This window comes from Aliiroseovarius zhejiangensis, from assembly GCF_014656375.1.
Taxonomy (GTDB): domain Bacteria; phylum Pseudomonadota; class Alphaproteobacteria; order Rhodobacterales; family Rhodobacteraceae; genus Aliiroseovarius; species Aliiroseovarius zhejiangensis.
Window position 1 is genome coordinate 735,209 of sequence record NZ_BNCH01000001.1, and the last position, 57,671, is coordinate 792,879.

Here is a 57,671-nt window from a genome sequence, read left to right on the forward strand (position 1 = left end):
ACGGCGGTCACGATCCCGCGCAGCGTGATGCCCGCATCACGCTCGGCCTCTGCGGCGGCGTCCTGGATGGCGGCAAGATAGTCGCGCCACGCCGACACATCACGCCCACCGCAGAAATCGGGCGAGATGAACGTCTCGACATAGACCACGCCCGCCTCGGCGCAGTTCTCCAGCACCGCACGGGTCAACCGCGCATAATCTTGCGGCGAGTTCAGCACCGAGGTTGCCGCTTCATATACTTCAAGGAAATGCCAGAAATCGCGATAGGCATAGCCGCCATCTGCCGCGAAGATCCCAGACAGATCGACGTTTTTTTCCTTTGCCAATCCGCGAATGAAGTCTGGCGGCGCCGCCCCTTCGATATGGGTGTGCAACTCGACCTTTGGCAATGCTTTGAAACTCATAGAAACGACTTCCCCGCCCCGCGGGCGTCCAGCCCCAGATGTGCCGCGACAGATGCCCCAATGTCAGAGAAACCGCAAATGCCAATTTCCTTTGCGCCCAGTCCGGCGCCGATCACCGGGACACGTTCGCGTGTGTGATCTGTGCCGACCCAGGTCGGATCATTGCCGTGATCGGCGGTGAAGATCAGCACGTCACCGTCGCGCATCTTGTCAAACACGCGTGGCAGTTCGGCGTCGAACCATTCCAACGCGCGGGCATAGCCCGACACGTCGCGCCGATGGCCGTATTGGCTGTCGAACTCGACAAAATTTGCAAAAACCAGATCGCCATCCTGCGCGCTGTCCATCGACGCCACAAGATGTTCCATCAACTCGGCGTCTGCGCCTTTCTTCAAGGTATCAATGCCGCGATGGGCGAAGATGTCGCCAATCTTGCCAATTGCATGAACCTTGCGTCCCGCGTCATGCACCCAATCGCACAGGGTGGGCTTGGGCGGAGTCATCGCAAAATCGCGGCGGTTGGTGGTGCGCTTGAAGCCCTCGGCCTCGGACCCGACGAAGGGGCGGGCAATGGCACGGCCAACCTGCATTTTGTGGACGATGGGTGCGATGTCCTCACACAGCGAGATCAGCCGATCCAGGCCAAACGTCTCTTCGTGGGCGGCAATCTGGATCACGCTATCGACCGAGGTATAGACGATGGGCTTGCCGGTGCGCACATGCTCGGCGCCCAGGTCTTCGATGATCTGCGTGCCGGATGCGTGCTTGTTGCCCAGAATGCCATCCACACCGGCGATTTCGCAAATCTTTCGGGTCAGGTCTTCGGGAAAGGCAGGCTGGGTATCGGGGAAATACCCCCAGTCCCATGGCACCGGCACACCAGCAATTTCCCAATGGCCGGACGGCGTGTCCTTGCCATTCGACACCTCTTGCGCCGCGCCCCACAGGCCGTGCGGGGTTGCGTTCAGCCCCGGCGTTTCATCATTCGAGGCCAGCCGGATCGCCGCCCCCAGCCCCAGCCCGTCCAGATTTGGCATCTTCAATGGGCCAGAGCGCCCATCCTCGGCCCGGCCTTCGGCGCAGGCCTGCGCGATATGGGCCAGTGTGTTGGACCCGGTATCCGGCACCGTCTTGTCGTTGAAAAACTTGTGCGCGTCAGGGGCGCCGCCACAGCCGGCGCTGTCCAGAACGATCAGGAAGGCACGGTTCATGTGTTCTCCATATGCTCGGTGCCAAAAGCGCCCGGCAGCAGCTCGGCCATGGTCATGGTCAGGCTTTCGCCACCCATCGTCATCATTCTGATGGTGGCATCTGCGTCGGCGAATTCGGCCAGTTTCTGGCGGCATCCACCGCAGGGTGTCACCGGCAAGGGGGCATCCGCGATGACCACCGCTTCCACAACCTTGTGATCACCCGCAACCACCATGGCAGCGATGGCACCCGCTTCGGCGCAGGTGCCTTCGGGATAGGCCACGTTTTCAACATTGCAGCCCGCATATACATGGCCCGACGCACATCGCAGTGCCGCGCCCACCTTGAAATTCGAATACGGGGCATACGCATTTTCACGCGCGGTTTTGGCAGCATCCAGCAGCGACATCGGGCCTCCTGAACGGATATGAGGTTGGTATTCAGACACCGTGACCCGCCACGCAGCGGGATGCAAGGCCAAACCGCCCATATTGACGTGCCTGCGATTTCCTGCGCTATCCTGTGATTGCGCAAGCAGGCTTGATTGCGCACCTTTACCTGTAGTAAAGCGACCCAAAAGATAGTTTAAAGTTAAACTTCTTGCCGGAGGACACCGTGAGCGACGACAACTACCCCCGCAAACGCGCACTGGATTACCATGAATTTCCGAAGCCCGGGAAGCTGGAGATCCGCGCCACGAAACCGATGGCGAACGGGCGCGATCTGAGCCTGGCGTATTCGCCGGGGGTGGCCGAAGCCTGTATCGAAATCAAGAACGACCCTTCGGCGGCAAGCCGCTACACCGCACGGGGCAATCTGGTTGCCGTTGTGTCGAACGGGACTGCGGTGCTTGGTCTTGGAAATATTGGCGCGCTGGCTTCGAAACCGGTGATGGAAGGCAAGGCGGTTCTGTTCAAGAAATTTGCCAACATCGACTGTTTCGACATCGAACTGAACGAAAAAGACCCCGAAAAACTGGCCGAGATCGTCTGCGCCATGGAACCCAGCTTCGGCGCGATCAACCTGGAAGACATCAAGGCCCCCGATTGTTTCATCGTTGAACAAATCTGTCGCGAGCGGATGAACATTCCGGTGTTCCATGACGACCAACACGGCACCGCCATTGTCGTGGGCGCGGCGGCCACCAACGCGCTGCGCGTTGCTGATAAGTCATTCGATCAGATCAAGGTCGTGTCCACCGGCGGTGGGGCGGCTGGGATTGCCTGCCTGAACATGCTGCTGAAACTGGGCGTGAAGCGCGAAAACGTCTGGCTGTGCGATATCGACGGGCTTGTCTATGAAGGCCGCGAGACCGAGATGACACCGCAAAAGGCCGCCTATGCTCAAGGCAAGACTCCGGCCACACTGGACGATGTGATCAAGGATGCCGATCTGTTCCTGGGTCTGTCCGGCCCCGGCGTTTTGAAGCCCGAAATGGTCGCAAAAATGTCGAAACGCCCGATCATTTTCGCACTTGCCAACCCCACGCCCGAGATCATGCCCGACGAAGTGCGCGCCGTTGCGCCTGATGCGCTGATCGCAACCGGTCGGTCGGATTTTCCCAATCAGGTCAACAATGTCCTGTGTTTCCCCTTCATCTTTCGCGGTGCGTTGGACGTTGGCGCGACCGAGATCAACGACGCGATGCAACTGGGCTGTATCGAAGGAATCGCGGCTCTGGCCCGCGCGACAACCTCTGCCGAGGCCGCCGCCGCCTACAAGGGCGAACAACTCAGCTTTGGCGAGGACTACCTGATCCCGAAGCCCTTTGACCCGCGTCTGATGGGTGTCGTTGCCAGCGCAGTGGCAAAAGCCGCGATGGAAAGCGGCGTCGCCACACGCCCGGTGGACGATATCGCAGCCTATAAGGCGACGCTGGACGGATCCGTATTCCGCTCGGCCCTGATCATGCGCCCGGTCTTCGAAGCCGCCGCCACCGCCGAGCGCCGCATCGTCTTTGCCGAGGGCGAGGATGAGCGCGTGTTGCGTGCCGCCAACGCGATGCTTGAGGAAACCACCGATGCGCCGATCCTGATCGGACGACCGGACGTGATCGCGCATCGCTGTGAACGTGCCGGTCTGTCAATCACGCCCGGCAAGGATTTCCAGATCGTGAACCCGGAACGCGATGACCGCTATCGCGACTACTGGACCGCCTATCACCAGATCATGGCGCGCAAAGGCACAACGCCGGATCTTGCCAAGGCGATCTTGCGCACGAACACGACCGCGATTGCCGCGATCATGGTGCATCTGGAACAGGCAGACAGCATGATTGCCGGCACCTTCGGGCAATTTTTGTGGCACCTGAACTATATCAAGCAAATCCTCGGGACAGACCAATTGCACCCGATTGGGGCGCTCAGCCTTATGATCTTGCAGGATGGCCCATTGTTCATTGCTGACACGCACGTGCACAACACACCAACGTCGGAACAGATCGCAGAATCGGTGTGTGCAGCAGCGCGCCATGTGCGCCGCTTCGGGGTCGAGCCGAAAATCGCGCTTTGTTCCTATTCTCAGTTCGGCAACCACGATGGCGACAGCGGCAAACGGGCCCGTGGCGCGCTTGAAATTCTGGACAGCCGTCCGCGCGATTTCGCGTATGAGGGCGAGATGCATGTCGACGCGGCGCTGGACACGGATGTACGGAACCACATCTTCCCCGATGCCCGTTTCGACGGGCCGGCCAACACGCTTGTGTTTGCCAATGCCGATGCTGCCAGTGCTGTGCGCAACACGTTGAAGGTCAAGGGCGGCGGGCTTGAGGTCGGGCCGATCCTGATGGGCATGGGCAACCGCGCCCATATCGTCACGCCGTCAATCACGGCACGCGGGCTGTTGAACATGTCGGCGGTCGCCGGCACACCCGTTGCCAAGTATGGCTGAGACGACTCAGGGCTGCTAATCTTTGCAAGGCGGAGTTTGCAGATTTGCAAATTCCGCCTTTTTCAAAATTCAGACGCTTGTTTCGCAGTGGTTTGCAAAAATTTGCAAGCCATTTCCTGCTCGATTGCAAATTTTTTCCGTCAAACCGTCGCACCATGAAACAGCACGCTTGCCCCAAGGACAGTCAGGCGCGTAACACTTCTTACCAAGGGAAACTGGAGGAAGTGCACCATGGCATACAAAGACGTTTACGCTGCGTGGCAGGCAGACCCGGAAGCATTCTGGATGGACGCCGCCAAGGCGATCACCTGGGACAAGTCGCCATCGAAAGCGCTCTTTGACGAAAACGCACCGCTTTACGAGTGGTTCTCGGACGGCATGGTGAACACATGCTACAATGCCGTCGACCGCCATGTCGAAAACGGCCGCGGCGATCAGGTGGCGATCATTTATGACAGCCCGATCACCGGCAACAAGGCCAAGATCACCTATGCCCAGTTGCAAAACCGCGTCGCAGCCATCGCGGGCGCGCTGAAAGCAAAGGGCGTCGAAAAAGGCGACCGCGTGATCATCTACATGCCGATGGTGCCCGAGGCCTTGATGGCGATGCTGGCCGTGACCCGGATCGGTGCGGTGCATTCGGTGGTGTTCGGCGGGTTTGCATCGAACGAACTGGCCGTGCGTATCAACGATGCCAAGCCCAAGGCGATCATCGCCGCGTCCTGCGGGATCGAACCGGGGCGCGTCATAGCCTACAAACCATTGCTGGACGGGGCGATCGACATTGCCGAACACAAGCCCGAGTTCACCATCATCCTGCAACGCGAGGAAGCGGTGGCCGATCTGATCGACGGGCGCGATTTTGACTGGGCGGAGCTGGAGGCATCGGCGGAACCGGCCGATTGCCTGCCAGTCGAGGGCAACCACCCTGTCTATATCCTCTACACCTCTGGCACGACCGGGCAGCCCAAGGGTGTGATCCGTCATACCGGCGGACATCTGGTGGCGCTGAACTGGACAATGAAGAACCTCTATAACGTCGATCCGGGTGACGTGTTCTGGGCGGCGTCTGATGTGGGTTGGGTGGTTGGTCACAGCTATATCACCTATGGCCCGCTGATCCACGGCAACACCACCATCGTGTTCGAGGGCAAGCCCGTGGGCACCCCGGATGCAGGCACCTTCTGGCGGGTGATTTCCGAACATAACGTGAAGTCCTTCTTTACGGCCCCCACCGCGTTTCGCGCGGTAAAACGTGAAGACCCCAAGGGTGACTTCGTCAAGAAGTACGACCTGTCCTGCTTGAAACAGGTCTATCTGGCCGGCGAACGTGCTGATCCGGACACCATTGTCTGGGCACAGGAACAGTTGAAGGTGCCGGTGATCGACCACTGGTGGCAGACCGAAACCGGCTATGCGATTGCCGCAAACCCCTTGGGGATCGAGGAATTGCCAGTCAAGCTGGGCTCGCCTTCCGTTCCGATGCCGGGCTATGACGTGCAGATCCTTGACGAAGGAGGCCATCCGATGCCCGCGGGCGAGTTGGGAGCCATCGCGATCAAGCTGCCCCTGCCACCCGGCACCCTGCCCACGCTTTGGAACGCCGAAGAACGGTTCAAATCAAGCTATCTGAACGCCTTCCCCGGCTATTATGAAACGGGGGATGCCGGTTACAAGGACGAGGACGGATACCTTTACATCATGGCGCGCACCGATGACGTGATCAACGTCGCAGGGCACCGTCTGTCCACCGGCGCGATGGAGGAGGTTCTGGCCAGCCATCCCGATGTGGCCGAATGCGCCGTGATCGGCGTCACCGACCAGTTGAAAGGGCAATTGCCCCTGGGGCTGATCTGCCTGAATGCGGGGACCGACCGGCCCGAGGGTGAGGTGACAGCCGAATGCGTCAAGCTGGTGCGTGACAAGATCGGACCTGTCGCAGCTTTCAAACTGTGCATCGTGGTGGATCGTTTGCCCAAGACGCGGTCGGGGAAGATCCTGCGCGCAACCATGGTCTCGATCGCCGACGGCAAGGATTACAAGATGCCCGCCACGATCGACGACCCTGCCATTCTGGAAGAAATCCGCGAGGCGCTGCACAGCCTTGGCTATGCCGGCTGAGGCAGGTCCATGACGGCAAGCAACTCATCCGGCCCCGCGTCGGATGAGTTCTTTTTTGATTTTTTCCAACGGTAGGCTAGAACCAACAGAGCAATTATTTTTTGAGCAGATTTATTGGGGAGCAACCATGGCGACACCGGACCGCGGTCATTCTGACCCTGCCTGCTCCTCCGCCACCGCCGGTCCGCGTCCCGTGGTGATGGCGCTGATCCCACCCCAGATATCCAGCCTGTTCCCGTCCGACATTCTCCAGTCGCTGGACTGCGACATGAGGCAGGCAAACTCGATCACGGATGCGCAAATTCTGACCGATGGGCAGCGAGTCGATCTTGCTATCGTGCCGCTGGATGTGAACGGGTGCAGCACACTTCCCCTTATTCGCGATCTGATGAAATACGATCCCGATCAGGCGATTATCGTTGTATCCCAAAGTGACCAGATCAACGATGCCGCCGAAGCCATGCGCATCGGGGCGCTGGATTGCATTTTCGTGCCATTCACACCGGATCGCCTGAAAAAAACTATCACTCAGGCGCTGTGCAAAAGCATCGCAGAACGCTCTGACACGACGGCATCAACTGATGTTTCCAGCCCCCCTGCGCGCCCGATCACCTTGCAGTCCACCCACGAGGAAGCACCCGACTCCGACGACGCGCATCCGATACGGCACGGCATGGTCCTGTCTGATTTGTCCATGAAACCGGTGCTGCACGCGTTGGACACCATCGCGGTATCCAACGCACCAATCTATATTCAGGGGGAAACCGGCACGGGAAAAGAGCTGCTGGCGCGTGCATTTCACGCAGAAAGCCAACGCGCATCAGGCCCGTTCATCGTTGTTGATTGCGCGCGATTGGCCCCGGACACGTTGGCCCAACAGCTCTTTGCAAGCTCGCGCGGACCGGGTGGCGCCGCCAGTGCTGCCGATGGCGGTACGTTGTTTCTGGACGGCATCACCCGGATGGATCTGCAGGTGCAAAATCAACTGATGCGCTTCCTGGAAAGCGGCGACGTATCGCCATTGGGCTCACATGATGCAACACGTGTGGATGCCCGCATTATCTGCGCCAGCAGCGAGGACGCGCAGACCGAGATCGAAGCCGGGCGTCTGCGCGGGGATCTTTACTACCGCCTGCACGTCGTGCCGATCACCTTGCCCGCCCTGCGCGACCGCGGCGAGGATATTTTGGCGATTGCCAACACGAAACTGGTTCAGATGGCCCGCCGCGAAGGTCGCCGGTTTCGCGGTTTCACACCTGACGCGGTCGATGTCCTGCAGGCGCACCCCTGGCCCGGCAATGTCCGGCAGTTGATCAACGTCATCTGGAACATCGTGCTGCACCACGACGGCGAAACCGTGACCACCGAGATGTTGCCGGATGACCTTCTGGCCGGGCTGTCCGTGCCTCGCATCAGTTCTGAACCAGCAGGACCGCTGGACAAGATGGGGCTGTTGGGCCGGCCGCTGGCAGAAATCGAACGCATCGTGATTGAAGAGACGATTCGCATGCAGGGCGGATCAATTCCGCGCGCCGCCCAGGTGCTTCAGGTGTCACCCTCGACCATTTATCGGAAACGGGAAAGCTGGAGCCACCGCTGAACCGGCAGCACGGGCTGTGGATCAGACGAACTGTTCTCGGATCAGTCGTTCTTCCAACCCGTGGCCCGGATCGAACAGAATGCGGTGTGCGATCTCATTGTTTGACTTGATTTCGACCGACACCACGTTGCGCACGGATCGCCCGTCGGCATCGGCCATGACCGGGCGCTTTTCATGCTCCATCACATCAAACCGCACCACGGCGTTTTTCGGCAGCAGTGCCCCGCGCCACCGGCGTGGACGAAACGCGGCCATTGCCGTCAACGCCAAAACGTCTGACCCGATGGGCAGGATCGGACCATGTGCCGAGTAATTATAGGCCGTTGACCCGGCCGCCGTGCACAACAAGGCGCCGTCACAGACAAGTTCAGGCAGGCGCACCCGACCATCCACACTGATTTGCAGTTTCGCCGCCTGCGGACCGGCGCGCAACAGGCTGACCTCGTTGATCGCAAGCGCCTTGTGAATGCTGCCATCCGCCCCTTCCGCGCGCATGGCAAGCGGGTTGATCACCTCTTCCTCAGCGGCGATCAGGCGTTCGACCAGGTCATCGGGCGAATACTCATTCATCAAAAACCCAACCGTGCCACAGTTCATGCCATAGACGGGTGCGGACAAGTCTTGCGTGTCATGCAGGGTTTGCAACATGAACCCATCGCCACCCAGCGCGACAATGATGTCGGCATCGTCCACAGGTTTGTTGCCATAACGGGCTACCAGTTCTGCCTTCGCGGCTTCGGCGATTTCGGCGTTGCTGGCGACGAACGCGATATTGTGGCTCATCTTCGGGTTTCCTGTGCCTGTCCCTTGGTTTCCGAAAGAAACACATGTTTCCCCAAAGTGCCAGAAATTGCCGCGTCTTTCCGCAGCGATGTCGCTTTCCGGTCTTTGCGATCTGTGGCGTTTCCGATAGGAAATCCGGACATCTGGCTTCCAACCCAAGGATTACGCGCATGACCTCCACCCGTGACCAAGGTTTCTTCACCGAACCCCTCGCCTCTCGCGATCCCGAGCTTTACGGCTCGATCACCGATGAACTGGGCCGCCAACGCGACGAGATCGAGCTGATTGCCTCGGAAAACATCGTGTCCGCCGCCGTGATGGAGGCACAAGGCTCGGTCCTGACCAACAAATACGCCGAAGGCTATCCGGGGCGTCGTTACTATGGCGGTTGCCAGTATGTCGACGTGGCCGAAACGCTCGCAATTGATCGCGCCAAGCAGCTTTTCGGGTGTGAATTCGCCAACGTGCAGCCGAACTCGGGCAGCCAGGCCAACCAGGGTGCCTTTATGGCGATGATCCAGCCGGGCGACACGATCCTGGGTATGAACCTTGCCTCGGGCGGTCACCTGACCCACGGCGCGGCCCCCAACCAGTCGGGCAAGTGGTTCAACGCGGTGCAATATGGCGTGCGCAAGCAGGACAACCTGATCGACTATGACGAAGTGCAGGCGTTGGCGACCGAGCACAAACCCAAGCTGATCATCGCTGGCGGCTCGGCCATTCCGCGCCAGATCGACTTTGCGAAGTTTCGTGAAATCGCCGATTCGGTCGGGGCCTTCCTGCTGGTTGACATGGCGCATTTCGCCGGTCTGGTTGCGGCGGGCGAACACCCCTCGCCCTTCCCTTATGCCGATGTAGCGACGACCACGACCCACAAAACCCTGCGCGGTCCGCGTGGCGGCATGATCCTGACCAACCGCGAGGATCTGGCCAAGAAGATCAACTCGGCCATTTTCCCCGGCATTCAGGGCGGCCCGCTGATGCATGTGATCGCTGCGAAGGCCGTCGCGTTTGGCGAGGCGCTGCGCCCCGAATTCAAGACCTATCAGAAGCAGGTTCGCGCCAATGCCGTCGCGCTGGCCGATCAGTTGATGAAGGGCGGGCTGGACATCGTGACCGGCGGCACCGATACGCATGTGATGCTGGTTGATCTTCGCCCCAAGGGCGTGACCGGCAACATCGTCGACAAGGCCCTTGGCCGGGCGCATATCACCTGCAACAAGAACGGCATTCCGTTTGACCCGGAGAAACCCACCGTCACCTCGGGTATCCGCCTTGGCACACCTGCCGGCACCACGCGCGGCTTCGGCGAAGCCGAGTTCCGCCAGATCGCGGACCTGATCGTTGAAGTGATTGACGGGCTGGCCACCAATGGCGAGGACGGCAATCAGACGGTGGAGGCTGCAGTGAAGGCGAAGGTCGCCGATCTCTGCGCGCGGTTCCCTCTCTATCCGAATCTGTAAGGCCGCAACTTAACGCCGTCGCTTGCAGGTATCCGATATCGCAGCTGCAGAAAGCCCCGCCAACCAGACGGGGCTTTCATTTTTTCAACCATCTGTATTTATGTCCTGATACTCGCTCAAATCAATCCGCGCCAAAGGGCGAGACACAGACCCAAGGCGATGACGATCAGGATATTCGTCAGAATGCTGGTCGAAACGCTGACCGCAATGCCCCGTCGTCGGTCCCACGCATCGAAATTCAGCAAATAATGCTCGATCGCATTGGCCGCTTTCTCCAGCCTCACCTGATCCAACTGCCGCCCCAACCGCGGATGCCGGGCCAGTCTCATGGCCTCAACCAGTCTGTCACCGTCACGACGCAAATGGCGTGGCAATAACCGACCTGCGCGGCGCAGTTTGGTTTCAAACCCCGCGCCGCGAATATCCAGCCGCTGTTCCAGCAACTGGGCCAGCCGATCTGTGCGCGCGTGTATGTCCACGACGGCGCCTGCCTTCCATGATCCTTCTTCGCGCCTATCTTATCGGCATTAGGGCCAGACGCGAAAGAGGCGACAGAAGAAAAAAGGGGTTCAAGCGCACCCACCGCCACGCTATCAAACCGCATGCTTGAGATGCAGAGATATGGCACCGACACGGTGCAACCGCCGGTCCTGATTGCGCATGGTCTGTTTGGGTCCGCGCGCAACTGGGGCGTGATCGCCAAACGCATGTCAGCCACTCGTCAGGTGGTCTGCGTGGACATGCGCAACCACGGTCAAAGCCCGTGGACGGACAGCCACAGCTATCCCGACCTTGCCGCCGATCTGGCCGAGGTGGTGAACAGCCTGGGCGGCACCGCAGATGTGATCGGGCATTCCATGGGCGGCAAGGCGGCGATGGTCTTTGCGATGACCCAACCCGACATGGTGCGCCGCCTTTTGGTGGCTGACATCGCCCCCGTTGCCTATTCCCACAGCCAACAATCCCTGATCACGGCAATGCGCAGCATCGACCTGTCGCAGGTTGAAACGCGTGGGGATGCAGACCGGCAACTGGCGCAGTTCGTCGATGAAGCATCTGTGCGGGCGTTCCTGCTACAATCGCTGGACGTCAAGGCGCGCGCATGGCGCCTGAACCTCGATGTGCTTGAACGCGACATGGATCTGATCGTCGGGTTTCCCGAGATGACGGAACAGTTCTCAGGCCCCGTGCTGTTCCTGTCAGGGGCGATGTCAGATTACGTGCTGCCCGACCACAGGCCATGTATCAAGGCACTGTTCCCCAAAGCTCGGCACGCCAGGATACCGCAGGCTGGACATTGGCTGCATGCTGAAAAGCCGCGCGAATTTGAAGCTTCGGCGCTTGCGTTTCTGAACGTCTGACAAGACGTGTCAAAATGACTGGTGAATGTGGGCTTGCGGCGCTTCAGTGGGTCCAGGGACCGCGCCGATTGGTTGCAAAATTCTCGCCATACCCCCCCGGTCGAATATTCGGGTGACGTTTGTGCGGTTCTTGCACAATCGCGTCGATTCCGTGATCGCGGGCATAGTTCAGCGCGGCTTCTTTCGTGTCGAATTTCAACCGCACCTGGCTTTGCGTGTCGGCCGAACTTGTCCACCCCATCAACGGATCCACATCCCGCGCCTCGTCCGGGGCGTATTCCAACAGCCAAACCCTGGTTTTGGCCTGTCCTGACGTCATGGCGTTGCGGGCGGGTTGATAGATACGTGCACGCATCCGGGATCTCCTTGAAAGCCTGGACGGTTTATCCGGCATGCCGGGCGGTAATTCAAGGGAAATTGGCACGTAATCCGGCGTTCGGCGCAATCGGGTACCAACAGGGCACATGCGACTTCCAACCCTGCTGCGGGCTGGAAGCGCATCGTGAGTGGTGGTTTTGAAAAAGAGAGTGGCTGCCGGTAGCTCCGAGGGAGCGAGGGGTGGGGTGGGTGTATCGTCGCCACCGGCAGACCGTTCTGCTGCTTGCCCGTTCAACTTAGCGTGCTGCCACGGGCTGAGCAAGCCCAAAAAATACCATCAGTTGTATTTTTTGAGAGAAATTTTGCCAGTTTTGACAAATATTTCTGATATTTTTCATACATTTAGATAGCAGTAAGCAAAAAGGTGGCTTTCGCTCCTCTCTGCACTCATGCAACCTTTGGTTGCTAACTGGTAAATGCCTTCACAATTCCGAAAGCGACTATCTTGGTGTCATGATCCGAAATCTGGGCAAATCGCTCAATTCGCTAATTATGGGGAGGAAGAGGTAAAGTTTTCCTTACCCCTTGAAGCAGAACAAAATGTGACCATTCTAACCAGCGGAAGGATTCGCATGACCCACAGCCCGTTGACCAACCCGACCCTTGCCCCGACAGCCCGCCCCAAACTGGAAGGCGGCAAGCGATTTGTGATGAGCACCCCGTTCAAACCCGCAGGCGATCAGCCCACCGCCATCGCTGAACTGGTCAGCGGGATCAACAGCGGGGAACGCGAACAAGTCCTTCTGGGGGCAACCGGCACCGGTAAGACCTTCACGATGGCCAAGATCATCGAGGAAACGCAACGCCCCGCAATCATTCTGGCCCCGAACAAGACCCTTGCCGCCCAGCTTTACGGCGAAATGAAGGGATATTTCCCCGACAACGCGGTCGAATATTTCGTCAGCTATTACGACTATTACCAGCCCGAGGCTTACGTCCCCCGATCAGACACGTTCATCGAGAAGGAAAGCCAGATCAACGAACAGATCGACCGGATGCGCCACTCGGCCACGCGGGCGCTTCTGGAACGGGACGATGTGATCATCGTGGCGTCGGTCAGTTGCATCTATGGCATCGGCAGCCCCGAAACCTACACCGCCATGACGCAGGATATCGAGGTCGGCAAGGAATACGACCAGCGATCCATCATGCGTGACCTCGTGGCCCAGCAATACAAGCGCAATGACAACGCGTTTCAGCGCGGGTCGTTCCGGGTGCGCGGTGACAGTCTGGAGATCTGGCCTAGCCATTTGGAAGACCGAGGCTGGCGCCTGTCTTTCTTCGGCGAGGAACTGGAGGCGATCACCGAGTTTGACACCCTGACCGGCGCGAAAACCGACACGCTGGAAAAGGTCCGCGTCTATGCCAATTCGCACTACGTCACGCCCACGCCGACGCTGAAACAAGCGATTCAAAGCATCAAACAGGAACTGGCCGTCCGTCTGAAGCAGTTCGAGGACGAAGGCAAACTACTGGAAGCCCAGCGCCTTGAACAACGCACCCGCTTCGACCTTGAAATGCTGGAAGCTGCCGGTTTCTGTAACGGGATCGAGAACTATTCGCGCTATCTGACGGGCCGCGCCCCGGGCGAACCGCCCCCAACCCTGTTTGAATACATCCCCGATCATGCGATTGTATTTGCCGATGAAAGCCACGTATCCGTTCCCCAGATCGGCGGCATGTATCGCGGCGACTATCGGCGTAAATACACGCTGGCCGAACACGGGTTCCGCCTGCCCTCCTGCATGGACAACCGTCCGCTCAAGTTCGAGGAATGGGACGCCATGCGCCCGCAATCCGTCTTCGTCTCCGCCACCCCCGGCAGTTGGGAGCTTGAGCAGACCGGTGGTGTCTTCGCCGAACAGGTGATCCGCCCCACCGGCCTTCTGGACCCCGAGGTCGAAATCCGCCCCGTGGATATGCAGGTCGATGACCTGCTGGACGAGGTGCGGAAGGTGGCCGACCGAGGCATGCGCACCTTGGTCACGACCTTGACCAAACGGATGGCCGAGGACCTGACCGAATACCTGCACGAACAGGGCATCCGCGTGCGTTACATGCACTCGGACATCGACACGATCGAACGGATCGAGATCCTGCGCGACCTGCGCTTGGGCGCTTTTGACGTCCTGGTGGGCATCAACCTTCTACGCGAAGGCTTGGACATTCCGGAATGCGGTCTGGTCGCCATTCTGGACGCGGATAAAGAAGGCTTCCTGCGTTCGGAAACCTCGCTTGTGCAAACCATCGGCCGCGCCGCGCGCAACGCCGAAGGCCGTGTCATCATGTATGCCGACCGGATCACAGGCTCGATGGAACGCGCGTTGAGCGAAACCAACCGGCGGCGCGAGAAGCAGCAAGCCTATAACGACCTGCACGGCATCACGCCCGAAACCGTCAAGAAGAACATCGATGACGTATTGTCGGGTCTCTATGAAGGCGACACCGACATGGCTCGCGTCACGGCGACAATCGACAAACCGATGATGGGCGACAACCTGATCGCGCATCTTGAGGGGCTGAAAGCCCAGATGCGCAAAGCGGCCGAGAACCTTGAGTTTGAGGAAGCCGCCCGCCTGCGTGACGAGGTGCATCGGCTGGAAGCCGTCGAACTGGCCATCGCCGACGACCCACTGGCGCGTCAGTCTGCGATTGAAGCGGCCGGGGATGCAGCGCAGAAGGTGAAGGGGCGCTCAACGGCTGGGAAGCCGGGACAGAGGGCGGGGCGTGGGAAGAGGCGGTAGGTATGGCGGTGAAACGTAGCCGATCAGAAATTGTTGATGCCATCCAGCAGATAATTTTGGGCGCTGTTTTCCCAGTTGAATCTTGGCGCTGGGTTCTCGATCAACACCTAAATGATCGTGCTTCCGGCAGCCAACTCCTCGGCTTCCCCATACTGTTTGGCTGTGTGAAAGACACTGCAAAAGGGCTCGCTTCAACTAACGGAACAATCCGTCGACTAGTCGCTGATGCTAAGCTGACAAATCGTGGGAACCTGTTTCACAGCACATGCGAAGTTGCCTCAATTGGCGTTCTGTCAGCTGAATTAATTTGCAGAGCCAGCACAGACGAGCAGGTATTCCTAGAGATTGTCCGCAATCGTCTCGTGCACGGATATTTAGATGGTGCGAGTAGGTCCCATCGTAACTTCACAATTGTCGAAAACCCCGGATTCAAAGTGATATCGGTATCCAAATCAGAGCGGGAAGAGCTTGTAGCCAAGTTCTGTCCGAATGGGCGGCTTCATGAAGGTATTCAAGTGATATTCGATCGCCATAAGGAAGCGTTCAAACTCTATTGTGACATGATATTGGAGCACTTCAAGTTCGACTTAAGCGAAGTCCAAAACGCATTATCCGAAGGTCAGTTGTTGTTTTCTGAAACTGGGGCGGCGTTTAACACGCTTAGAAGAGAGTTGGATACGTGTTACCAGTAAAAGGCGAATGCAATTGGTGTCGCCAATTCGTGCGTTGAACTATAACGTAGGCCAACACACCCCTAAAATCTCCCTCAGAACGAAATCTCAGACAGACACTCTAGACACGTCTGAAGAATCTCTCCGGCCAGTGTAGGTTCTCCAGTCAGAACAAGAAGCGCAAGTACCTCGACCAAGTAGGGTTCTTCTCCATTTCGCATGTCAAATTCTCGGGCCAAAGATTTTCCCAGCTGATATCCCACCCCCCTTCTTCTGGCCCCAAATATCCTGGGGTGAATGCGCGTATGCGCAGAGGTGCAAGACCCCTCCTTCCCCTTTTCCAAAATTCAAACGCGCCCGCCATTGCTGGCGAGCGCGTTTTTGCCTGACCCCGTGAGTGGTGGAAGATCGGTCAGACGAATGTGAACGTGTTGGCGAAGGGCATTTCGGTCGGGCGTTCGCCGGTTGACTGGAACAGCGCCTCGGCCAAGGCCGGTGCGGCGGGCGGCACGGGCGGCTCACCGATGCCCGTCACCCGATCACGGTTTTCCAGCCCGCGCACGAAAATTTCGGGCGTCTGGTAATTCCGCAGTCCTTCGAAATCAAAAAAGCTCTGCTGCTCGGCCATGCCATCGGCATAGGTGATCTGGCTGTTGATTGCGTGTCCCAGCCCCCAGATCACACCGCCTTGGACGAGGTTCTCGAAGTTGATCGGGTCCACGACGCGGCCCACCTCGGCTGCCACCCAGACTTTGTCCAGGGCAATTCCGGCCTCGGTTTGCCTGATCTGGACCACTTCGGCGACCGGGGTGCCGAAGGACAGGCTGAAGGCCACGCCGCGCGCCGTGTTCCGATCAAGTGATCCGCCCCAGTCCGACATCTCGGCCACGGCTTCCAGAACCTTGCGCGACGGCGCATCTGTCATCAGGCGCAGCCGTTCTTCGACCGGGTCGGCACCGGCCTCGTGGATCAGCGCATTCAGGAAGTTTTCGTGAAAGAACGCGTTTTGCGACGCACCGACCGACCGCCACGAGCTGACAGGCCCCAGCTTGGGCGGGCGATAGCCGACCACGCGATAGTGCGGAATGGCATAGGGTTGGTCCCACAGCGCCTGGGTGATTGCGCTGTCCGGGCCGGGCAGGTTCATTCCCTGCCGCTCGCCCATCTGGCTGTCCAGGATCGAGGGGCTGGCCACGCGAATTTCCATCGCCGTGACCTTGCCGCCATCAACCGCACCGCGCCCCCGCATCAGCGCGATGGGGCGGGTATAATCCTGCGCGGTATCCTCTTCGCGTTTATAGGTAAGCTTGACCGGCGTGCCCGGCAGCGCCATCGCCAATTCGGTCGCGCGCTTGACGACCTCGTCTTCCAGACGGTGACCGAAACTGCCACCCATCATCAGGATATGCACATGCACATCGCGGGCCGATATGCCCGTCATGTCGGCCACGCTGGCCTGGGTCATGCGCGGGATCTGGTTGCCGGTCCAGACATCTACGCGTCCCTCCCCCACCAGAACCGTGGCGTTCAGCGGCTCCAGCGGCGCATGCGCCACATAAGGCGCGCGATATTCCGCCTCGATCGAGGCATCGACAGCATCCATGTCACCATCGTCGCGTGGCGTCGCATCCGGGGCGGCCGCATCAAGCGTGTCCGACAAAACCTGCCAGTGTTCACTTTGCGCGGCGGGGTAAGGGGCCGGCCCCCACTCGACCTCGATCGCGTCGGCGGCCTGAAAAGCGCGCCAGGTGTTATCCGCGATCACGCCAATGCCGCCCGTCACCTCGATGACCTGTTGCACGCCCCGCATCGCTTCGGCGGCGGAAGCGTCAAAGCTGACAACATCGCCTCCCTTACGGGGGTTCAGTCGGATCGCCGCATGCACCATCCCATCCATCCGGTGGTCGATACCATAGGCCTGCGTTCCAGTGGATTTCGCCACCATATCGACCCTTTGCATCGGTTTTCCAATCAGACGCCACTGGGTCGACGGCCGCAAGGTCACGTTCGTCACAGGATCAATCCTGGCCGCAGTTGCTGCAAGCGCCTGATACGGAATGCGCTGGCCATCCGGCAACACCACCGCCCCGTGATCGGTTTTCAATTGGGTAACGGCAAGCCCGGTCTGTTCGGCAGCGGCGTGTTTCAGCGTCTCGCGGGCGACCGCGCCGGCCATGCGCAATTTTTCGTACCCGTCGGGCACGGTGGTCGACCCGCCCGTGAGTTGCAGCCCCATAAATTTCATCACCGCATCGACGGTGCCCCGCATGGCATTGGCTGCCGTGCTTTGGTCCGTGCTGGGAAAGGGTACGGCTTCGTTGGCCAGTGCGGTGTTGTAATAGGCTTTCGACGGTGGGCCGGGGTCGACGCGGATCTGATCAAGCGCGACATCCAGTTCCTCGGCGATCAGCGCGGCCTGAACCGAATAGCTGCCCTGCCCCATATCCGCCCGTGGCGTGGTAAGGGTGATGCCGTCTGCGTTGATCAGAACATAGGGCGTCAGGGCGGCTTCGTCCTCGCCCAGCCCGTCAAGCAGAGGGTTTTTGGGTGGGCGTTTGTATTGATAATACCCGAACGCCACCCCGCCCAACAGAGCGACAGATCCGACCACAAAACTCCGGCGTGCAATGGTTCCGGCCCGGCCCATGGTCATGCCCCCCGCATGGATCTGGCCGCGGACTTCACAGCGGCACGGATGCGGGGATAAGTACCGCAGCGGCACAGGTTGCCCGACATCGCCTCGTCAATATCGGCATCCGTGGGGTCAGGATTTTGCGTCAGCAGATCGGCTGCCTGCATCATCTGCCCCCCCTGGCAATACCCGCATTGCGCCACCTGGTGTTCCAGCCAGGCCGCTTGTACGGCGTGCATTTCGTCAGGCGTCCCCAGCCCCTCGATGGTCATCACCGGCCCATCCACATCGGATACCAGGGTTTGGCACGACCGCACCGCCACCCCACCGACATGCACAGTGCATGCCCCGCAGGCCGCGACGCCGCAGCCATATTTCGGTCCGTTCAGCCCGATCTCGTCCCGCAGGACCCACAGCAGCGGCATGTCGTCTTCGACATCCACCTGGTGTACAATGCCGTTTACGGTAAGTTGCAACAATCCACCCTCGGCCGAAATTTTTGCTACTGCTCGTTTGGACAGCGGATAAATGACCGCCGGTCATGTGATAGTGACCATAGATTCGCGCGTTAAGCAACAGTGATATGGGTCGCCGCGGCGTGACAGATCCGGGACACGACATCGGGCAGAGCGCAATCGGTCACGATTTGATCCAGCTCTGAAACAGACCCGATGCGCGCGGGCGCGGCCCGCGTCAGCTTGGACTGATCGCAGACCAGAACAGTAGCGCGCGCCTGGTTCAGCGCAGATTGGCTGACCACCACTTCCTGCATGTCGTAATCCAGAATATCCCCGTCATGATCCAGTGCGGAACAGCCGATAACGGCATAATCGAACTTGAAGGCAGACACGAAACGCGCGGCCAGTTCCCCCACGACACCACCATCGGCAGGGCGCATGGTGCCCCCCACCACGATGACCTGACAATCCGGATTGGCCCCAAGGATCTGCGCCACATTGATGTTGTTCGTGACCACCAGCAGGTTCTGATGATGCACAAGCGCGCGGGCAACAGCTTCGGTCGTGGTGCCGATGTTCAAAAAAACCGCACAATCGCTGGGGATCATTCGTGACGTGGCCGCAGCGATCCGGGCCTTGGCGGACTGGTTCAGCGCGCGGCGCTCCTCATAGGCGATATTCGTTATGCCTGATGGCAGGATCGCCCCACCATGCACACGTTCCAGCCGACCGGCATCCGCCAGGTCCGACAGATCCCGCCGGATCGTCTGCAAGGTGACGCCGAAATGCGCCGCCAGCTTGTCGACCGACACTTGACCGTCCCGGCGTGCCATTGCCAGAATTTCGGGGATGCGAAATGTTTGAGACATGGTTTGCCCTTCCTGACCCCAATTTGCCGGAAAACGAACATCTGCGAAAGTCTTTTCCTTTCGCTTGCGGCAGAATCGGCTCATAATCCCTGCGAAACGAAAAGGTCTTCTTATGGCTTCAACTGACGACATCATCGACCTGTTCATCATCGGGGGCGGGATCAACGGTTGTGGGGTTGCGCGCGACGCGGCCGGTCGGGGGCTGTCCGTCACGCTGGCCGAGATGCATGATATCGGTGGCGCAACCTCTTCTGCTTCAACAAAACTGTTTCACGGCGGATTGCGGTATCTTGAGTATTTCGACATCCGTCTGGTGCGCGAAGCCCTGATCGAACGCGAGGTTCTGTTGCGCGCAATGCCGCATATCAGTTGGCCGATGCGCTTCGTGCTGCCCTATCACAAAGATATGCGGTTCGAGGGCGATACGCCGACCTCAAAACTCCTGTCTTTCGCGATGCCGTGGATGAAGGGCCGCAGACCTGCGTGGCTGATCCGGCTTGGGCTGTTTTTGTATGACAACCTTGGCGGACGCCAGATCCTTCCCGGCACCAAAACGCTGACCCTGCCGGGCACGGCTGAAGGCCAGCCGCTCGACCCCAAATTCACCCGCGCCTATGAGTATTCCGATTGCTGGGTCGAGGATGCGCGGCTTGTCGTCCTGAATGCGCGCGATGCGCAGGCGCGCGGGGCCACGATCCTGCCGCGCACCAAGGTGGTTGCAACGGCGCGACACGCGGATCATTGGATCATACGCACCGAGGACAGTCGCACGGGGCAAACCACACTGCACATGGCCAGAATTGTTGTGAACGCCGCCGGGCCCTGGGTTGGCAAGTTGATCGACGGGGCGCTTGACGTGAACACCGCCGAGAAGGTGCGGCTTGTGCGCGGCTCGCACATCGTGACGCGAAAGTTGTTTGATCACGACAAGGCTTATTTCTTTCAGGGCACGGATGGCCGGATCATCTTCGCCATCCCGTACGAGACCGATTTCACGTTGATTGGCACCACTGATGCGCCCCATGACGATGCCGATATCCGTCCGGTCTGTACGGATGCGGAAATGGACTACCTCATCGACTTTGCCAATCAGTATTTCAGGAATGACATCACAAGGGATGACGTGGTTTGGACCTATTCCGGTGTGCGTCCGCTTTACGATGACGGGGCACGGACGGCCACGGCGACAACGCGGGAATATGTGCTGAAGCTGAATGACGCGGATGGGGCGCCGGCCTTGAACATCTTTGGCGGCAAGATCACCACCTATCGCCGTCTGGCCGAGGCTGTGATGGCGAAACTGGACCCGCATTTGCCCGTGCACGAACCGGACTGGACCGCCGGTGTGCCCTTGCCCGGCGGCGATTTCGCGGTGGATGGCGTGCCTGGTATGATCGACAAACTGCAAGCGGACTTTCCATTTCTGACCCCGTTCTGGGCAAACCGCCTGCTGCGCGCCTATGGCACGGAAAGCTGGGATGTGCTGGGGGACGCCTGTTGCGAGGATGATCTGGGCACCGCCTTCGGCGCAACCCTGACCGAGCGCGAGGTGCGGTGGCTGATCGACAAGGAATTTGCGATGCGCGCGGAAGATGTGGTCTGGCGACGGTCGAAACTGGGCCTGCGGATGCAGAAAGGCGAGATCGAGGTTCTGGACAACTGGATCACGCGCAATCTCTGACGGGTCTGGGGCTTCTTTTCAGATTTATTTTTTACCATCTGGTAAAATTCTTGATTTTGTGCCTTCATGAAAGGATCAAAACAAGAATGGGAATCGAAAAATGCCCCAAACCAACAGGGAAAACGGAGTGTCTCCGGGTCGAATAGCGCCAGCCGACGTGCAAGCCAATTTCTCGGACCTCCATCCAGAATATGACGATCACGAGGCTTTGGTGGCCGCCGATCGGTGCTATTTCTGTCATGATGCGCCGTGCATGACGGCGTGTCCGACCTCGATCGACATACCGCTGTTCATCCGCCAGATCGCGACCGGCACGCCCGAAGCGGCGGCCAAGACCATCCTTGACCAGAACATTCTGGGCGGGATGTGCGCGCGGGTCTGCCCCACCGAAACGCTGTGTGAAGAGGTCTGCGTGCGTGAGGTCGCCGAGGGCAAGCCGGTCGAGATCGGCCGCCTGCAACGCTATGCAACCGACACGCTGATGGCGGCGGGGAAACACCCGTTCACCCGCGCAGACGCCACCGGCAAGAAGGTTGCGGTTGTGGGCGCTGGCCCCGCGGGCCTTGCCTGCGCGCACCGTCTGGCGATGTTGGGTCACGATGTCGTGGTGTTTGAAGCCCGCGTCAAGGGTGGCGGCCTGAACGAGTTTGGTATCGCAGCCTATAAAACCACCAACGACTTCGCGCAGAAGGAGCTGGACTGGCTGCTGTCGATCGGCGGCATCGAAATTCGCTATGAACAGGCTTTGGGGCAATCCGTCACATTGGACGGGCTGCAAGATGATTTCGACGCCGTGTTTCTTGGCATGGGCTTGTCCGCCGTGAACGCGCTGCGGCTTGAGGGCGAGGATAAGGACAATGTCTCGCCCGCCGTCGATTTCATCGCCGATCTGCGTCAGGCCGATGATCTGACCACCCTGCCCGTTGGGCGGCGCGTTGTCGTCATTGGCGGCGGTATGACCGCGATTGATGCAGGTGTGCAGGCCAAACTGCTGGGCGCGGAAGACGTGACGATCGTCTATCGGCGTGGGCAAGAGGCCATGGCTGCATCCAAATTCGAACAGGATCTTGCGCGGCAGAAGGGTGTCAGGTTGATCTGCAACGCGACCCCTGTCGGGATCGAAGGCAACGGATCGCTGCGCGCGGTGACATTTGCCTATACCGAGACGCGGGATGGCAAGCTGGTCACGCTGGACGAGACCTTCACCCTGCCCGCCGATCAACTGTTCAAGGCCATCGGTCAGAAACTGGGCGATATGCCCGACGCGCTGGCGCTGGACGGCGGCAAGATCGCCGTCGATGCCGCACAGAAAACCAATCTGGCACATGTCTGGGCCGGGGGCGATTGCGCCTCGGGCGGCGACGATCTGACCGTCACCGCCGTTGCCGAAGGTCGCGATGCGGCCATGGACATCCACGCCACCCTGACAGGAGCAAGCTAATGGCCGACCTGACATCAAATTTTCTTGGAATTAAATCCCCCAACCCGTTCTGGCTGGCATCTGCCCCGCCCACCGACAAGGAATACAACGTGCGTCGCGCGTTCGAGGCCGGATGGGGCGGTGTCGTCTGGAAAACGCTGGGGGCCGAAGGGCCGCCCATCGTCAACGTGAACGGCCCGCGCTATGGCGCCATTCACGGCGCCGACCGGCGCCTGCTGGGCCTGAACAACATCGAGTTGATCACCGATCGCCCGCTTGAGGTCAATCTTGAGGAAATGACCCGCGTCAAGAAGGACTATCCCGATCGCGCGCTGATCGCATCCGTGATGGTGCCCTGCGAAGAGGATGAGTGGAAACGCATCATTCCCCGCATCGCGGAAACCGGCTGCGACGGGTTCGAACTGAACTTCGGCTGCCCGCACGGGATGGCCGAACGCGGCATGGGGTCTGCCGTGGGTCAGGTGCCGGAATATATCGAGATGGTCACACGCTGGTGCAAGGAAGCCACCGATCTGCCTGTCATCGTGAAGTTGACCCCCAATATTACCAGCATCCTGAACCCGGCGCAGGCGGCGAAGGATGGCGGGGCCGATGCGGTCAGCCTGATCAACACCATCAACTCGATCACCAATGTCGATCTTGACCTCATGGCACCCGAGCCGACCATCGACGGCAAGGGCACGCATGGCGGCTATTGCGGCCCGGCGGTGAAACCCATCGCCTTGAACATGGTCGCCGAAATTGCCCGCAACCCCGGCACCCACGGCCTTCCCATATCCGGCATCGGCGGTGTGACCACATGGCGCGACGCGGCCGAGTTCATGGCGCTTGGTGCCGGCAATGTGCAGGTCTGCACGGCGGCCATGACCTATGGGTTCAAAGTGGTGCAAGAGATGATCTCGGGCCTGAGCCAGTGGATGGACGAAAAGGGCTACACCTCGATTGACGAAGTTGTGGGCCGCGCCGTGCCCAATGTCACTGACTGGCAGTATCTGAACCTGAACCACGTCACCAAGGCACGCATCGACCAAGAGGCTTGCATCAAATGCGGGCGCTGCTATGCAGCCTGTGAGGACACATCGCACCAGGCGATCAGCATGTCGGATGATCGCGTGTTTGACGTGAAGGACGACGAATGCGTCGCGTGCAACCTCTGTGTCAATGTCTGCCCGGTCGAAGGCTGCATTACCATGGAAACCATTGCGCCAGGTGCCGTGGACGAACGAACAGGTAAGGTTGTTGAGAAAGAATATGCCAACTGGACGACCCACCCCAACAACCCAACCGCCACTGCCGCCGAATAAGACCGGCGAGGCCCTGTCCCCGGCGCGACAGGGCCATCTGGCAATGCTGTCCTTCTCGGCGCTGGTGTCGCTGTCGTTCAGCTTTGGACACATCGTCGCGAAAGAGATCACCCCCGCCGCCCTGAACACCGTGCGGTTTGCACTGGCCGCGCTGGTCCTGTTCGGATTGGCGCGCGTCTTGCGGGTGCCGGTGCGCCCCGTCTTTCACGGGTTTTGGCGGTTCGGGCTGATGGGCGGGCTAATGGCCGTCTATTTCATCACCATGTTCGAGGCGCTGCGCCTGACCACTGCCGTATCGACGGCGGCGGTTTTCACCCTGACCCCGTTGATGGCGGCAGGCTGCGGCTTGCTGATCGCCGGGCAACGGTCCGGACGCTGGACGCTGATTGCGCTGACCATCGGGGCCATTGGGGCCGTCTGGGTGATCTTTCGTGCGGATATCGGGGCGTTGATGCGGTTTGAACTTGGCCGCGGCGAGGCATTGTTTGCCGTCGGCGCACTGGCCCATGCGTTGGTGCCTGCGCTGGCGCGCAAGCTGGCCCATGATGTGAAACCGTTGCAAACATCGCTTGGCACAGTTCTGGGGTCGCTGATCGTGACCGGCATCTATGGATATGGCGACCTGATACACACCGATTTTGCCGCCCTGCGTCCGGCGGTCTGGCTGGTCATCGCCTATCTTGCCATCGTCACCACGGCCGGCACCTTCTTTCTGGTACAATACGCCGCCCAGCGCCTGCCCGCCGGAAAGGTCATGGCCTACACTTATCTGGTGCCAAGCTGGGTGGTGCTGTGGGATTTCCTGTTCTATGGCGCAACGCAACCGCCGCTTCTTCTGGTGGGCGTGGCCGCCACACTTCTGGCGCTGGCAATGCTGCTTAGGGGAGAAGCGCCCTGACGAGCATGTGTTTGATGAACGCCTCGGCGTCCTCGAACCGCGTGTCACTGCGTACGGGACCCAGAACCGCCTGCACCTGAAGGTCGAAATCGGCATAGTGCTGCGTCATCGCCCAGATCGAGAAAATCAAATGATGCGGGTCGATGGTGGCAAGCCGCCCCTCGACCATCCAATTGGCAATCACCGCGGCCTTTTCATCGACAAGCGTTTTCAGATCGTCGGTCAGCATTTCCCCAAGCCGGGGTGCGCCATGCAGGATCTCGGTCGCGAACAACCGGCTTTCACGCGGCATCTTTCGCGACATTTCCATCTTCCGGCTCACATAGGTCAGGATTTCGTCCATCGGCTCGCCCTCAGCCGACAGGTCGCGCAAGGGACTGACCCATTCTTCCAGCAGACTTTCCAGCAGCTGGGAATAGATGGCCTCTTTGCCATTGAAATAGTACACGATGTTCTGCTTGGACAATCCGGCCGCACTGGCGATCTGATCAAGGGTCGCGCCGCGCAGACCTTTCTCGGAAAACACGTCCAGAGCGGCCTCGAATATGGCCTGCCGCTTTTCGCGCTGGATGCGGGTGCGGCGCGGGGAAACATCTGCCTTAGCCATCCGTCACGACCCCATCCTGCCCCGGCAAGGCCACCCCGGACAATAGCAGGTCTTTCACCGCTGTCTTGGTGTCCTCCCATTGCGCGTCGCTCAGTTCGACCCCGTCATTCAACGTCGTGATCTGGTGGGTGAAGTCAGCATAATGCTGCGTCGTCGCCCAGATTGCATAAAGCAGGTGGCGGGCACTGATCGGGCGGATCTGGCCGTTTTGCACCCACGCCTCGATCACGGTGATGCGGTTTTCGGTCCAGGAGCGCAGCTCGTCTTCCAGATAGTCCTGCACGATGGGGGCACGCTGGATGATCTCGTTCGCCCAAACCTTCGAGCCATAGGGACGGGTCCTGGCCAGATCCAATTTGGTGTCGATATATTCGCCCAGTGCCCGGATCGGGTCGTTGTCGACGCTGATGCTGTCTGCGGCGGCGCGCCAGATATCGAAAATCTCACCGACCACGCGACGATAGAGCGCCTCTTTCGTTTCGAAGTAGTAGACGACATTGGACTTGGGTATCCCGGCGGACGCGGCGATCCGGCTGATGGATGCGCCAGCATAGCCAAATTCGGCAAACACCTTTTCGGCGGCGACCAGAATGCGGGTCGTCACCTCTTCGCGGTTGCGGCTTTGGATGCCTCTTGTCGTCTTGTTCACGTCGCTTTTCACACTCACCTTCCATGTGCAAAACCCGCACAGGATTTCATCTTGTGCCACGGGTTCTGCCCGAAAAACAGGTGTTTCTGCACGATCGGTCAGAAAAAGATTGACCGATCGTGCAGAAATCCGTCAGCCTGTCAGCAAGACGGAATCTAAAATCCGCGCCGCCGAAAGCATATCCAACTGGGAGATTGACATGAGCCACGGAAGCAATTTGCGCATTGATCCTGACCGCCTTTGGGACAGCATCATGGAGATGGCCAAGATCGGCCCGGGCGTTGCGGGCGGCAACAACCGGCAGACCCTGACCGATGAAGATGCAGAAGGCCGTGCCCTGTTTCAAAAATGGTGTGAAGACGCCGGATGCACAATGGGCGTCGACACGATGGGCAACATGTTTGCCACCCGCCCCGGCGAAGACCCCGACGCCCTGCCCGTCTATATGGGCTCACATCTGGATACGCAGCCCACCGGCGGCAAGTATGACGGGGTTCTGGGTGTGCTGGGCGGGCTGGAAGCCATCCGCACAATGAACGACATGGGGGTGAAGACGAAACACCCCATCGTGCTGACCAACTGGACCAATGAGGAAGGCACACGCTTTGCCCCGGCCATGCTGGCCTCGGGCGTGTTTGCCGGAAAATACGCGCAAGACTGGGCTTACGACCGCGTGGACGCCGAAGGCAAAAAGTTCGGCGACGAGTTGAAACGCATCGGCTGGGTTGGCGATGAAGAGGTCGGCGCCCGCAAGATGCACGCGATGTTCGAACTGCACATCGAACAAGGTCCAATTCTGGAAGCTGAAGGCAAGGATATCGGCGTTGTCACTCATGGTCAGGGGTTGAACTGGCTGGAAGTGACAATTGTGGGCAAGGAAAGCCACACCGGATCGACCCCGATGCACATGCGGATCAATGCAGGCCGCGGCTTAGCCCTGATCACCGAACTGGTGCATGAAATCGCGATGAAGCACCAACCCAATGCGGTGGGGGCCATCGGCCACATCGACGTTTATCCGAACTCGCGCAACATCATCCCCGGCAAGGTCGTCTGCACCGTCGATTTCCGCTCGCACCTGAAAGAGGTGATCGACGCGATGATCGCCGAGTTTGACGAGCGCGCGCTGAAGCTCTGCGCGGATATCGGCGTGGAAATGAGCTGGGAGATGGTCGGGACCTTCGACCCGCCCGCCTTTGACGAGGGCTGCGTGGAAGCCGTGCGAAATGCCGCGAAAGAACTGGGTTACAGCCATATGGACATCGTGTCCGGCGCGGGCCACGACGCCTGCTGGATCAACGAAATATACCCGACCGCGATGATCATGTGCCCTTGTGTGGATGGGTTGAGCCACAACGAGGCCGAGGAGATCTCAAAGGAATGGGCACAAGCGGGGGCAGATGTGTTGTTGCACGCCGTTCTGAACACTGCGGAGATTGTAAAATGATGTGACGGTCGGACCGGGGCGCTGCCCCGGACCCCGGGATATTTAACGCCAGAAGAAGCAGGGAAACTGCGCCTGGCCATCAGGGAGACAAGATATGAGCACCACAGCCATCAAAAACGGCACTGTCGTGACCGCTGACCTGACCTACAAGGCAGATGTTCTTGTTGAAGGCGGCGTCATTATTGAAATCGGGCCAGACCTGAAGGGCGACACGGAGTTGGACGCCACGGGCTGCTATGTCATGCCCGGCGGGATCGACCCGCATACGCATCTGGAAATGCCGTTCATGGGGACCTATTCCTCGGATGATTTTGAAAGCGGCACGCGCGCGGCATTGGCGGGCGGCACGACGATGGTCGTCGACTTCGCCCTGCCTAACCAAGGTGAAAGCCTGTTGGACGCGCTGAAACGCTGGGACAACAAATCGACCCGTGCGAATTGCGACTACTCGTTCCACATGGCTGTGACATGGTGGGGCGAGCAGGTGTTCGACGACATGAAAACCGTGGTGCAGGAGCGCGGCATCAACACGTTCAAGCACTTCCTCGCCTATAAGGGCGCGCTGATGGTGAATGATGATGAGCTTTTCGCCTCGTTCAACCGTCTGGCCGAGCTGGGTGCGACCCCGATGGTCCATGCCGAAAACGGCGATGTGGTGGCGGAACTGTCCGCAAAGCTGCTGGCCGAGGGCAATACCGGGCCAGAGGCGCACGCCTATTCGCGCCCCAGCCAGGTTGAAGGCGAGGCCACAAACCGCGCGATCATGATCGCCGACATGGCAGGCGCGCCGCTTTATGTGGTGCATGTGTCCTGCGAGGAAAGCCACGAAGCCATCCGCCGTGCGCGCATGCAGGGCAAACGCGTCTGGGGCGAGCCGCTGATCCAGCACCTGACGCTGGATGAAAGCGAGTATTTCAACAAGGATTGGGACCATGCTGCGCGCCGCGTGATGTCCCCGCCCTTCCGCAACAAGCAACATCAGGACAGCCTGTGGGCCGGCCTGCAATCGGGCAGCTTGTCGGTTGTCGCCACCGACCACTGTGCGTTTACAACGGAGCAGAAACGCTATGGCGTGGGCGACTTCACCAAGATCCCCAACGGCACCGGCGGGCTTGAGGACCGGATGCCGATGCTTTGGACCCATGGCGTGAACACCGGACGTCTGACGATGAACGAATTTGTCGCCGTCACGTCGACCAACATCGCCAAAATCCTGAACTGCTATCCCAAGAAAGGGGCCGTGCTGGTGGGCGCAGATGCCGATCTTGTTGTGTGGGACCCTGAAAAGGAAAAAACCATCACGGCGGACAGCCAGCAATCGGCCATCGACTATAACGTATTCGAAGGTCACAAGGTCAAGGGCCTGCCCCGCTTCACACTGACACGCGGTCAGGTCGCGGTGCATGACGGTGAGATCAAGACACAGGAAGGCCACGGCAAATTTGTCGAACGCGCGCCGAATGCGACGGTCAACGCGGCGCTGAGCAAGTGGAAAGAACTGACCGCGCCGCAGCCGGTCAAACGCACCGGCATTCCGGCGACAGGGGTCTGACTTTGACTACAGAAACCGCGATCAAGGCCGAGAACCTCTCGCTGACCTTTCAGACCAATGACGGCCCGGTGCATGCGTTGAAAGACGTGTCGCTTGACATCAACAAGGGCGATTTCGTCAGCTTCATCGGACCGTCAGGCTGTGGCAAGACCACCTTCCTTCGCTGCATGGCGGATCTGGAACAACCCACGGGCGGGTCGATTATGGTCAATGGCGTGTCCGCCCGCGAGGCGCGCAAGTCACGCGCCTATGGCTATGTGTTTCAGCACGCAGGGCTTTATCCGTGGCGCACCATCGGGCGCAATGTGCGCCTGCCGCTTGAGATCATGGGCTATCCCAAGGCCGAGCAGGACGCGCGCATCAAGAAGGTTTTGGAACTGGTTGATCTTGCAGGGTTTGAGAAGAAGTTTCCCTGGCAATTGTCAGGCGGGATGCAGCAGAGGGCGTCGATTGCGCGCGCACTGGCCTTTGACGCCGACATCCTGCTGATGGACGAACCCTTCGGCGCGCTGGACGAGATCGTGCGGGACCACCTGAACGAGCAGCTTTTGAAGTTGTGGGCAAAGACGCAGAAAACGATTGCCTTCGTCACCCACTCGATCCCCGAGGCGGTGTATCTGTCGACCAAGATCGTCGTCATGTCACCGCGTCCCGGCCGGATTTCGGACGTGATCGAAAACCCCCTGCCTGCCGATCGTCCACTGGACATTCGCGACACGCAGGCGTTTCTGGATGTGGCGCACCGGGTGCGCGAAGGGCTGCGCGCGGGGCATTCCTATGACTAAAACCGCGCTTTCCGTCCTGACGGTTTTGGCGTCGATCGTCGTCATCTGGTATCTGGCGGTCGCCCCGATGAACATTCGTGTGGCCCTGGACCAGGCCGAGCGCACAGGCGCCGCGATTGATCCGCCTTCGGCGGTCGAGCGGCGCAATATATCGGTCTGGACCCTCATGGCACAGAACCGCGAGCACATCGCGGACGGCTACAGCCTTGAGCGGCCGCGCCTGCCCACCCCTGCGCAGGTCGGACAGGAGCTGTGGCGCACCACGGGCGAAATGGTTCTGAAAGGACGCACATGGTCCAAACGCTCGTTGATCTATCACGGCTGGATCACGCTGCAATCAACCTTCTGGGGCTTCCTTCTGGGCACGACCATCGGGATCGTCGGCGCGATTGCCATCGTGCAATCACGGGTGATCGAGATGTCGGTAATGCCGTGGGCGATCATATCGCAAGCCATTCCCATCGTGGCGCTGGCGCCGATGATCATCGTGCTGTCCTCACAAGTGGGGATCGAGGGGCGCGGCTTTCCCAAAGCCCTGATCTCATCCTACCTGTGTTTCTTCCCGGTGCTGGTCGGGATGGTGAAAGGTCTGCGTTCGCCCACCGCCGAGCAGTTGGACTTGCTGAAGACCTATAGCGCCTCGGGTGTGCAGCGGTTTATGAAACTGCGCGTGCCGGCGTCGCTGCCTTATCTGTTCACCTCGCTCAAGATCGGGATTGCGGCCGCGCTGGTCGGTGCCATCGTGGGTGAACTGCCAACGGGTGCGATCAGCGGTCTAGGCGCGCGGATTTTGATCGGGGACCAGTTCGGCACGCCGCTGGCGATCTGGGCGGCGCTGTTTGCCGCCGCGATCCTGGCCGGGGTTCTGGTCACAGTGATTGACCGCGCGCAGCAGATGCTCTTGCGACGGATGGGGATGCGCTCATGAACTGGTTGATCCTTGCCCTTGTCTTCTGGCTGGCCGCATGGGCCGCAAATGTCGCGATGGTCCGGTCGAAATGGGCCGAGACACGGTTGGTGCGCGTCGTGGTCCCGGTGATCTTCGGGCTGACACTTGTCGTCGCCTGGGAGGCCCTGGTCCATGCCTTCAATGTCTCGGCGGCAATCCTGCCCCCACCTTCTGCCGTCGCAGATACGTTCGCCAGATCAACCGGGATGCTGTGGGAGGATTTCACGCAAACCGTGCTGAAAGGCGCGCTGCGCGGTTATTTCATCGGCGCGGCAGCAGCGTTCGGTGTGGCGATTTTGATCGACCGGTCACCCTTCCTGACCCGGGGCCTTTTGCCCATCGGAAACTTCGTCGCGGCCCTGCCGATTGTTGGGGTCGCCCCCATTCTGGTCAGCTGGTTCGGGTTCGACTGGCAATCCAAGGCGGCGGTCGTCGTCGTCATGGTGTTCTTCCCCGTGCTGGTCAACACCGTGCAGGGGCTGCGCGAAACAGACGTGATGTTGCGTGACCTGATGAAAACCTATGCGGCAGGCTATTTCACGACCCTGTGGAAGTTGCGCATTCCCGCCGCCATGCCGTTCATTTTCAACGGTTTGAAGGTCGGGGCGACGCTGGCCCTGATCGGGGCGATAGTGGCGGAATACTTTGGATCCCCCACCCGGGGCATGGGATTCCGCATTTCGACCGGGGTTGGCAGTCTGTCGATTGATCTGGTCTGGGCCGAGATCGTCGTCGCGGCCTTGGCAGGCACGCTGTTCTATGGTGTGGTTGCGTGGTTTGAAAAGAAGGTGACGTTCTGGCACCCATCCCAACGAGGCTGAGCAAACAAAAAACATAAGGTTCAACAAGGAGAAGATTATGAAAGTCAAATCAGTGATCGGGGCGATGGCCCTGGCCGTCACATCTGGCACCGCTATGGCGGCAGATGATGTGACCCTGCAGCTTAAGTGGGTCACGCAGTCCCAGTTCGCGGGCTACTATGTCGCGCTGGATCAGGGGTTCTATGCCGAAGAGGATCTGAACGTCACAGTCCTGCCCGGCGGGCCGGACATTGCGCCCACACAGGTGATCGCAGGTGGCGGGGCGGATGTGATCGTGGAATGGATGCCAGCTGCATTGGCCGCACGCGAAAAAGGTCTGCCACTGGTCAACATCGCCCAGCCCTTCGCATCGTCGGGCATGATGCTGACCTGTTGGGGCGATGTGGGTATCGAAAGCCCGGATGACCTGACCAATCGCACGCTTGGTGTCTGGTTCTTCGGCAACGAGTTTCCGTTCATGAGCTGGATGTCGAAAATGGGCATTGCAACCGATGGGGCCAGCGAAAACGGGGTCGAAGTGCTGAAACAGGGCTTCAACGTCGACCCGCTCTTGCAACGACAGGCCGACTGCATTTCAACCATGACCTACAACGAGTATTGGCAGGTGATCGACGCGGGTGTGACCCCGGAAGAGCTGATCACCTTCAAATACGAGGATCAGGGCGTCGCGACGCTGGAAGATGGCCTTTACGTTCTGGAAGAAAATCTGAGCGATGAGGCATTCGTCAACAAGATGGAACGCTTCGTGCGCGCCTCGATGAAGGGGTGGAAATGGGCCGAGGAAAACCCGGAAGACGCCGCCATGATCGTCCTGGAATATGACGAAACAGGCGCCCAGACCGAAAAGCACCAGGTCCGCATGATGGGCGAGATTGCCAAGCTGACTGCCAGTTCAAACGGGGCGCTTGACCCGGCGGCCTATCAGCGGACGGTGGAGACGCTGTTGTCCGGTGGATCCGACCCGGTGATCACTAAAGAGCCGGAAGGCGCCTGGACCAGCGCAATTACGGATGCGGCTCTGAACTGATCAGACCAAAGGTAAAAAAAGGAAACGGCGCGCCAATCATGGCGCGCCGTTTTTTTGATCCACACCTCTGTCAGGATCAGTTGGTCGATCCCGACAGATATCCGTTCAACTCGTCCTTAGCATCTGCCACGACACGTCCATCGGGCAGGGTCAGGTTGCCTTCGGCGGCAAGTTGGTTGGACATTTCCTCATACTCGGCCTGCCAGTTTTCGGGCAGCTCATGCGCAACGCCCTGGTGGCAGTCGATACAGGTTTTTCCTTCGTCCAACGCGATCTGGTGGTTGTCGGCGGCACGGTTTTCCTGCTGCGTGAAATCCATGAAGTCGAAGCTGTGGCAGTTGCGGCATTCCTTGGAATCCGTCGATTTCATCCGGCGCCATTCCCGCTTGGCCATGACAAGCCGGTGATCTTCAAACTTCTCGCGCGTCCAGATGGATCGGGTGATGAAGTGGCCATAGAGCTCTTTCGACGCCTGGATCTTACGCACGATCTTCGGGCCCCAATCCTTGGGCACGTGACAATCCGGGCAGGTCGCCCGCACGCCAGAGCTGTTGTTCTGATGAACGGTGCCCTGGTACTCTGCATAGACGTTGTCCTCCATCTCGTGGCACGAGATGCAGAATTTCTCGGTATTGGTCATTTCCAGCGCCCAGTGGAAACCGCCCCAGAAGACAACCCCGACGAAAAAGCCGGCAACCAGAATGACACCGAGTGATACCGCCCCTGCCGGGGACCAGAATTTGCGCCACAAACGGCGGATGAAACCGGGGTTTTCTTTAGACATGTCCCTTTTCCTTTTTCCCTATGCGTCCGGTTTCAGTTCGAAGGCTCGAAGGTGTTGTCAACCAGTTCCGGTGCATCGGCCTGTGGGACGTGACACTGGTTGCAGAACCAGCGCGTTCCCGCGACCGTATCCATCTGATTGCCTTCCCGATCCAGATAGTGAGTCATCGACAATGTTGGCGCCTTACGTTCGCCTGCAACCGTCCAGTCGTGGCAGGACAGGCAGCGGTTGGCTTTCAGGTCGATCTGATATTGGTCGATCGAATGCGGCACCAGTGGCGGTTGCTGGCGATAGTTTCTAGCAAACCGCGTTTCGTCCTGGTGGAACACATCCTCGACCGCGACAGGATCTGCCACATCCGCCCCGCGCAGCGTGCTGATGCCGCCGGTGCTTTGGGCAAAGGCGACGGTGGCCAGAAGCGTCGGGGCGACGATGGCGCTGATCAGAATGTTCTTTTTCATTTGGGCATCTCCCGTATTTTTGTGTCTCAGGCCGCGCGACTGGCCTCGGGTTGACGTTGTTTGTTCCGGCGTGACGCGCGGGCTGGCGCGGGGGTCGTGTCAAACCGGGTGGTGAATTTGAAAACATCGGGCGCGCAGACATCCACGCAGCGGCCGCAATTGGTGCAGTCGGGCGACAGGATGATCGGCGTGTCCTCATCCGCGCCGCGAAGCGCGGGGGTGATGACGTGCATTTCGGGGCAAACCGCAAAGCAATCCATGCAATCGTCGCATTCGGCGCGGTTCACGGCGCTGACGCGCAGAAGAGAGCCCTGCCCCAGCAGACCATAGAACGCGCCGACCGGGCACAGATGTCCACACCAGCCGCGGCGCGAAACGACAAGATCGAACAGGAACACGGCAAGCACGAAGGTCCAGGCAAAGCCCATGCCGAAGATCAGGCCGCGATGCAACATCGAGATCGGGTTCACGAACTCCCACGCGATGGTGCCAGTCAGGGCGGACACGACAAACACCATGCCAAGCACCCAGAAACGCGTGTTGCGTTTCGGCTGCCAGCCTTTCGCAAGGCCCAGCTTGTCATGCAGCCAATGGGCCGCATCGGTCACGGGGTTGATCGGGCAGACCCAACTGCAATAGACGCGCCCACCGATCAACGCATAGGCCACGCCGACGATCAGCGCGCCGATGATCGCCGTCATCTCGGGCCAGTGTTGGCCGACGATGCCTTGCAACAAGACGAACGGATCGGTCAGCGGCAAGATGTCGAATGTCATCGACCCGGCCAGATTGCCTTTCACCCACCAGATCCCGAACCACGGCCCCAGCAGAAACAGACCAAGGAAAAAGGCTTGCGTCAGGCGGCGCAGGATCAGAAACCGATGGGCCTTCCACCAGCCTTTTTCCTGAATGGCCTCTTGTCCAACGGGAAGAGCGGTTTTTTCGCTCATTGTCCTGACCCTCCTGCGCCGGGAAGGCCGAAGGACGGCGAAAAGCCACCCTCCATTGACGGATCAGGTAGTCCTTCGGGCAAATAGCCACCGGGCGCGGCAAGGTTGTCGGTGCCCGGTCCGGGCAAGCGGTCGGGCAGGTCGATCAACTCGTCCACCATGGGATTTCGGTCTTCCCACCCCAGTTTATAGTGTTCAGCCGCCTCGGCAGTGGCAAGGCGGCGCGGCAGTACCTTGATGGCGGACTCACCGGGCAGAACGCAGGATTTTTCGCATTTGCCGCAGCCGGTGCAGTGATCGGAATGCACAATGGGCATGAAAATTGCGTGTGCGCCCGACCGTTCGTTATGCCGGCGTTCCAACGTGATGGCCTTGTCGATCACCGGGCAGACGCGATAGCAAACGTCACATCGCAGTCCCAAGGCATTCAGGCATCGTTCTTCGTCAATCAGAACCGCCAGACCCATGTCTGCATCGTCGATATTGGTCAGCCCGTGATCCAGCGCGCCCGTGGGGCAGGCCACGACGCAGGGGATGTCGTCACACATCTCGCACGGAATATCGCGGGCGGTGAAATAGGGCGTGCCAGTCGCGGGACCTTCGATGCCAAGCTCGGCCAGTTTCAGTGTGTCATAAGGGCAATCGCGTACGCACAGGCCACAGCGGATGCAGGCGGCCAGAAAGTCCTCTTCCGGCAGGGCGCCGGGGGGACGGATCGCCTGCGCAGGCAAGGCACGGGCGTCCGTCGCCAGTTTGCTGAGCGCCATGCCCGCCACCGCGCAAGCCCCCGCTGCCCGCGCGGCATCCTGAAGGAAGCGGCGGCGGTCAAGCGGCTTGGGTTTACGTTTGTTGGCGGCGGACATGATCTTTTCTTTCCTCTGATCTGCGCTTAGGCGCGTTCAACCTTGCAGGCGCATTTCTTGAAGTCCGTTTCCTTGGAAATCGGGCAAGTTGCGTCCAGCGTCAGCTTGTTGGTCAACTGGCCCTCGTCGAACCACGGCATGAACACGACGCCTTTGGGCATCTTGTTCCGGCCACGGGTTTCGACCCGCGACAGCACCTCGCCGCGCCGGGTCGAGATCGAGATCTCCTGCCCGCGACGCAGGCCACGGTCCTTGGCGTCATCGGGGTGCATGAAGACAACAGCCGACGGGAACGAGCGGTGAAGCTCGGGCACGCGACGGGTCATCGAGCCCGAGTGCCAGTGCTCCAGCACCCGCCCCGTGACCAGCCAAAGGTTGTATTCTTCATCCGGAACTTCCGGAGCCGGCTCGTAGGGGGCGAAGATGATGAAGGCCTTGCCATCTGGCTTGCCATAGAACTTCACGCCCTCGCCTTCCTTGACGTAGGGGTCATAGCCTTCACGGAAGCGATACAGCGTTTCCTTGCCGTCCACCACGGGCCAGCGCAGGCCACGGGCCTGGTGGTACACATCGAAATCCGCCAGATCATGGGCATGGCCGCGACCAAACGCGGCATATTCCTCGAACAGACCTTTCTGGACATAGAACCCGAAATGCTCGCTTTCGTGGTTGTTGAACCCTTCGGCCACTTCGGACACGGGGAACTTGTTGACCTTGCCGTTCTCGTACAGAACTTCGTACAGGGTCTTGCCTTTCAGCTCTGGCATGGTGTCCAGAAGCTCGGCGGGCCAGACCTCGTCCGTGGTGAAGCGTTTCGAGAACTCCATGACCTGCCAGACATCCGACTTTGCCTCGCCCGGTGCGGACACTTGTTCGCGCCAGAACTGGGTGCGGCGTTCGGCGTTGCCATACGCGCCTTCCTTTTCGACCCACATGGCGGTGGGCAGGATCAGGTCGGCCGACATCGCGGTGACGGTCGGATAAGGGTCCGACACGGTGATGAAGTTGTCGGGGTTGCGATAGCCCGGCAAGCCTTCTTCGTTCATGTTCGGCGCGGCCTGCATGTTGTTGGTGCACTGCACCCAGTGGCAGTTCAGGTCGCCATCTTTCAGCTTGCGGTGCATCAAGACGGCGTGGAACCCCGGCTTGCCGGGAATTGTGCCCTTCGGGATGCCCCAGGCTTTTTCGCAGATGTCGCGATGCTCTTCATTCGCGACAACCATGTCGGCGGGCAGACGGTGGGCAAAGGTGCCAACCTCGCGCGCCGTGCCGCAAGCCGATGGCTGCCCGGTCAGCGAGAAAGGCGAGTTGCCGGGTTCCGAGATTTTGCCCACCAGCAGGTGCACGTTGTACATCAGGTTATTCACCCAGGTGCCGCGGGTGTGTTGGTTGAAGCCCATGGTCCACAGGCTCATCACCTTGCGGTTCGGGTCGGCATATTGCTGGGCCAGACGTTCCAGCGACGCAACCGGCACACCTGACAGTTCGGATACATATTCAGCGGTGTAAGGTGCGACCGCTTCCTTGTATTCCTCGAACGTCATGTCCGAAAGTTTGCCATGCGCCCCATCATGCGCCGGATTTTCTGCGGCTTGCTCAAGCTCGTGTTCGGGGCGCAGGCCATAGCCGATATCGGTCGCGGTGCGCTTGAAATGAGTGTTCTTCTCGACAAATTCCCAATTCACGGCATCGTTCTGGATGATGTAGTTGGCGATGTAGTTCAGGATCGCCAGATCCGTCTGCGGTACGAAGATCATGCCGTTGTCGGCCAGTTCGAACGAGCGATGTTCAAACGTGGACAGCACGTGAACTTCCGCGCCCGGCTTGGTCAAACGGGTATCGGTCAGACGCGACCACAGGATCGGGTGCATCTCGGCCATGTTCGAGCCCCACAGGACAAACGTATCCGCATGTTCAAGGTCGTCATAGCAACCCATCGGCTCGTCAATGCCGAAGGTGCGGATGAAACCGGCGACGGCAGACGCCATACAGTGGCGCGCGTTGGGATCGATGTTGTTGGACCGGAACCCGGCCTTCATCAGCTTGGCCGCGGCATAGCCTTCCCAGACCGTCCACTGACCGGATCCGAACATGGAGACGGCGGTGGGACCTTTTTCCTTCAGGCTGGCCTTCCACTTCTCGGCCATCACATCGAAGGCTTCGTCCCAGCTGACCGGCTCAAAGTCGCCGTTCTTGTCATAAACGCCGTTTGCCTTGCGCAGAAGCGGCGTGGTCAGGCGGTCGGCGCCATACATGATCTTGGACAGGAAATAGCCCTTGATGCAGTTCAGGCCACGGTTCACCGGGGCTTCGGGGTCGCCCTGCGTGGCCACGACGCGGCCATCCTTGACGCCCACAAGCACCGAGCAGCCGGTGCCGCAGAACCGGCACGCGGCCTTGTCCCAGCGAATATCCGGGCTTCTGGGCTGCGCAAGCGCGCCATTGGGAAGGGTGATGCCGGCGGCCGAGGCGGTCGCGGCGGCGGCGCTGGCCTTCAGAAACGAGCGGCGGGATGAAGTCATGGGCATGGTCGGTCTCCCGTTTAATGGTGTTGGGTCGTCGAAGGCGCGGCGGGGTTTCCGTCCAACTCTTCGAAATGGTGGTATGTCAGGGTGATGGTCAAAACGCCGGGAAACTGGTGCATTGCCATGATCTGGTCGGATGCGCGCATGTCCGGCGTGTCTTCGACGGTCACGACGATGCGACCATCTTCATGGGCGTGCACTTCGCCACCTTCTGTCGCGTCGATTGCGGCGATGACCTGTTCGGTCATTTCGGGCATCGTATGCACAAGGCAGCCGCAGATGTTTGTCATGGGCGCGCCTCCGTCTTTGGATTTGTTTTCTTGAACGTGATGGCCCCCACAGGGCATGCCATCGAGCATCCGCCGCATCCGTTGCACAGGTCTTCGTCCAGCACGGGCTGGGCGCGACCGCCAGTTTGCAGCCGAAAGCCAATGGCGCGTTGGTCACAGTGATCTTCGCAAGTACGGCAGTTCACGCCGTTCATCGACAGGCAAGAGCTTTCGACCGACCCGCGCCAGAGCCATTCGTTCTCGGGGCTGAGCGCGCCAAAGTCGCAGGCATCGGTGCAGGCATGACAGAAGGTACAGGCGCCGGCGTTGAAATCCAGAAACGGGCGGTCGCCCGCATCTTTCATGATGATCCCTTCAGGACAAGCGGCTGCACATTCTCCACACTGGGTACAGGCGTCATGAAACTCGGCTTCGGGGCCAGCTCCGGGGGGCCGCTGGCGCGGAACCTCTTGAACTTTGCCTTTCAGAAAGGCGCGTCTGGTGGGGGATGCAGACATATGACTCGCTTGCTTACTGCTGGCTTGTCATCGTTCTCTAACCGATCAGGGGGTGCGACCTTTTGACTTGGATCAATAAAAACGTCGATTTTCGATTTTCGATCAATGGGGATCGGCGCCACCTGGCGATAATCAACCTGATTTTCAACGGCTCGCCCTGATCCGGAAGCACCGTGCGCCGGCTGCTCTTAAGCGCCAATCGGGCGCCTGACGAGAGGTCAACATGCGATCGTTTCGTCTGGTTCACGGCCTCGAAGGCGCAACGCCACCCGCAGCGGAGCGTCACCCGCCCGCCCTTATCCAAGCAGCATCGTGCTTAGCCCCTGAAGATAAGCCCCCAATCGCTTGCGCACGACCCGCAAATGCTGTGTCTCGACGGTATCCACATGGCGCGCGATCCAAAGCGGGACGGTCAGGTGAGGCATCAGATCACGCCGCCGAACCAGTCGCTGGTCGCGATCCCCGACAAAACAGGGAAGCACTGTGATCCCGCCGCCCATCGCCGCCATTTCCCGCAATGTCAGAAAACTGTCGCACGAAGTGGTGACATCATCCGGACTGATATGATCGCCCATCCACTTTGCCGCCACCGATCGCGACAGGGGCCCCGTCATGGCAAACCAATTCGTTTCGCCATGATCGGCGGCATAAGCCGCAAAGCCCAGATCGGCGACTGCCGTCCCGACAAGATCATCCGACAACGCCTCGGACGGGCGGACCACGATATGCGCCTGCTCCCGGATCAGGTCCAGATGCGTGTTGCTGCTGAGCAGGGTCATGCGAAACCCAAGTTCTTTTTCCGTCATTTCCCTGGCGAACTTGGACAAAACACCCGCACAAAGCGTGTCTGTCGACGTGATCCGGACGGTGCCGATAACTTCTTGTCGTCCACCACTTGCCAGGCGGGTGACCTCCTGAATGGCGGCTTCGGCCGTTTGGGCCGCGCGAATGACGTGAACGCGGTCAGGCAACAGGCGATATCCTTGCGCGGTGCGTTCAAAAATCGTGGTGCCGTGACGCGTCTCGAAGGCCGCCACATGGCGCAACACCGTCGCGTGGTTGACGCCCAGACGCTTGGCGGCCTGCAACACAGATCCCGTTTCGGCCACCGTCAGGACATAGCGCAGGTTATCCCAGTTTTCGTTGTGCAATTTTTCGCAGCCTTATTTGCTATATTGCGCACTGTTACCATATTTATGAACAGTTACCCTAGGGTCGACAACCAACAAAACACGCACCCACAAGACGCAACACGGAGGATGAAACATGCGGAAAACTCTGATGACCGGACTCGCACTTTGTGCACTTTCTGTCGGCCAACTGGCAATTGCGGACAATCACATCAGCGACAAGCAGATCGAAACCGCCGTCAAGGCACGCAAGGCACATATGCAGCTTTACGCCTTCCACCTTGGCACGCTTGGGGCCATGGCCAAGGACGAAGCCCCTTATGACGCCGAAGCGGCACAAAGCGCGGCAGACGCGATTGCAGCTTTGGCAGGCTTGCCGCAATCCGGATACTGGCTGCCCGGAAGCGACAATGGAAGCTTCGAAAACACCCGCGCTCTTCCTGCGATCTGGGCCGAAGGCAGCGATGTCGGAAAAAAGGCGCAAGAGTTTTCGGCCGCCGTCATGGCGATGCAAACCGCCGCGGGAAGCGGAGTTGACGGGTTGAAGGCCGCGATGGGTCCGTTGGGCGGGGCCTGCAGCAGTTGCCACAAAGAATACCGCCAATCCGACGACTGATCGCGGGCATCAACTGAGCCATGCAATTGACAAGAAGACTGATCGTCAGATTGCTGATCTTCGGGGGGCTGCTGTGCGTGTTGGGTTTGTACCTGACCCGGCCACAGCAGCTTCCTGCTGATGCTTTGGCAGACCACACGCCCGATGCCACCCATGGGGCTGTGGTCTATGCTGCCATGGGCTGCGCCAGTTGCCACATGGCACCTAAGTCCGAAGATCAAACGGTGCTCAGCGGAGGCAGGTCCTTCGTCACCGACTTCGGCACTTTCTATGCCCCCAACATTTCGTCTGATGTCGATCACGGGATTGGCGGGTGGAGCGATCTGGACATCGCGAACGCCATCGTCGAGGGGACATCGCCGGGTGGGCAGCACTATTTCCCGGTATTTCCCTATGGGTCATATCTGCGCGCCGAGTTGTCGGATGTCGCGGATCTGATCGCGCATCTGCGTCAATTGCCCGCCGATTCAACCCCCAACCGGGGACATGACGTATCCTTCCCCTTCAACATTCGCACGAGCCTGGGGGGGTGGAAACTGCTTTTCCTGCGCGATGACTGGATCATCACCGACACGCTGACCCCGCAACAGGAACGTGGGCGCGAGCTGGTCGAGGCACTTGGCCATTGCGGAGAATGCCACACACCGCGCAACATGTTTGGCGGTATGAAATGGGATGCATGGCTGGCAGGTGCCCCGATACCGGGCAGCAAAGGGCGCACCCCCGATATTCGCCCCGAAAAACTGCAATGGTCGGCGGGCGATATCGTCGCGTATCTGAAAACCGGCCTGACACCTGAATACGATTCAGCAGGTGGCGAGATGGTCGAGGTCATCGCAAACACCAGCCAACTGCCTGACAGCGACCTGGAGGCCATTGCCGCCTATCTGCTGATGCCCGCACTGAACTGATGCTGACGGCACAGATGGCGCTGGCCGGACGGCCCAACCACATCCCCAGGGCTTTCGCATCGGGCCGGATTTGACACCCCCTTGGAAGAACGCCCGTTGATCTTCTGCCATTGCTTGTGCACGGTCACCACAACGCCCCCACGCCCCGCCCCTGTGGCAATGGGGCACCGAACGTGCCAACTGATGAAAGCTGATTTCGATGATCCTGTGTTGTGGTGAAGCGCTGATTGACATGATCCCGGAACCGACCGTCGCAGGACGCCAAGGCTACGTCCCACATGCCGGGGGCGCGGTGTTCAACACATCGGTCGCTCTTGGTCGATTGGGCGTGAAAACCGGCCTTCTGACCGGGCTGTCAAATGACCTGTTCGGGCAGCAGTTGTCTGATGCCCTGCGCGAAAGTCATGTTGACACAAGGTTTTGCATCATCAGCGACCGACCCACGACACTGGCCTTCGTGCAACTGGAGGATGGGCACGCAAGCTATTCGTTTTACGACGAAAATTCGGCTGGACGCATGATTGCCCCGAGCGACCTGCCAGAATTACCGGACCACACGACCGCGTTGTATTTCGGCGGCATCAGCCTTGCCTGTGAACCGGGGGCCATAACTTATTGCACCTTTGCTGAACGCCACGCTGCCACACGACTTGTTATGCTCGACCCGAATATCCGCCCTGATTTCATCGCGGACGAAACACGCTATCGCACTCGGCTCGATCGCATGATAGCGCTCGCAGACATTGTGAAAGTGTCCGATGAAGATCTTGGCTGGATCGACCCTGCGCCCAAATCGCTTGAAGGCAAGGCAAACGCCATGATGAGCCGGGGGCCGAGCCTGGTCATCGTCACACGAGGAGGCGAAGGCGCAACCGGGTATCTGAAAGATGGTACAGTTGTCGAGGTTCCCGCGCGGCAGATTCAGATTGCCGACACCGTCGGTGCGGGCGATACGTTCAATGCTGGCGTCATGGCCAGCCTGTCCCAGCAAGGCCTATTGGCTAAACACAAGCGCGCTTCGTGGGACGCCGGGACGGTGGCCACGGCTCTGGCATTCGGCGCAAAGGTCGCCGCCGTCACAGTGTCACGCATCGGTGCAAACCCTCCCTGGGCCGAAGAACTGGTTGCAGGGTCGTAAGTTGCATCATGGCGACGCCTTTCTGGCAACAGCGCCCTGCAACGGTCACGGTTCCGGCGGAGTCAGCCCCCAAATCGAACCTCCGGGCAGCCCCCTGCCCGCTCTACCAACGGACCGTAGCTTGTTCCCGGGCGAGGGTGTCAGAGGCACGAACCAAGCTGGAACGAGACCAAGCGAAATCAGGAGCCAGAGGAACGCCTCTTCCCAATCCGCTGACGCACAGTTCTCAGAATCTCTTTTGCCTTGGCCTCCAGCACCACATTTTTTGACGGGCTGATACAATGAAACAGCTCGGGTCGACGCCACAGGCAGTCTGCGAAAATCGTTTCTTCATCATGGGCATAGGCCATTCCTTTCGCGCGGTTTGCGGCCTCCTCAAACTCGACCTCAACGTCGCGCCACACTGGGGCATGAGCCGACAGAAAACTCGCATTGAGCGGCAGCAGGGCGCCATAATACCGCATGGCATTGCCATAGTGGGACAGCCGATCGTGAGGCAGGTCCATCTTTTGGATCGCCTTGACATCTCTGTGACGCTTGAAACGCGACAAGGAGGCATCTATCCAGGCCACTAGGCGCTCGCCACCATCGGACCGGGCAAGAGCCGAGGTTAAAAACACCTTGCTCAACCATAACGACAGCATGGAGCAGAAGACGTCCTCTCCACTGCCGCGAAAGTCCCGCCAGTAATGCACGACCCCTTTTTCCCCGTTGTATTCAGCCGGTTTAGCGAAACGGTCCAACTCCATACGTCGACAGGCTTCCAACATTTCCTGCGCCAGACCAAATGCCGGCAAATCGGCGATTGGAAGAAACCGCTCTACCAGATGAATGTCCCTTTCGGCACACAGCTCCCGAACATGGGACATTTGGTGCTGATCATCGCTGTAAAACACAAGATCCTGGTCGCGGACCATATCGAGTGTCGCGGGCAGGTATGAGTCATATAAACTTTTGGGTCGCTTGGTATTACCGGCGATCATCCAGTACCCAGAGCAATAAAGCCGCCTTTTCGCGTCAGACTTGCTTTTCACGTCTGTCAAACCCTGAACCATCGCCCTTCTCCTCTGAGTCTACATTGCACGCGACAGCCTATTGAAAACAAGCGATTTTATTCGCGTCCTGGCGAAACTCTATGCCTGTTGCAAACTGACCTGATCCTGCAGCTTCTGCAGAGGTTCATCTGGCCAATAGACCCACCAAGGCTGACTGTGCGTCGTCCGCCAGATGGGTTGGCAGGCACACATTCCGCGTCACTGCAGAAGACCGCGCAGGAATTCGGACATATGACGGCAATACTCCATACGCCGTGCCTTGATGACCGCGGGCACTTCAATCGGCATGGTGACAGCGGTAATGCGGGCGGTGCGGGCATAGCCACAATGGTTGGAGCATTCGGGTGCGAGGCCAGCATCGGCCACGGGTATGTGCCGCTTCCGGATGTTACGCCTATCGCCATAGCACTGGATCCCCGCACGGACCCAGTCCAACCAAGATAGTCATTCTGTTGATCAGACTACGATGAATGGTCAACCATGGGCGGCCACCAACTCCTCGTGATATTGTTGGCAACTGCCGATACAGTCGCTGACCCAATCAGAATTGTAATAGGTGTCAAGATACCGTGCCCCACTGTCGCACAACAACGTGACGATAGAACCTTGGCGACCTTCCTTGACCATATCCTGAGCAACCCGCAAAGCCCCCCAGAGGTTTGTGCCTGTTGATGGGCCTGCCTTGCGTCCGATCAGCTCTTCCAACCACAACATGGTGGCAATGCTGGCGGCATCAGGCACCTGTATCATGTGGTCGATCACACCGGTTTGAAACGAGTGCTCGTCCTTTGGGCGGCCGATCCCTTCCACCCGGCTGGATTTGTCGGACACCAGAGTGCGATCACCGCTTATGTAACTGTCATAGAAGACTGAGTATTCCGGATCAACGACCGTAAGTTCGGTGCCATAGCCCTTGTAGCGGATGTATCGACCCAGTGTCGCCGACGTGCCGCCCGTGCCCGCGCCCATGATCAAATGCGCAGGGATCGGGTGAGGTTCGCGTTCCATCTGCGTGAACACGCTTTCAGCAATGTTGTTGTTGCCACGCCAATCTGTCGCTCGCTCGGCATAGGTGAACTGATCCATGAAATAGCCACCAATCTCGCGGGCCAGCTCGACCGATGCACCGTGCATTTGCGGAGCGGAACCCACAAAGTGAATTTGACCGCCATAGAATTCAATCAGCTTGATCTTACTGCGCGCGGTGCTTTCGGGCACGACGGCGATAAAGGGCACACCGATCATGCGCGCGAAATAGGCTTCAGACACGGCGGTGCTTCCAGATGACGCCTCGACGATGGTCGTGTCTTCCCGAATTTTGCCGTTGCACAGCGCATACAAGAACAGCGACCGGGCAAGCCGATGCTTGAGGCTTCCTGTCGGATGGGTGCTTTCGTCCTTCAGGTAGATGTCCACGCCCTCAAGGCGCGGCAGAGGGAGCTTGAAAAGATGAGTGTCAGCTGAACGATGCGCATCCGCGTTGATCTTTCCGATTACGTCAGTAACCCAGCTGTTCATCCAGCGTCCCTTCTGGCGATTGTGCCAATCCGGCACCTTGGCTTTCATCTTATCAGGTTCGCCTGCCCAGATGCACCCAGACAAATAACGGACTACGACAGATCATGGTTTCACCATCAGAACACGAGCCCATCCGATCCGGATGGTTCCCGGACTTCGGAAACAAGTCGCCCGCATATCTTCCATCACAAGCCCGAAACCTGTTTCGTCAACCGTCTGCGGTCGCGCGTCTTACCGGCCCGCGAACACGCGTGCTAGCGGGCGTATCGAGCCGCCGTCAGACCGTCCATGGAAATCTCTGGTGTCTTGCCCAGCACGATGTCGGCCACCACGCGACCCGAGCCGCAGGCCATCGTCCAGCCCAGCGTTCCATGCCCGGTATTCAGAAACAGGTTGTCATACTGCGTAGGACCCAGAACAGGCGTTCCATCGGGCGTCATCGGGCGCAGACCGGTCCAACCTTCGGCCTTGGAGATATCTCCGCCTTTGGGAAAGAGATCTTTGATCACATGCTTGACGGTATCTGTGGCATGTGGGCCGAGACGGTCGGAATAGCCGGCAATTTCGGCTTGTCCTGCAACGCGGATACGATCCCCCAGACGCGTGATCGCGACTTTATGGGTTTCGTCCATGATCGTGGATTGCGGTGCAAACGCATCATCGGTGACTGGCAAGGTCACCGAATAGCCCTTGACCGGGTAAACCGGCAGTTTGATCCCGATGGGGGTCAGCACGTTCACGGCATAGCTGCCCATGGCACAAACGTAAGCATCCCCGGTGATACGGCCGGCGATTTCCGTGTCAACACCTACGACCTTACCACCCTCGACAGCAATGGATTTGATGGATTGGCCATAGTGGAATTCGACCCCCATCTCGCTGCATTTTTCGGTCAGGGCAATTGTGAACATGCGGCAATCGCCGGTGCGATCTGCGGTCAGTCGCAGGCCACCGACGAACTTGTTGCGCACCTCGGCAAGCGCAGGTTCGACGGCGATACAGGCGTCGCGACCCAACACTTCGTAAGGCGATCCATATTCCGTCAATATGTCCTGATCGGCCTTCGATGCCTTCATCTGTTTGGCCGTGCGAAACAGCTGTAGTGTACCCTGTTGACGCCCGTCATATTCGATGCCTGTTTCGGCAATCAGATCTGGCATGACATCGCGCGAGTAGCTTGAGACACGCACCATGCGCCCCTTGTTGATGCGATAGCTTTCCTCGTTGCAGTTGCGCACCATCTGCACGCACCATTTCCACATGGTGGGGCTGATCAAAGGCCAGATAAACAGAGGGCGGCGTTTCATGAGCATCCACTTGACGGCTTTCATCGGAATGCCGGGGGCCGCCCAGGGCGATGTCATGCCATAGCTCAACTGCCCCGCGTTGGCATAGCTCGTCTCAAGACCCGGGCCGGTCTGACGGTCGATCACCACGACTTCCGCGCCTTGTTTTGACAAATAATATGCAGTGGTGACGCCGATGACACCCGCACCCATTACGACAACTTTCATCACAAACACCTTTCGATTGCAGCGCGCGGCATGAATTACGTGAGATCTTTAGCATATGTGCTCTCAGGTTGTTCGACGCTTATGATAGTCAGCGTCCGGCGCTGGTTCTCCCGTGTATCCCAGTAAAAACTTGTGCCTTCGGCCAGCCCCAGCAGAGCCACACCGATGGGAGTCATAACCGACACTCGAAACTGCGAGATATCGGCATCTTCAGGATAGACCAGCGTCACCGTTTTGTTTTGCCTCGTGCTTTCATCACGATAGGTTACGGTGCTGCCAATGCCCACAACATCTTTCGGCATCTTGGAAGGCGAAACAATCCGCGCCCGGCTGATTTCATCAAGCAGGCGATCAGCGAGCGCCGGATGACGCCTCATCATGCCATCGACCAGCCCTTCCAAATGCATAATATCATCCGCGTTGATGACGATTTTCGGGTTTCGGTTGCGTGATGTTTTCGGTGTTTGGATAGAAGTAGACATTGAAATTCTCCTTTCGTTCAAGGGTAAATGCTGCACTCGGCCAGGGTCTTAGATCGGACCTGAAACGTCGACGACGGCAAGCCTGCCAATGGTTCCGTCTTCGTTCAGAAGCGGCGCGCGCTGACCGACCCGCATTCCGATCAGGGTGGCTCCAAGCAACGACGCAACGGGGATAACACCGCTGGGCAATCCTGCTCTTGCCCGGTGGACAAGCAAACCCGTCTGGGGCGTTTCGTCATCAATTGCATAGGTGACGCGTGATCCACCGACCGCCAGATCAGAAAAATGCAACCCTTCCACGGGCCGCGTGTTCATCAGCTTGTTTGCCAGAACATACGCCAGAAGCTTAGAGCTGGGGCGCAAAGCACAATCACACGCATCAAGATGTTCCTGCAGCTTCCCGTGGTCCGCCTTGGGCAAGGCCAAAGGCGTGTTCAGCAGCGCGCTGCCAAGGGAATGAACTGCGATGGTTGCCCGGTCGGGCTGACTGAGATCGAACATGCTTTCTCCTCCGGCGACAGACGCCGTGTTCACGTTTCAGGAATGTGAGGAGACCCCGGGGGTGTGGCAGGCGCGCACGCGCCTAGACCGCCCGGGGAAAGGGGCGGTTCAGCAGTAGAAATCGAAAATGATCTGCATGCACCATCATGTAAATGGACCTAGGTATTGATGGCTCATTAGTCAATCCGAAGACGCAAACATGGGCATCTTGGGCGTTCTGTGGCCCAAATGGCCTAACAATCTGTGGGCCGGCTTCGAAACCCTCTGTTCAGGTTCATCAAGATTGAAAATGCGACCCGTGTGTGCCATATATGGAACATGATGATGACCCGCTTGCATAAGAGGTTCCTGCCTTTCGCAGGAAAGACACTGAACCGCCAGTAGCCCCGAGCGGGGTTGGCAAATGTTGCCGCTCTACGCCTCGGGGTTGTTACAGATCATCTGGATCTGAATGAGAAGACGCAGGTTTTGCACCGCATCGCTTACTCTTGCGATATTTCGGCTCTCGATTTCTCACGACAGCAAAATCAACGTCACGGCTTCAGCAATCTTATGTACGGAGGATGACATGCATCCGATTTTGTTCCACCACAATCTTTTGGTTCTGCGCCCGGACTGGACGGAAACGAATATCGTTTCCGAATCCGAAAAAGGCGGCTTCTTGCGTCGCTGGTGGCGCACGGCCATCCGAAGCTGGAAACGGCGCAAATTGATCGCGGCATTACAGAAGCTGGACGATCGTGGGCTCAGAGACATGGGCATCAGCCGTAAAGACATCGGTCGCATTGTCGACGCGCTTCATGATCGTGATCTTGGAATGGTTCCGTTTGCAGCGGATCAACCTTCAACTGGAGAATATCAAGGCGCCGTTTGATCAGTGGCTTGTTACTACCTCTTCGGATCGGGTCATTCTTCGCCTGTCATGGAATGACCCGGTCGACAAAAAATAACATACATATCAATCCGTAAGGGATACGCGCCAAACAGGGGCCAAGGCCATACGCCTTGCCCGCAGGTCTCAGTTGTTCGGCAACGAGATGCAGCTGGGAATAGATTCCCAACGCGCAAAACGCGTCTCAGTAAAATCAATAGGTTATGGAGAGTTTGGCTGGGGTGGTAGGATTCGAACCTACGGTACACTGTACCAAAAACAGTTGCCTTACCACTTGGCTACACCCCAGCAGTGCGCGCTTTCCTAGCCAAAGCCGGCGTAGGGCGCAACCCCAAAATGAAGGATTGGTCGCAGAATTCACGCAAGCAAAATAGACGCGACGCAAGTTACATCAGCCTTACTTTTGACACTGCCCGAGGCGGCGGTTCACGAACGCTGGAACGACCCGATTCCCTGATCATATGCGCCGATGGCGGGTTCTTGGCGCAGGATTTTGTCGAAGCCCGCAAACAGGGCATGAAGCTGCGCCTGGCTTTCAAAACTCTCGCATACCACCACCAGGTTCGGCGTGTTCGACGAGGCCCGGACCAAGGCCCAGTCACCGTTTCCGAACTGCACCCGCGCCCCGTTGGCGGTCAGGATGTCCACAATCGGCTGGTCAGCGATCGTGTCACCGTGGCGCTGCATCCCGCGCAGGGTGTTCGTCAGCCGGGCGACGACAGCGTATTTCTGATCATCGGGGCAGGCAGGCGACAGGGTCGGAGAGCACCAGCTTTCGGGCAATGTGTCCACAAGATCTGACAAGTTGGCGGAGGGTTGATGATCCATCAGCCGACACAAAGCGACGGCGGCACGCAAGGCACAGTCATAGCCTCGCCCGAAAGGAGGCCCGAAATAGATATGCCCGGACTTCTCGAATGCCGCCAGCGCGCCTGACTCTCGCAGCCGTTGTTTCACGTGGCTGTGTCCGGTTTTGCAATACTCGACCGTCGCGCCGTGTGAGGCCAGAACCGGGTCGACGGCGAATACGCCCGTGGATTTCACATCCGCCAGGAACGTTGCGCCCGGGTGGCGCATCGCCAGGTCGCGCGCAATCAACACCCCCAGCTTGTCGGCAAAAACCGCGCGACCGTTCTGGTCAACGATGCCGATCCGGTCCCCGTCCCCGTCCAGACCGATGCCGAAATCAGCGGCGCTGTCACGGACGGCGGCCCCCATATCGTCCAGCATTTCCAACGCTTCGGGGTTCGGGTTGTAGTGCGGGAAGCTGTGATCCAGGCGGCAATGGCGTTCGATCACGTCGACCCCCAACCGGCGCAACAGGGCGGGAGCAAACGCCCCTGCCGTTCCGTTTCCGGTGGCGCAGACCACGCGCAGCGGGCGCGAGATCACACCACCTTCGGCAAGATAGTCAAGATAAGCGGCCTGCACGCCGGGCATCCGGGTAATCCTTCCGCCGCCTTGCAGATCGAAGGCGCGGGAAAGGATGATGTCGCGCAGCTCGGCCATTTCGTCCACGCCATGGGTGCAGGGGCGGTCGAACCCGACCTTGATCCCCGTCCAGCCATTGGGATTGTGGCTGGCCGTCACCATTGCTACCGCCGCCACATCCAGATGAAACTGTGCGAAATAGGCCATGGGCGACAGGCTCATCCCTATGTCGCGGACATGCGCGCCGGCCTGCACAAGCCCTTTGCACAAAGCATCCCGGACGGCGGGTGAATAGCTTCGGTGGTCGTGTCCGACGATGATTTTGCGCCCCATACCGCGACGGGCCATTTGTGTGCCCAACCCCAGCCCGACCGCCTGCATCCCCTCAAGGTCAAGATCCTCGGGGTATCGCCAGCGCGCGTCATATTCACGAAAGCCGCTTGGGGAAATGCGCATCAGATCGGCCTGAGCGGTCGCTGCCTGGCAAGCTGATCAAAGGCCGCCAGATCCGCCACCAACGCCGCCATCTGATCCAGTGGAACCATGTTTGGCCCGTCAGAAGGCGCCGACGCAGGATCGGGATGCGTTTCAAGAAACACCCCGGCGATACCCAGCGACACCGCCGCCCGCGCCAGAACAGGGGCAAATTCCCGTTGCCCGCCCGAAGCGCGCCCCTGCCCGCCGGGCATTTGAACCGCGTGGGTAGCATCCATGATCACAGGGTGGCCAAACGCGACCATCTGCGCCAACCCGCGCATATCTGTTACCAGAGTGTTGTAGCCGAACGATGTGCCACGCTCGGTCAGCATCAGTTGCTGATTGCCCGAAGCGGTAATCTTGTTCACCACATGCTCCATATCCCAAGGTGCCAGAAACTGACCTTTCTTGACGTTGATGGGAATGCCGGTTTTTGCCGCGGCGGTCAGAAGATCGGTTTGGCGGCACAGGAAGGCCGGGATTTGCAGGATATCGACAACCGCCGCCACCTCGGCGCACTGGTCGGGCAGATGAACATCGGTCAACACCGGCACGCCCAACTCATCCCTGACAGCGGCGAGCATTTCAAGCCCGTCGGTCATGCCCGGACCCCGCGCGCTTGACAGAGAGGTCCGGTTCGCCTTGTCGTACGAGCCCTTGAAAATATAGCCAAGCCCATGCGCCGCGCAGATCTGCGCCATATGTTCGGCAATCCGAAGCGCGTGATCGCGCCTTTCCAACTGACACGGCCCGGCGATAATGGTCAGAGGGCGCGTATTGCCCACATGCACTCCCTTGACGACGACATCCCCCATATCAGGACGACACCTGCTCGCGCAGGATCGACGCCGTGATTGACGCCATCAGATACAGACCCGAAAAGATCAAGAAGGCCAGCAACGTGTTCTCAAACGATTTCGGATAGGTCGGTTCGTCCGGGGCGACGGGCCGCACGCCGAGCTCAAGGTAACGGGTCTGCTTGTTGGCTTCGATCCGTGCATTTTCCAACTGTTGCAAGGATTGTTGCATCAACACCGTGCGCGTCTCCAGATTGGTTTGGGCAATCCTGAGACGCCCGCTGACCGACGCCAGCGACCCGTATTCGCCCCCGGTCTCGGTCAATCGGCCGCGCAACTCGGCAATCAGCGTTTCAAGCCGACCGATGTCGCCGCGCAACCCGTCCACCCGCGCCTGATTGGGGCGCGTGTTGTCCAGCAGCTGTTGCAGCGACAATCTTTTTTCCTGCAACTGGCTTTCGAACCCGGTGATCTGCGACATCAGGGCAGATGCATCCGACGTCGCGTCGAACACGCCCATCTCCTCCTGCAAGCGCAGCACCTCAGCCTGTGCGTCCAGCATGTCACGCTCGGCCTTTTCATAGCTTTCGATGGCACCTTCCATCTGATCTTCGCGCAATCGCTGGGTCAGGTTGTCCACCCGCTCTTCCGCATAGGAAATCAGGACTTCGGAAAAAGTCGCACTTTGTTCGGGGGTCGGGGCGACGACCTCCATCTTGATGATGCCCTCGGTGGGATCGAACCCGATCTTCACGTTCTTCTTATAGAGCTTGTAGGCCGCTTCATTGGTGGCATCAGGATCAAGGCGCTGGATCGGATCAATATCCGGATCCGAGAACACTGATTTATAACCGATGTCACCGTCGAGCCTGAGCATCGCGTCGCGCGAGGTCAAATAGCTTTGCACTGTGATGCTGTCCTGCGACGTGGCCAGCCCGGAGCCGGCAAACAGGCCACCCAGCCCGCTGCCCCCTGCCCCGTCCGCCTTCTGAATGACAAACTCGGTCTTGGTCGCATACATGGGTGTGGCATAGTTGTAGTAATAAATCCCGGCGACAAGCGTGGGCAGAAAGACGAAAAACGCCAGACGCACAAACAGCATCCGCAGCTTTCGGCGCCGCCTGCGGGCGATGTCCAGCTGGATTTCCCGGATCGAACGGGCACGATCCGCATCATCATATACGTGATTTGCCGGAAGCTGTGGCATAGGCCGGGTCTGTGGCAGGTTGGCGGATGACCGGCTGCCCGGTTTCCCGCCCCCATCCGCGCCGACCAGTTCCAGCATATTCGAACGTTTGAAGGGGTCGATCCCGGCTTTGCGCAGCCGGTAGACCGCTTCGAAATCACTGCCAAAGGCGACGCCGTGTTTCTGGGCGACACGACGCGCCATACGCAGCTGCCGACCGGTCAAACCCTCTTTCTGGATGGCGGTGATGGCGGCTGCCTCGTCGTCATCGGATGCCCCGTCGCCAACAGCGGCATTGGCCGGTTTACCTTTGGATACAAACCCTTCCTTGGGAAAGCCGTCTTCGGTCGGGGACTGGGCCAGTTCCTCCATCGGGTTGGGGTTCCGTGATCGGGGCACCGTGGGGCCGGGCCTTGCTGCGTCAGAATTGGCCGGTCTTGTCGCGGCCTTCACCCGCTGGGTGGCACCATCGCCTTCGGCACCCGCCGGGTCGGAATGTGGCGTGCGCGTGGATCGGCTGATGCGGAATTTCTTAGCCCTGGGTTTGGTAGTCATACAGCCGTTTCGCTTCTTCCAGAGTTTCAAACATATGGAACTGTCCGTCCCGCAGCACCGCCGCCGACTGGCAGAATTTCTCAAGCGTCTCGGCCTGGTGCGAGACGATGATGACCGTCGAGTTGGTCAGCCGGTCACGCAGCACATCGCCCGCCTTGCGGTTGAACTGGGCATCCGTGCTTTGCGGCATCCCTTCGTCAATCAGGTAGATGTCGAAATCCAGCGCCAGCAGCAAGGCAAATGAAAACCGGGCCCGCATCCCCGCGCTGTAGGTCGCGACGGGAAAATCATAGTATTCTTTCAGTTCGCACAGCCAGCGGGTGAAGGCCTCGATATAATCCGGGTCAAGGCCATAGAGCTTGGCGATATAGCGGGCGTTTTCCTTGGCTGAAAGCTTGCCAATGACCCCCCCCATGAAACCAAGCGGAAACGAAATGCGGCAGCGGCGCCGGATCTCGCCCTCGTCCGGTTTTTCCAACCCGGCCATCATGTTGATCAGCGTGGTCTTACCCGTTCCGTTGGGGGCCAGAATGCCAAGCGAATTGCCCAGATCGACCCGAAAGGACACATTGTCCAGGATGACCTTGCGCTGTTGTCCTGTCCAGAACGACTTGCTGACATTATCGAACTCGAGCATTTGGGTGCCCCGGCACTGCTTTCGCCTTACGCTTGTACACAAGCTTTCTTAACGATGCGCTATAATCGCTCACTTAGGCATCATTATGTCGAAGACCATCAACAATCATCAAGAAAATATGGGGAATTGTCGGCAGATGGTCCCCAATGCGTCACTGGGGGCGGCACCTTCGGCCCCAACGGGCCGAAGGTATGGGGGCGTCAGCCCTCTTGTTTTTCCACCTTGAAGACCTTTCCGGCCGCAAAGGACAGGAACACCGCGCCAAAGCTGAACAGGGCGCCCATCTTGGCGGCGTCCTGCACCGGTCCGGGCGCGAAGGCGACAGACGCGACGAACAGCGACACGGTAAAACCGATGGCCGCCACGAAACCTATCACGATCAGGTCAACCGATCGCATCCCCGCCGGCAGACCAAGCCGCATCGGATAGGCCGCAAGCCATCCCATGATGAAAATGCCCACGGGTTTGCCGATGATCAGACCCGCCAACACCAGCCATGTGGCTTCCGAAATCGCACCGAACTCCACCCCGGCGTTCAGAAGGCCGAAGAAGAACAGGACGATGTCCACCGGAATGGCCAGCCCGTGTTCCATGTCGTTCAGGATGTCGTGCAGGTATCTTTCAGCGTCGGCAAAGATGCCGAAGGCGCGGTCGGCATGGGGAATCGCCGGAATGACGGGCAACAGGCCCAGCGCCGGATGGATGCCCGCCTGGGCAAAACCGAACCAGCTCAGGCAGCCCGCGATGGCATAGGGGTACCAGGTCAGCTTCTTGCGCACCCAGGTCGACCGGGGGCGCAGCTGATCGCCACGGTCCAGACGCCTGGGCAGCCAGTTGAACAGGACAAAGGCTGCGACCGACGCCGCCACCGACAGCAACAGCCAGATCGGGGCAAGCTCGCCCGAAGGATAGAAAATCGCAAGGATGATCAGCCCTGCTGCGTCATCGGCAATGGCCAGCAACAGCAGGAATCGCACCGCCGGGTGACCAGCCCCGAACACCATGCGCCCGACCAGGTAGCTGAAGGCGATGTCGGTTGCGGTCGGGATGGCCCAACCGCGCGCAACCGCATCAAAGGTCGTTGACCCCAGGAAATAGGCGATGCCCAGATAGACCGCGATCGGACCGATCATGCCACCTGCTGTCGCCACCAGCGGCGTCGCCGCCTTTTTGCCGCGCAGTGATCCGTTTTCAAGGATCACGGCCTCCCAGACCTCTTTCCCGGCGATGGCGAAAAACAGCGCCATCAGCACATCATTGATCAGATAGTGGAACGTCACCACACGCTCAATATCACCGTATTCAAAGTGATGTGCCGCTTCGCCATAGGCTTTTTCCCAGTACCCGATGTCGATGCCGATGGTCGAGTTGAACCACAGCGGGTATTCCACGAAATGATGGTATGAGTGTGGATCAATATTGGCCCAGATCAGCGCAAGAATTGCCCCGCTGATCAAAAGGATCGAGTAGGTCGTGATAAAGTTCCACACGCGATACATTTGTTGCCCCGTCTAGTTCCTGATTTATAAACAGGTCGCGTCCCGGCGAATTCTGCTGGAACGCGACCCTTTGCTTGTTCGTTTCAGGAAATACTTCAACTCGGCCAAAACGACAATGGCCGAGCGCAATATCTGTCCACACACCTCGTCAGGCGACCGTACCCCAGACCAGACCGGAAACGATTGCGCCAACCATGGCCAGCCCCAGATACGCAGCAAAGACACGCGGTTTGACCAAAGCCCAGACCGCGACAGCCGCGGGGATGCAACTGACCCCGCCCGCGATCACGAAACTCATCGCGGCGCCGTTTGACATGCCCTGATCCAGCAGAGCGGCCACCATCGGCACCGCCGCATACCCATTCAGATAAGCAGGAGCCCCGACGAGTGCGGCCAGCAGGATCGGGCCAATCCCGGTTCCGCCCAGCACCTGCGCCACAAGATCGGCAGGTACATAGCGCAGCATCAGGGCTTCGATCATATAGGCCAGCAGCAGCCATTTCGACAGGAACAGAGCGTTTTCAAACGCGGTGCTGCGAAAACTTGCGCGCCGCGTCCTGTCGGTCCAGAACCGCCACTGCACTTCGCCGGAATACACATCCGCCCCTGACCCGGCCCCACATCCGGACGACGAACAACAGGCCGGGGCGGGGGCGTTTTTCAACGGGTCAGCAAACAGGGCGGATTTCGCCATCGCCTTGACCGTGAAACCTCCGAACAACCCGATCGACACCGCCGCGAATGTCTTTGCCACCGCGAACCCGGTGCCAAGAGTGCCTGCGGTGATCGCGAACATCGCCGGATCCATCAGAGGCGAGGACAGCCAGAACGCCATGACCGCGCCCAACGGCGCCCCCACCGCCAGAAGCGCGGCGATGAACGGGATCACTTCGCATGAGCAAAAGGGCGACAGGCCGCCGGCAAAGGCGGCCAGTACGATCATCCGTGCCTCTCGCCCTTCGAAGGCACGGGCCAACAGGTTCTCCGCCCCCGTTGCCTTCAGATAGGCCACAGCCAGGATCGCGAACAGGATAAAGGGTGCCGTGTGCATCAGCGCGCTCAGCGCGAAGGTGATGGTGGGCCAGACCTCTTGCGGTGCAAACAGGGTCAGACCGGCAGGGATCGCCAGAATTGCAACCCATGCCTTGTCGATGCGCCATCGTCTGGCTGGGGGTTGGGTTTGCGTCGTCTCAGCCATGATCGTGGCCCTTTCCGTCCGGGCAATCCGCGCAGCATTCCGAAAGAAGATAGTTGGAAAGCGCGCGCATCACATCGTATTCGGCGGCCGCGCATATGATGCTGCGGCCCTGTTTTTCCTGCGTAACCAACCCCGCCGCCGCAAGAATTTTCATATGGTGGGTCAGGGTCGAGCCTGTGATCCCACAGCGTTCGCCCAACGCGCCGATGCTCAACCCTTCGGGTCCCGCGCGCACCAGGGTGCGCAAAACAGACAGGCGGTGTTCAGACCCCAGCGCGGCAAACTGCGACGCCGCGATGTCGACATGGAGCGGTTCATGAGATTCGTGTTTCATATTTCTAGAAATATAGAAATATAACCGTGGAGCAAGGGTTATTTCGAAAGGCCTCGAAATATTGCATACGACCCGTCCACGCCCTAGCCTGCGGCCATGACCAGCCTGACGAAATCCATTGCGGCCTGTCGCCTGTGCGCCAATCGCTTCGCCGCGACCCAGACAGGCCATTCTCCACGCCCGGTTGTCTGGTTCCGGAAGGGCGCAAAGGTGCGCATCATCGGACAAGCACCAGGGTTGCGGGTGCACAAGTCGGGCCTGCCCTTTGACGATCCGTCCGGGGATCGTCTGCGCGACTGGATGGGGGTGGACCGCGACGTTTTCTATGACCGGACCCGCATTGCCATCACGCCAATGGGCTTCTGTTTTCCCGGCTATGACGCAAAGGGATCGGACCTGCCTCCACCCCGAATATGCGCGGAAACATGGGCGGATCGCGTAGACAATGCGCTGGCGGACACCCCCCTGACGCTACTGGTAGGTGGATACGCTCAGGCGCGGCACCTTGGCCGCGGCAAGGGCGTAACGGAAACGGTCAGGGGTTGGCGCGATCATGCGCCGCGGCTGTTTCCCTTGCCACATCCATCGTGGCGCAATACGGGATGGCTGAAAAAGAACCCGTGGTTTGAAACCGAATTGCTGCCCGTGCTGCAAGCTCGACTGGCCGAACTTCTGCAACCTTCCAGCGCAAAGGATGCGCCATGA

55 protein-coding genes and 1 tRNA gene (2 of these 56 running past the window's edge) are annotated in these 57,671 nt (G+C 59.4%); 23 read left to right on the forward strand and 33 right to left on the reverse strand.

Annotated features, from left to right (window positions below):
• The 3 genes in view from IE188_RS03725 to IE188_RS03735 are tightly spaced (each overlapping or abutting the next) and all read right to left on the reverse strand, a layout consistent with a single transcriptional unit that may run on beyond the window.
• Positions 1-404 carry the start of an adenosine deaminase gene (locus IE188_RS03725; protein ID WP_191285092.1) on the reverse strand. It extends 589 nt beyond the left edge of the window, so only the first 404 of its 993 coding nucleotides appear in the window; its start codon is at positions 402-404; the stop codon falls past the left edge of the window.
• Complete coding sequence (locus IE188_RS03730) at positions 401-1,615, reverse strand: phosphopentomutase (RefSeq protein ID WP_191285093.1); 1,215 nt, start codon at positions 1,613-1,615, stop codon at positions 401-403. The genes IE188_RS03725 and IE188_RS03730 overlap by 4 nt, the downstream gene beginning before the upstream one ends.
• The gene (locus IE188_RS03735) at positions 1,612-2,085 is read right to left on the reverse strand and encodes a cytidine deaminase (RefSeq protein ID WP_191285094.1); all 474 of its coding nucleotides are present in this window, start codon (positions 2,083-2,085) and stop codon (positions 1,612-1,614) included. Before IE188_RS03735 ends, IE188_RS03730 begins: the two co-directional genes overlap by 4 nt.
• A gap of 125 nt (positions 2,086-2,210) precedes the next feature.
• On the opposite strand from IE188_RS03735, the gene IE188_RS03740 reads away from it, so the two are divergent.
• From IE188_RS03740 to IE188_RS03750, 3 genes are all read left to right on the forward strand, one after another.
• Positions 2,211-4,484, forward strand: a complete 2,274-nt coding sequence (locus tag IE188_RS03740) for an NADP-dependent malic enzyme (RefSeq protein ID WP_229836462.1) — start codon at positions 2,211-2,213, stop codon at positions 4,482-4,484.
• Between the two features lie 231 nt (positions 4,485-4,715).
• The gene (locus tag IE188_RS03745; protein WP_191285096.1) at positions 4,716-6,605 is read left to right on the forward strand and encodes a propionyl-CoA synthetase; all 1,890 of its coding nucleotides are present in this window, start codon (positions 4,716-4,718) and stop codon (positions 6,603-6,605) included.
• 127 nt (positions 6,606-6,732) lie between these two features.
• On the forward strand, positions 6,733-8,205 hold the full coding sequence (locus IE188_RS03750; protein WP_191285097.1) for a sigma-54-dependent transcriptional regulator: 1,473 nt from the start codon (positions 6,733-6,735) through the stop codon (positions 8,203-8,205).
• A 21-nt stretch (positions 8,206-8,226) separates the two neighbouring features.
• Here IE188_RS03750 and IE188_RS03755 read toward each other — a convergent pair whose 3' ends face one another.
• Positions 8,227-8,988, reverse strand: coding sequence for an NAD kinase (locus IE188_RS03755; protein ID WP_191285098.1), 762 nt, complete (start codon positions 8,986-8,988; stop codon positions 8,227-8,229).
• A 170-nt stretch (positions 8,989-9,158) separates the two neighbouring features.
• On the opposite strand from IE188_RS03755, the gene glyA reads away from it, so the two are divergent.
• Positions 9,159-10,451, forward strand: a complete 1,293-nt coding sequence (gene glyA / locus IE188_RS03760; protein WP_191285099.1) for a serine hydroxymethyltransferase — start codon at positions 9,159-9,161, stop codon at positions 10,449-10,451.
• Positions 10,452-10,567: 116 nt separating this feature from the next.
• Here glyA and IE188_RS03765 read toward each other — a convergent pair whose 3' ends face one another.
• Positions 10,568-10,930, reverse strand: coding sequence for a hypothetical protein (locus IE188_RS03765; RefSeq protein WP_191285100.1), 363 nt, complete (start codon positions 10,928-10,930; stop codon positions 10,568-10,570).
• 123 nt (positions 10,931-11,053) lie between these two features.
• Here IE188_RS03765 and IE188_RS03770 point away from each other — a divergent pair, with 123 nt between their 5' ends.
• Positions 11,054-11,812: an alpha/beta fold hydrolase gene (locus IE188_RS03770; RefSeq protein ID WP_191285101.1), complete on the forward strand. Its 759-nt coding sequence runs from the start codon at positions 11,054-11,056 to the stop codon at positions 11,810-11,812.
• Between the two features lie 43 nt (positions 11,813-11,855).
• Here the strand turns inward: IE188_RS03770 and IE188_RS03775 are convergent, their stop codons facing one another.
• Complete coding sequence (locus IE188_RS03775; protein WP_191285102.1) at positions 11,856-12,167, reverse strand: ETC complex I subunit; 312 nt, start codon at positions 12,165-12,167, stop codon at positions 11,856-11,858.
• 595 nt (positions 12,168-12,762) lie between these two features.
• Here IE188_RS03775 and uvrB point away from each other — a divergent pair.
• Positions 12,763-14,934 (forward strand): excinuclease ABC subunit UvrB, encoded by a 2,172-nt coding sequence (gene uvrB / locus IE188_RS03780; RefSeq protein WP_191285103.1) that lies wholly within the window; start codon positions 12,763-12,765, stop codon positions 14,932-14,934.
• 2 nt (positions 14,935-14,936) lie between these two features.
• Positions 14,937-15,626 (forward strand): hypothetical protein, encoded by a 690-nt coding sequence (locus IE188_RS03785; RefSeq protein ID WP_191285104.1) that lies wholly within the window; start codon positions 14,937-14,939, stop codon positions 15,624-15,626.
• Between the two features lie 391 nt (positions 15,627-16,017).
• Here IE188_RS03785 and IE188_RS03790 read toward each other — a convergent pair whose 3' ends face one another.
• From IE188_RS03790 to IE188_RS03800, 3 genes are all read right to left on the reverse strand, one after another.
• A complete protein-coding gene (locus IE188_RS03790) occupies positions 16,018-18,252 on the reverse strand; it encodes a xanthine dehydrogenase family protein molybdopterin-binding subunit (RefSeq protein ID WP_191285311.1) in 2,235 nt (744 codons plus the stop codon).
• Between the two features lie 2 nt (positions 18,253-18,254).
• The gene (locus tag IE188_RS03795; protein WP_308442431.1) at positions 18,255-18,713 is read right to left on the reverse strand and encodes a (2Fe-2S)-binding protein; all 459 of its coding nucleotides are present in this window, start codon (positions 18,711-18,713) and stop codon (positions 18,255-18,257) included.
• A 92-nt stretch (positions 18,714-18,805) separates the two neighbouring features.
• Positions 18,806-19,564, reverse strand: a complete 759-nt coding sequence (locus IE188_RS03800; protein WP_191285106.1) for a DeoR/GlpR family DNA-binding transcription regulator — start codon at positions 19,562-19,564, stop codon at positions 18,806-18,808.
• Between the two features lie 112 nt (positions 19,565-19,676).
• Here IE188_RS03800 and glpD point away from each other — a divergent pair, with 112 nt between their 5' ends.
• The 4 genes from glpD (at position 19,677) to IE188_RS03820 (ending at position 24,888) form a co-directional block, all read left to right on the forward strand.
• Positions 19,677-21,245: a glycerol-3-phosphate dehydrogenase gene (gene glpD / locus IE188_RS03805; protein ID WP_191285107.1), complete on the forward strand. Its 1,569-nt coding sequence runs from the start codon at positions 19,677-19,679 to the stop codon at positions 21,243-21,245.
• Positions 21,246-21,345: 100 nt separating this feature from the next.
• Positions 21,346-22,686 carry an NAD(P)-dependent oxidoreductase gene (locus IE188_RS03810; protein ID WP_191285108.1) on the forward strand — a complete coding sequence of 447 codons (1,341 nt, stop codon included), beginning with the start codon at positions 21,346-21,348 and terminating at the stop codon, positions 22,684-22,686.
• On the forward strand, positions 22,686-23,990 hold the full coding sequence (gene preA / locus IE188_RS03815; RefSeq protein WP_191285109.1) for an NAD-dependent dihydropyrimidine dehydrogenase subunit PreA: 1,305 nt from the start codon (positions 22,686-22,688) through the stop codon (positions 23,988-23,990). The genes IE188_RS03810 and preA overlap by 1 nt, the downstream gene beginning before the upstream one ends.
• Positions 23,991-24,033: 43 nt before the next feature.
• Positions 24,034-24,888, forward strand: a complete 855-nt coding sequence (locus IE188_RS03820) for a DMT family transporter (RefSeq protein WP_191285110.1) — start codon at positions 24,034-24,036, stop codon at positions 24,886-24,888.
• On the opposite strand, the gene IE188_RS03825 is transcribed toward IE188_RS03820, so the two are convergent.
• Positions 24,869-25,495: a TetR family transcriptional regulator C-terminal domain-containing protein gene (locus IE188_RS03825; protein ID WP_191285111.1), complete on the reverse strand. Its 627-nt coding sequence runs from the start codon at positions 25,493-25,495 to the stop codon at positions 24,869-24,871. The two genes, IE188_RS03820 and IE188_RS03825, sit on opposite strands and share 20 nt — an antisense overlap.
• Entirely contained in the window at positions 25,488-26,204 is a 717-nt protein-coding gene (locus tag IE188_RS03830; protein ID WP_229836466.1) for a TetR family transcriptional regulator C-terminal domain-containing protein, read from the reverse strand. The genes IE188_RS03825 and IE188_RS03830 overlap by 8 nt, the downstream gene beginning before the upstream one ends.
• A gap of 139 nt (positions 26,205-26,343) precedes the next feature.
• Here IE188_RS03830 and IE188_RS03835 point away from each other — a divergent pair, with 139 nt between their 5' ends.
• The 6 genes from IE188_RS03835 to IE188_RS03860 all read left to right on the forward strand — a co-directional run bounded on the left by IE188_RS03835 (position 26,344) and on the right by IE188_RS03860 (position 32,725).
• The gene (locus IE188_RS03835; RefSeq protein WP_191285112.1) at positions 26,344-27,591 is read left to right on the forward strand and encodes a Zn-dependent hydrolase; all 1,248 of its coding nucleotides are present in this window, start codon (positions 26,344-26,346) and stop codon (positions 27,589-27,591) included.
• A gap of 94 nt (positions 27,592-27,685) precedes the next feature.
• Positions 27,686-29,143, forward strand: coding sequence for a dihydropyrimidinase (gene hydA / locus IE188_RS03840; RefSeq protein WP_191285113.1), 1,458 nt, complete (start codon positions 27,686-27,688; stop codon positions 29,141-29,143).
• Positions 29,144-29,145: 2 nt separating this feature from the next.
• Complete coding sequence (locus IE188_RS03845; protein WP_191285114.1) at positions 29,146-29,928, forward strand: ABC transporter ATP-binding protein; 783 nt, start codon at positions 29,146-29,148, stop codon at positions 29,926-29,928.
• On the forward strand, positions 29,921-30,856 hold the full coding sequence (locus IE188_RS03850; protein ID WP_191285115.1) for an ABC transporter permease: 936 nt from the start codon (positions 29,921-29,923) through the stop codon (positions 30,854-30,856). Before IE188_RS03845 ends, IE188_RS03850 begins: the two co-directional genes overlap by 8 nt.
• Positions 30,853-31,698 carry an ABC transporter permease gene (locus IE188_RS03855; protein WP_191285116.1) on the forward strand — a complete coding sequence of 282 codons (846 nt, stop codon included), beginning with the start codon at positions 30,853-30,855 and terminating at the stop codon, positions 31,696-31,698. The genes IE188_RS03850 and IE188_RS03855 overlap by 4 nt, the downstream gene beginning before the upstream one ends.
• A 37-nt stretch (positions 31,699-31,735) precedes the next feature.
• A complete protein-coding gene (locus tag IE188_RS03860; protein WP_191285117.1) occupies positions 31,736-32,725 on the forward strand; it encodes an ABC transporter substrate-binding protein in 990 nt (329 codons plus the stop codon).
• 76 nt (positions 32,726-32,801) lie between these two features.
• Here the strand turns inward: IE188_RS03860 and IE188_RS03865 are convergent, their stop codons facing one another.
• The 8 genes from IE188_RS03865 to IE188_RS03900 form a co-directional block, all read right to left on the reverse strand.
• Positions 32,802-33,509: a NapC/NirT family cytochrome c gene (locus IE188_RS03865; protein WP_191285118.1), complete on the reverse strand. Its 708-nt coding sequence runs from the start codon at positions 33,507-33,509 to the stop codon at positions 32,802-32,804.
• A 32-nt stretch (positions 33,510-33,541) separates the two neighbouring features.
• Entirely contained in the window at positions 33,542-33,970 is a 429-nt protein-coding gene (locus tag IE188_RS03870; RefSeq protein ID WP_191285119.1) for a nitrate reductase cytochrome c-type subunit, read from the reverse strand.
• A 26-nt stretch (positions 33,971-33,996) separates the two neighbouring features.
• Positions 33,997-34,920 carry a quinol dehydrogenase ferredoxin subunit NapH gene (napH, locus tag IE188_RS03875; RefSeq protein WP_191285120.1) on the reverse strand — a complete coding sequence of 308 codons (924 nt, stop codon included), beginning with the start codon at positions 34,918-34,920 and terminating at the stop codon, positions 33,997-33,999.
• Positions 34,917-35,783, reverse strand: a complete 867-nt coding sequence (gene napG / locus IE188_RS03880) for a ferredoxin-type protein NapG (RefSeq protein WP_191285121.1) — start codon at positions 35,781-35,783, stop codon at positions 34,917-34,919. The genes napH and napG overlap by 4 nt, the downstream gene beginning before the upstream one ends.
• Before the next feature lie 26 nt (positions 35,784-35,809).
• On the reverse strand, positions 35,810-38,305 hold the full coding sequence (gene napA, locus IE188_RS03885; protein ID WP_191285313.1) for a nitrate reductase catalytic subunit NapA: 2,496 nt from the start codon (positions 38,303-38,305) through the stop codon (positions 35,810-35,812).
• A 20-nt stretch (positions 38,306-38,325) separates the two neighbouring features.
• A complete protein-coding gene (locus tag IE188_RS03890) occupies positions 38,326-38,598 on the reverse strand; it encodes a chaperone NapD (RefSeq protein WP_191285122.1) in 273 nt (90 codons plus the stop codon).
• Complete coding sequence (gene napF / locus IE188_RS03895; protein ID WP_191285123.1) at positions 38,595-39,095, reverse strand: ferredoxin-type protein NapF; 501 nt, start codon at positions 39,093-39,095, stop codon at positions 38,595-38,597. Before napF ends, IE188_RS03890 begins: the two co-directional genes overlap by 4 nt.
• A gap of 296 nt (positions 39,096-39,391) precedes the next feature.
• A complete protein-coding gene (locus tag IE188_RS03900; RefSeq protein WP_191285124.1) occupies positions 39,392-40,246 on the reverse strand; it encodes a LysR family transcriptional regulator in 855 nt (284 codons plus the stop codon).
• Positions 40,247-40,376: 130 nt separating this feature from the next.
• On the opposite strand from IE188_RS03900, the gene IE188_RS03905 reads away from it, so the two are divergent.
• From IE188_RS03905 to IE188_RS03915, 3 genes are all read left to right on the forward strand, one after another.
• Complete coding sequence (locus IE188_RS03905; RefSeq protein WP_191285125.1) at positions 40,377-40,841, forward strand: c-type cytochrome; 465 nt, start codon at positions 40,377-40,379, stop codon at positions 40,839-40,841.
• 26 nt (positions 40,842-40,867) lie between these two features.
• Complete coding sequence (locus IE188_RS03910; protein ID WP_229836467.1) at positions 40,868-41,752, forward strand: c-type cytochrome; 885 nt, start codon at positions 40,868-40,870, stop codon at positions 41,750-41,752.
• 199 nt (positions 41,753-41,951) lie between these two features.
• Positions 41,952-42,890: a carbohydrate kinase family protein gene (locus IE188_RS03915; protein WP_191285127.1), complete on the forward strand. Its 939-nt coding sequence runs from the start codon at positions 41,952-41,954 to the stop codon at positions 42,888-42,890.
• A 179-nt stretch (positions 42,891-43,069) separates the two neighbouring features.
• Here IE188_RS03915 and IE188_RS03920 read toward each other — a convergent pair whose 3' ends face one another.
• From IE188_RS03920 to IE188_RS03945, 6 genes are all read right to left on the reverse strand, one after another.
• Positions 43,070-43,945 carry a hypothetical protein gene (locus IE188_RS03920; RefSeq protein WP_191285128.1) on the reverse strand — a complete coding sequence of 292 codons (876 nt, stop codon included), beginning with the start codon at positions 43,943-43,945 and terminating at the stop codon, positions 43,070-43,072.
• Positions 43,946-44,143: 198 nt separating this feature from the next.
• Entirely contained in the window at positions 44,144-44,311 is a 168-nt protein-coding gene (locus IE188_RS03925; RefSeq protein ID WP_191285129.1) for a hypothetical protein, read from the reverse strand.
• A 108-nt stretch (positions 44,312-44,419) separates the two neighbouring features.
• Positions 44,420-45,463 (reverse strand): PLP-dependent cysteine synthase family protein, encoded by a 1,044-nt coding sequence (locus IE188_RS03930; protein WP_191285130.1) that lies wholly within the window; start codon positions 45,461-45,463, stop codon positions 44,420-44,422.
• A gap of 254 nt (positions 45,464-45,717) precedes the next feature.
• Positions 45,718-46,977 (reverse strand): D-amino acid dehydrogenase, encoded by a 1,260-nt coding sequence (locus IE188_RS03935; RefSeq protein WP_191285131.1) that lies wholly within the window; start codon positions 46,975-46,977, stop codon positions 45,718-45,720.
• A gap of 35 nt (positions 46,978-47,012) precedes the next feature.
• On the reverse strand, positions 47,013-47,459 hold the full coding sequence (gene rnk, locus IE188_RS03940) for a nucleoside diphosphate kinase regulator (RefSeq protein WP_191285132.1): 447 nt from the start codon (positions 47,457-47,459) through the stop codon (positions 47,013-47,015).
• 48 nt (positions 47,460-47,507) lie between these two features.
• A complete protein-coding gene (locus tag IE188_RS03945; protein ID WP_191285133.1) occupies positions 47,508-47,960 on the reverse strand; it encodes a hypothetical protein in 453 nt (150 codons plus the stop codon).
• Positions 47,961-48,528: 568 nt separating this feature from the next.
• On the opposite strand from IE188_RS03945, the gene IE188_RS03950 reads away from it, so the two are divergent.
• On the forward strand, positions 48,529-48,834 hold the full coding sequence (locus IE188_RS03950; RefSeq protein ID WP_191285134.1) for a DUF1127 domain-containing protein: 306 nt from the start codon (positions 48,529-48,531) through the stop codon (positions 48,832-48,834).
• Between the two features lie 231 nt (positions 48,835-49,065).
• Here the strand turns inward: IE188_RS03950 and IE188_RS03955 are convergent.
• From IE188_RS03955 to IE188_RS03990, 8 genes are all read right to left on the reverse strand, one after another.
• Positions 49,066-49,140 (reverse strand) — tRNA-Gln (locus IE188_RS03955).
• Between the two features lie 138 nt (positions 49,141-49,278).
• The gene (locus IE188_RS03960) at positions 49,279-50,739 is read right to left on the reverse strand and encodes a phosphomannomutase/phosphoglucomutase (protein ID WP_191285135.1); all 1,461 of its coding nucleotides are present in this window, start codon (positions 50,737-50,739) and stop codon (positions 49,279-49,281) included.
• Positions 50,739-51,575, reverse strand: coding sequence for a 3-deoxy-8-phosphooctulonate synthase (kdsA, locus tag IE188_RS03965; RefSeq protein ID WP_191285136.1), 837 nt, complete (start codon positions 51,573-51,575; stop codon positions 50,739-50,741). The genes IE188_RS03960 and kdsA overlap by 1 nt, the downstream gene beginning before the upstream one ends.
• Before the next feature lies 1 nt (position 51,576).
• On the reverse strand, positions 51,577-53,298 hold the full coding sequence (locus tag IE188_RS03970; RefSeq protein ID WP_191285137.1) for a capsule biosynthesis protein: 1,722 nt from the start codon (positions 53,296-53,298) through the stop codon (positions 51,577-51,579).
• Positions 53,276-53,935: an ABC transporter ATP-binding protein gene (locus IE188_RS03975; protein ID WP_191285138.1), complete on the reverse strand. Its 660-nt coding sequence runs from the start codon at positions 53,933-53,935 to the stop codon at positions 53,276-53,278. Before IE188_RS03975 ends, IE188_RS03970 begins: the two co-directional genes overlap by 23 nt.
• Positions 53,936-54,135: 200 nt before the next feature.
• Positions 54,136-55,434, reverse strand: a complete 1,299-nt coding sequence (locus IE188_RS03980) for a Na+/H+ antiporter NhaA (RefSeq protein ID WP_191285139.1) — start codon at positions 55,432-55,434, stop codon at positions 54,136-54,138.
• 148 nt (positions 55,435-55,582) lie between these two features.
• Positions 55,583-56,632: a permease gene (locus IE188_RS03985; RefSeq protein ID WP_191285140.1), complete on the reverse strand. Its 1,050-nt coding sequence runs from the start codon at positions 56,630-56,632 to the stop codon at positions 55,583-55,585.
• A complete protein-coding gene (locus tag IE188_RS03990) occupies positions 56,625-56,966 on the reverse strand; it encodes an ArsR/SmtB family transcription factor (RefSeq protein WP_191285141.1) in 342 nt (113 codons plus the stop codon). Before IE188_RS03990 ends, IE188_RS03985 begins: the two co-directional genes overlap by 8 nt.
• 96 nt (positions 56,967-57,062) lie before the next feature.
• Between IE188_RS03990 and IE188_RS03995 the strand changes: the two genes are divergently transcribed.
• Positions 57,063-57,671: a uracil-DNA glycosylase family protein gene (locus IE188_RS03995; RefSeq protein ID WP_191285142.1), complete on the forward strand. Its 609-nt coding sequence runs from the start codon at positions 57,063-57,065 to the stop codon at positions 57,669-57,671.
• A protein-coding gene (locus IE188_RS04000; protein WP_191285143.1) for an SseB family protein crosses the window boundary here: on the forward strand, positions 57,668-57,671 show its 5' portion. The gene runs 785 nt beyond the window's last position; the window shows 4 of its 789 coding nt (coding positions 1-4); its start codon is at positions 57,668-57,670; the stop codon falls past the right edge of the window. Before IE188_RS03995 ends, IE188_RS04000 begins: the two co-directional genes overlap by 4 nt.

Bases quoted from the DNA above. Each gene is read 5' to 3' on its own strand.
- IE188_RS03730 (WP_191285093.1), bottom strand. From the start codon at position 1,615: ATGAACCGTGCCTTCCTGATCGTTCTGGACAGCGCCGGCTGTGGCGGC.
- IE188_RS03735 (WP_191285094.1), bottom strand. From the start codon at position 2,085: ATGGGCGGTTTGGCCTTGCATCCCGCTGCGTGGCGGGTCACGGTGTCT.
- IE188_RS03745 (WP_191285096.1), top strand. From the start codon at position 4,716: ATGGCATACAAAGACGTTTACGCTGCGTGGCAGGCAGACCCGGAAGCA.
- IE188_RS03750 (WP_191285097.1), top strand. From the start codon at position 6,733: ATGGCGACACCGGACCGCGGTCATTCTGACCCTGCCTGCTCCTCCGCC.
- IE188_RS03755 (WP_191285098.1), bottom strand. From the start codon at position 8,988: ATGAGCCACAATATCGCGTTCGTCGCCAGCAACGCCGAAATCGCCGAA.
- glyA (WP_191285099.1), top strand. From the start codon at position 9,159: ATGACCTCCACCCGTGACCAAGGTTTCTTCACCGAACCCCTCGCCTCT.
- IE188_RS03770 (WP_191285101.1), top strand. From the start codon at position 11,054: ATGCTTGAGATGCAGAGATATGGCACCGACACGGTGCAACCGCCGGTC.
- IE188_RS03775 (WP_191285102.1), bottom strand. From the start codon at position 12,167: ATGCGTGCACGTATCTATCAACCCGCCCGCAACGCCATGACGTCAGGA.
- uvrB (WP_191285103.1), top strand. From the start codon at position 12,763: ATGACCCACAGCCCGTTGACCAACCCGACCCTTGCCCCGACAGCCCGC.
- IE188_RS03785 (WP_191285104.1), top strand. From the start codon at position 14,937: ATGGCGGTGAAACGTAGCCGATCAGAAATTGTTGATGCCATCCAGCAG.
- IE188_RS03790 (WP_191285311.1), bottom strand. From the start codon at position 18,252: ATGGGCCGGGCCGGAACCATTGCACGCCGGAGTTTTGTGGTCGGATCT.
- IE188_RS03800 (WP_191285106.1), bottom strand. From the start codon at position 19,564: ATGTCTCAAACATTTCGCATCCCCGAAATTCTGGCAATGGCACGCCGG.
- glpD (WP_191285107.1), top strand. From the start codon at position 19,677: ATGGCTTCAACTGACGACATCATCGACCTGTTCATCATCGGGGGCGGG.
- IE188_RS03810 (WP_191285108.1), top strand. From the start codon at position 21,346: ATGCCCCAAACCAACAGGGAAAACGGAGTGTCTCCGGGTCGAATAGCG.
- preA (WP_191285109.1), top strand. From the start codon at position 22,686: ATGGCCGACCTGACATCAAATTTTCTTGGAATTAAATCCCCCAACCCG.
- IE188_RS03820 (WP_191285110.1), top strand. From the start codon at position 24,034: ATGCTGTCCTTCTCGGCGCTGGTGTCGCTGTCGTTCAGCTTTGGACAC.
- IE188_RS03825 (WP_191285111.1), bottom strand. From the start codon at position 25,495: ATGGCTAAGGCAGATGTTTCCCCGCGCCGCACCCGCATCCAGCGCGAA.
- IE188_RS03835 (WP_191285112.1), top strand. From the start codon at position 26,344: ATGAGCCACGGAAGCAATTTGCGCATTGATCCTGACCGCCTTTGGGAC.
- hydA (WP_191285113.1), top strand. From the start codon at position 27,686: ATGAGCACCACAGCCATCAAAAACGGCACTGTCGTGACCGCTGACCTG.
- IE188_RS03850 (WP_191285115.1), top strand. From the start codon at position 29,921: ATGACTAAAACCGCGCTTTCCGTCCTGACGGTTTTGGCGTCGATCGTC.
- IE188_RS03855 (WP_191285116.1), top strand. From the start codon at position 30,853: ATGAACTGGTTGATCCTTGCCCTTGTCTTCTGGCTGGCCGCATGGGCC.
- IE188_RS03860 (WP_191285117.1), top strand. From the start codon at position 31,736: ATGAAAGTCAAATCAGTGATCGGGGCGATGGCCCTGGCCGTCACATCT.
- IE188_RS03865 (WP_191285118.1), bottom strand. From the start codon at position 33,509: ATGTCTAAAGAAAACCCCGGTTTCATCCGCCGTTTGTGGCGCAAATTC.
- IE188_RS03870 (WP_191285119.1), bottom strand. From the start codon at position 33,970: ATGAAAAAGAACATTCTGATCAGCGCCATCGTCGCCCCGACGCTTCTG.
- napH (WP_191285120.1), bottom strand. From the start codon at position 34,920: ATGAGCGAAAAAACCGCTCTTCCCGTTGGACAAGAGGCCATTCAGGAA.
- napG (WP_191285121.1), bottom strand. From the start codon at position 35,783: ATGTCCGCCGCCAACAAACGTAAACCCAAGCCGCTTGACCGCCGCCGC.
- napA (WP_191285313.1), bottom strand. From the start codon at position 38,305: ATGACTTCATCCCGCCGCTCGTTTCTGAAGGCCAGCGCCGCCGCCGCG.
- IE188_RS03890 (WP_191285122.1), bottom strand. From the start codon at position 38,598: ATGACAAACATCTGCGGCTGCCTTGTGCATACGATGCCCGAAATGACC.
- napF (WP_191285123.1), bottom strand. From the start codon at position 39,095: ATGTCTGCATCCCCCACCAGACGCGCCTTTCTGAAAGGCAAAGTTCAA.
- IE188_RS03905 (WP_191285125.1), top strand. From the start codon at position 40,377: ATGACCGGACTCGCACTTTGTGCACTTTCTGTCGGCCAACTGGCAATT.
- IE188_RS03915 (WP_191285127.1), top strand. From the start codon at position 41,952: ATGATCCTGTGTTGTGGTGAAGCGCTGATTGACATGATCCCGGAACCG.
- IE188_RS03920 (WP_191285128.1), bottom strand. From the start codon at position 43,945: ATGGTTCAGGGTTTGACAGACGTGAAAAGCAAGTCTGACGCGAAAAGG.
- IE188_RS03930 (WP_191285130.1), bottom strand. From the start codon at position 45,463: ATGAACAGCTGGGTTACTGACGTAATCGGAAAGATCAACGCGGATGCG.
- IE188_RS03935 (WP_191285131.1), bottom strand. From the start codon at position 46,977: ATGAAAGTTGTCGTAATGGGTGCGGGTGTCATCGGCGTCACCACTGCA.
- rnk (WP_191285132.1), bottom strand. From the start codon at position 47,459: ATGTCTACTTCTATCCAAACACCGAAAACATCACGCAACCGAAACCCG.
- IE188_RS03945 (WP_191285133.1), bottom strand. From the start codon at position 47,960: ATGTTCGATCTCAGTCAGCCCGACCGGGCAACCATCGCAGTTCATTCC.
- IE188_RS03950 (WP_191285134.1), top strand. From the start codon at position 48,529: ATGCATCCGATTTTGTTCCACCACAATCTTTTGGTTCTGCGCCCGGAC.
- IE188_RS03960 (WP_191285135.1), bottom strand. From the start codon at position 50,739: ATGCGCATTTCCCCAAGCGGCTTTCGTGAATATGACGCGCGCTGGCGA.
- kdsA (WP_191285136.1), bottom strand. From the start codon at position 51,575: ATGGGGGATGTCGTCGTCAAGGGAGTGCATGTGGGCAATACGCGCCCT.
- IE188_RS03970 (WP_191285137.1), bottom strand. From the start codon at position 53,298: ATGACTACCAAACCCAGGGCTAAGAAATTCCGCATCAGCCGATCCACG.
- IE188_RS03975 (WP_191285138.1), bottom strand. From the start codon at position 53,935: ATGCTCGAGTTCGATAATGTCAGCAAGTCGTTCTGGACAGGACAACAG.
- IE188_RS03980 (WP_191285139.1), bottom strand. From the start codon at position 55,434: ATGTATCGCGTGTGGAACTTTATCACGACCTACTCGATCCTTTTGATC.
- IE188_RS03985 (WP_191285140.1), bottom strand. From the start codon at position 56,632: ATGGCTGAGACGACGCAAACCCAACCCCCAGCCAGACGATGGCGCATC.
- IE188_RS03990 (WP_191285141.1), bottom strand. From the start codon at position 56,966: ATGAAACACGAATCTCATGAACCGCTCCATGTCGACATCGCGGCGTCG.
- IE188_RS03995 (WP_191285142.1), top strand. From the start codon at position 57,063: ATGACCAGCCTGACGAAATCCATTGCGGCCTGTCGCCTGTGCGCCAAT.